48 protein-coding genes (1 of these 48 running past the window's edge) are annotated in these 57,671 nt (G+C 42.2%); 27 read left to right on the top strand and 21 right to left on the bottom strand.

Going from position 1 to position 57,671, the window contains the following annotated elements:
* Both MMU05_RS07470 and MMU05_RS07465 read right to left on the bottom strand, forming a co-directional pair.
* On the bottom strand, nucleotides 1–368 hold the 5' portion of the coding sequence (locus MMU05_RS07470) for a CHAT domain-containing protein (RefSeq protein ID WP_241141050.1). 2,872 nt of this gene lie to the left of the window's left edge; 368 of the gene's 3,240 nt are visible here — the first part of the coding sequence; its start codon is at nucleotides 366–368; its stop codon lies beyond the left edge, outside the window.
* A gap of 130 nt (nucleotides 369–498) precedes the next feature.
* Nucleotides 499–3,015: a hypothetical protein gene (locus MMU05_RS07465; protein WP_241141049.1), complete on the bottom strand. Its 2,517-nt coding sequence runs from the start codon at nucleotides 3,013–3,015 to the stop codon at nucleotides 499–501.
* A 96-nt stretch (nucleotides 3,016–3,111) separates the two neighbouring features.
* Here MMU05_RS07465 and MMU05_RS07460 point away from each other — a divergent pair, with 96 nt between their 5' ends.
* The 4 genes from MMU05_RS07460 to MMU05_RS07445 all read left to right on the top strand — a co-directional run bounded on the left by MMU05_RS07460 (nucleotide 3,112) and on the right by MMU05_RS07445 (nucleotide 8,513).
* Nucleotides 3,112–5,163: an alpha-L-fucosidase gene (locus MMU05_RS07460; RefSeq protein ID WP_241141201.1), complete on the top strand. Its 2,052-nt coding sequence runs from the start codon at nucleotides 3,112–3,114 to the stop codon at nucleotides 5,161–5,163.
* Nucleotides 5,164–5,714: 551 nt separating this feature from the next.
* Complete coding sequence (locus MMU05_RS07455; RefSeq protein WP_241141048.1) at nucleotides 5,715–6,086, top strand: GxxExxY protein; 372 nt, start codon at nucleotides 5,715–5,717, stop codon at nucleotides 6,084–6,086.
* 149 nt (nucleotides 6,087–6,235) lie between these two features.
* Complete coding sequence (locus MMU05_RS07450) at nucleotides 6,236–6,811, top strand: gluconate 2-dehydrogenase subunit 3 family protein (RefSeq protein WP_241141047.1); 576 nt, start codon at nucleotides 6,236–6,238, stop codon at nucleotides 6,809–6,811.
* Nucleotides 6,804–8,513 (top strand): GMC oxidoreductase, encoded by a 1,710-nt coding sequence (locus tag MMU05_RS07445; RefSeq protein ID WP_241141046.1) that lies wholly within the window; start codon nucleotides 6,804–6,806, stop codon nucleotides 8,511–8,513. Before MMU05_RS07450 ends, MMU05_RS07445 begins: the two co-directional genes overlap by 8 nt.
* Here MMU05_RS07445 and MMU05_RS07440 read toward each other — a convergent pair.
* From MMU05_RS07440 to MMU05_RS07425, 4 genes are all read right to left on the bottom strand, one after another.
* Complete coding sequence (locus MMU05_RS07440) at nucleotides 8,499–9,329, bottom strand: hypothetical protein (RefSeq protein WP_241141045.1); 831 nt, start codon at nucleotides 9,327–9,329, stop codon at nucleotides 8,499–8,501. The two genes, MMU05_RS07445 and MMU05_RS07440, sit on opposite strands and share 15 nt — an antisense overlap.
* A gap of 495 nt (nucleotides 9,330–9,824) precedes the next feature.
* Complete coding sequence (locus MMU05_RS07435) at nucleotides 9,825–10,943, bottom strand: fatty acid desaturase family protein (RefSeq protein ID WP_241141044.1); 1,119 nt, start codon at nucleotides 10,941–10,943, stop codon at nucleotides 9,825–9,827.
* A gap of 226 nt (nucleotides 10,944–11,169) precedes the next feature.
* Nucleotides 11,170–11,634: a nucleoside triphosphate pyrophosphohydrolase family protein gene (locus MMU05_RS07430; RefSeq protein WP_241141043.1), complete on the bottom strand. Its 465-nt coding sequence runs from the start codon at nucleotides 11,632–11,634 to the stop codon at nucleotides 11,170–11,172.
* Between the two features lie 88 nt (nucleotides 11,635–11,722).
* Nucleotides 11,723–12,505, bottom strand: a complete 783-nt coding sequence (locus tag MMU05_RS07425) for a superoxide dismutase (protein WP_113923386.1) — start codon at nucleotides 12,503–12,505, stop codon at nucleotides 11,723–11,725.
* Between the two features lie 192 nt (nucleotides 12,506–12,697).
* Between MMU05_RS07425 and dapF the strand changes: the two genes are divergently transcribed.
* The 7 genes from dapF to MMU05_RS07390 all read left to right on the top strand — a co-directional run bounded on the left by dapF (nucleotide 12,698) and on the right by MMU05_RS07390 (nucleotide 21,930).
* Nucleotides 12,698–13,471 carry a diaminopimelate epimerase gene (gene dapF, locus MMU05_RS07420; RefSeq protein ID WP_241141200.1) on the top strand — a complete coding sequence of 258 codons (774 nt, stop codon included), beginning with the start codon at nucleotides 12,698–12,700 and terminating at the stop codon, nucleotides 13,469–13,471.
* Nucleotides 13,472–13,620: 149 nt separating this feature from the next.
* Complete coding sequence (gene secA / locus MMU05_RS07415) at nucleotides 13,621–17,001, top strand: preprotein translocase subunit SecA (RefSeq protein WP_241141042.1); 3,381 nt, start codon at nucleotides 13,621–13,623, stop codon at nucleotides 16,999–17,001.
* 10 nt (nucleotides 17,002–17,011) lie between these two features.
* Nucleotides 17,012–17,560 carry a hypothetical protein gene (locus MMU05_RS07410; protein ID WP_241141041.1) on the top strand — a complete coding sequence of 183 codons (549 nt, stop codon included), beginning with the start codon at nucleotides 17,012–17,014 and terminating at the stop codon, nucleotides 17,558–17,560.
* Complete coding sequence (locus tag MMU05_RS07405; protein ID WP_241141040.1) at nucleotides 17,541–18,728, top strand: M20 metallopeptidase family protein; 1,188 nt, start codon at nucleotides 17,541–17,543, stop codon at nucleotides 18,726–18,728. Before MMU05_RS07410 ends, MMU05_RS07405 begins: the two co-directional genes overlap by 20 nt.
* Before the next feature lie 333 nt (nucleotides 18,729–19,061).
* Entirely contained in the window at nucleotides 19,062–19,841 is a 780-nt protein-coding gene (locus MMU05_RS07400; protein WP_241141039.1) for a S1/P1 nuclease, read from the top strand.
* A gap of 184 nt (nucleotides 19,842–20,025) precedes the next feature.
* A complete protein-coding gene (locus MMU05_RS07395; RefSeq protein ID WP_241141038.1) occupies nucleotides 20,026–21,312 on the top strand; it encodes a hemolysin family protein in 1,287 nt (428 codons plus the stop codon).
* A 183-nt stretch (nucleotides 21,313–21,495) separates the two neighbouring features.
* The gene (locus MMU05_RS07390; RefSeq protein WP_241141037.1) at nucleotides 21,496–21,930 is read left to right on the top strand and encodes a DUF4348 domain-containing protein; all 435 of its coding nucleotides are present in this window, start codon (nucleotides 21,496–21,498) and stop codon (nucleotides 21,928–21,930) included.
* A gap of 52 nt (nucleotides 21,931–21,982) precedes the next feature.
* Here MMU05_RS07390 and MMU05_RS07385 read toward each other — a convergent pair whose 3' ends face one another.
* The gene (locus MMU05_RS07385; protein WP_241141036.1) at nucleotides 21,983–23,791 is read right to left on the bottom strand and encodes a serine hydrolase; all 1,809 of its coding nucleotides are present in this window, start codon (nucleotides 23,789–23,791) and stop codon (nucleotides 21,983–21,985) included.
* 132 nt (nucleotides 23,792–23,923) lie between these two features.
* Here MMU05_RS07385 and MMU05_RS07380 point away from each other — a divergent pair, with 132 nt between their 5' ends.
* The gene (locus MMU05_RS07380; protein ID WP_241141035.1) at nucleotides 23,924–24,142 is read left to right on the top strand and encodes a hypothetical protein; all 219 of its coding nucleotides are present in this window, start codon (nucleotides 23,924–23,926) and stop codon (nucleotides 24,140–24,142) included.
* Nucleotides 24,143–24,203: 61 nt separating this feature from the next.
* The gene (gene recG, locus MMU05_RS07375) at nucleotides 24,204–26,297 is read left to right on the top strand and encodes an ATP-dependent DNA helicase RecG (RefSeq protein WP_241141034.1); all 2,094 of its coding nucleotides are present in this window, start codon (nucleotides 24,204–24,206) and stop codon (nucleotides 26,295–26,297) included.
* Between the two features lie 277 nt (nucleotides 26,298–26,574).
* Here the strand turns inward: recG and MMU05_RS07370 are convergent, their stop codons facing one another.
* Together MMU05_RS07370 and MMU05_RS07365 are read right to left on the bottom strand one after the other, a co-directional pair.
* Entirely contained in the window at nucleotides 26,575–26,964 is a 390-nt protein-coding gene (locus tag MMU05_RS07370) for a GxxExxY protein (protein WP_241141033.1), read from the bottom strand.
* Nucleotides 26,965–27,124: 160 nt separating this feature from the next.
* Complete coding sequence (locus MMU05_RS07365) at nucleotides 27,125–28,228, bottom strand: Gfo/Idh/MocA family protein (RefSeq protein WP_241141032.1); 1,104 nt, start codon at nucleotides 28,226–28,228, stop codon at nucleotides 27,125–27,127.
* A 137-nt stretch (nucleotides 28,229–28,365) separates the two neighbouring features.
* Here MMU05_RS07365 and MMU05_RS07360 point away from each other — a divergent pair, with 137 nt between their 5' ends.
* Nucleotides 28,366–28,815 carry a GlcG/HbpS family heme-binding protein gene (locus tag MMU05_RS07360; RefSeq protein ID WP_241141031.1) on the top strand — a complete coding sequence of 150 codons (450 nt, stop codon included), beginning with the start codon at nucleotides 28,366–28,368 and terminating at the stop codon, nucleotides 28,813–28,815.
* A gap of 142 nt (nucleotides 28,816–28,957) precedes the next feature.
* Here the strand turns inward: MMU05_RS07360 and MMU05_RS07355 are convergent, their stop codons facing one another.
* A complete protein-coding gene (locus MMU05_RS07355) occupies nucleotides 28,958–30,592 on the bottom strand; it encodes a carboxylesterase/lipase family protein (RefSeq protein WP_241141030.1) in 1,635 nt (544 codons plus the stop codon).
* A 95-nt stretch (nucleotides 30,593–30,687) separates the two neighbouring features.
* On the opposite strand from MMU05_RS07355, the gene MMU05_RS07350 reads away from it, so the two are divergent.
* The 6 genes from MMU05_RS07350 to MMU05_RS07325 all read left to right on the top strand — a co-directional run bounded on the left by MMU05_RS07350 (nucleotide 30,688) and on the right by MMU05_RS07325 (nucleotide 39,447).
* Nucleotides 30,688–31,392 carry an NUDIX hydrolase gene (locus MMU05_RS07350; RefSeq protein WP_241141029.1) on the top strand — a complete coding sequence of 235 codons (705 nt, stop codon included), beginning with the start codon at nucleotides 30,688–30,690 and terminating at the stop codon, nucleotides 31,390–31,392.
* Between the two features lie 90 nt (nucleotides 31,393–31,482).
* Complete coding sequence (locus MMU05_RS07345; protein ID WP_241141028.1) at nucleotides 31,483–34,629, top strand: VPS10 domain-containing protein; 3,147 nt, start codon at nucleotides 31,483–31,485, stop codon at nucleotides 34,627–34,629.
* Nucleotides 34,630–34,743: 114 nt separating this feature from the next.
* Nucleotides 34,744–35,328, top strand: a complete 585-nt coding sequence (locus tag MMU05_RS07340; RefSeq protein ID WP_241141027.1) for a YceI family protein — start codon at nucleotides 34,744–34,746, stop codon at nucleotides 35,326–35,328.
* 137 nt (nucleotides 35,329–35,465) lie between these two features.
* Nucleotides 35,466–37,190: a single-stranded-DNA-specific exonuclease RecJ gene (gene recJ / locus MMU05_RS07335; RefSeq protein WP_241141026.1), complete on the top strand. Its 1,725-nt coding sequence runs from the start codon at nucleotides 35,466–35,468 to the stop codon at nucleotides 37,188–37,190.
* Nucleotides 37,191–37,192: 2 nt separating this feature from the next.
* Nucleotides 37,193–37,930 carry an LPS export ABC transporter ATP-binding protein gene (gene lptB, locus MMU05_RS07330; RefSeq protein WP_241141199.1) on the top strand — a complete coding sequence of 246 codons (738 nt, stop codon included), beginning with the start codon at nucleotides 37,193–37,195 and terminating at the stop codon, nucleotides 37,928–37,930.
* Entirely contained in the window at nucleotides 37,930–39,447 is a 1,518-nt protein-coding gene (locus MMU05_RS07325) for a GH3 auxin-responsive promoter family protein (RefSeq protein WP_241141025.1), read from the top strand. Before lptB ends, MMU05_RS07325 begins: the two co-directional genes overlap by 1 nt.
* Nucleotides 39,448–39,479: 32 nt before the next feature.
* On the opposite strand, the gene MMU05_RS23215 is transcribed toward MMU05_RS07325, so the two are convergent.
* The 4 genes from MMU05_RS23215 to MMU05_RS07310 all read right to left on the bottom strand — a co-directional run bounded on the left by MMU05_RS23215 (nucleotide 39,480) and on the right by MMU05_RS07310 (nucleotide 41,972).
* Complete coding sequence (locus MMU05_RS23215; RefSeq protein ID WP_472843685.1) at nucleotides 39,480–39,713, bottom strand: hypothetical protein; 234 nt, start codon at nucleotides 39,711–39,713, stop codon at nucleotides 39,480–39,482.
* Between the two features lie 8 nt (nucleotides 39,714–39,721).
* Nucleotides 39,722–40,309 (bottom strand): KilA-N domain-containing protein, encoded by a 588-nt coding sequence (locus MMU05_RS07320; RefSeq protein WP_472843684.1) that lies wholly within the window; start codon nucleotides 40,307–40,309, stop codon nucleotides 39,722–39,724.
* Between the two features lie 143 nt (nucleotides 40,310–40,452).
* Complete coding sequence (gene mtgA / locus MMU05_RS07315; protein WP_241141024.1) at nucleotides 40,453–41,148, bottom strand: monofunctional biosynthetic peptidoglycan transglycosylase; 696 nt, start codon at nucleotides 41,146–41,148, stop codon at nucleotides 40,453–40,455.
* 5 nt (nucleotides 41,149–41,153) lie between these two features.
* Nucleotides 41,154–41,972 (bottom strand): class I SAM-dependent methyltransferase, encoded by an 819-nt coding sequence (locus tag MMU05_RS07310; RefSeq protein WP_241141023.1) that lies wholly within the window; start codon nucleotides 41,970–41,972, stop codon nucleotides 41,154–41,156.
* 282 nt (nucleotides 41,973–42,254) lie between these two features.
* Between MMU05_RS07310 and MMU05_RS07305 the strand changes: the two genes are divergently transcribed.
* Nucleotides 42,255–42,722: a MaoC family dehydratase gene (locus tag MMU05_RS07305; RefSeq protein ID WP_113923409.1), complete on the top strand. Its 468-nt coding sequence runs from the start codon at nucleotides 42,255–42,257 to the stop codon at nucleotides 42,720–42,722.
* Nucleotides 42,723–42,741: 19 nt separating this feature from the next.
* Here MMU05_RS07305 and MMU05_RS07300 read toward each other — a convergent pair whose 3' ends face one another.
* The 3 genes from MMU05_RS07300 to MMU05_RS07290 are packed head-to-tail and all read right to left on the bottom strand — an operon-like array spanning nucleotide 42,742 to nucleotide 45,267.
* Nucleotides 42,742–43,467, bottom strand: coding sequence for a tRNA threonylcarbamoyladenosine dehydratase (locus tag MMU05_RS07300; RefSeq protein WP_241141022.1), 726 nt, complete (start codon nucleotides 43,465–43,467; stop codon nucleotides 42,742–42,744).
* Nucleotides 43,464–44,138: a TatD family hydrolase gene (locus tag MMU05_RS07295; protein ID WP_241141021.1), complete on the bottom strand. Its 675-nt coding sequence runs from the start codon at nucleotides 44,136–44,138 to the stop codon at nucleotides 43,464–43,466. Before MMU05_RS07295 ends, MMU05_RS07300 begins: the two co-directional genes overlap by 4 nt.
* Entirely contained in the window at nucleotides 44,131–45,267 is a 1,137-nt protein-coding gene (locus MMU05_RS07290; RefSeq protein ID WP_241141020.1) for an amidohydrolase, read from the bottom strand. Before MMU05_RS07290 ends, MMU05_RS07295 begins: the two co-directional genes overlap by 8 nt.
* Before the next feature lie 171 nt (nucleotides 45,268–45,438).
* Between MMU05_RS07290 and MMU05_RS07285 the strand changes: the two genes are divergently transcribed.
* From MMU05_RS07285 to MMU05_RS07260, 6 genes are all read left to right on the top strand, one after another.
* A complete protein-coding gene (locus MMU05_RS07285) occupies nucleotides 45,439–45,615 on the top strand; it encodes a hypothetical protein (RefSeq protein WP_198669865.1) in 177 nt (58 codons plus the stop codon).
* 78 nt (nucleotides 45,616–45,693) lie between these two features.
* The gene (locus tag MMU05_RS07280; protein WP_241141019.1) at nucleotides 45,694–46,356 is read left to right on the top strand and encodes a pseudouridine synthase; all 663 of its coding nucleotides are present in this window, start codon (nucleotides 45,694–45,696) and stop codon (nucleotides 46,354–46,356) included.
* Nucleotides 46,357–46,623: 267 nt separating this feature from the next.
* The gene (locus MMU05_RS07275) at nucleotides 46,624–47,595 is read left to right on the top strand and encodes an AAA family ATPase (protein WP_241141018.1); all 972 of its coding nucleotides are present in this window, start codon (nucleotides 46,624–46,626) and stop codon (nucleotides 47,593–47,595) included.
* Nucleotides 47,596–47,785: 190 nt separating this feature from the next.
* The gene (locus MMU05_RS07270) at nucleotides 47,786–50,599 is read left to right on the top strand and encodes a TonB-dependent receptor (protein WP_241141017.1); all 2,814 of its coding nucleotides are present in this window, start codon (nucleotides 47,786–47,788) and stop codon (nucleotides 50,597–50,599) included.
* Between the two features lie 44 nt (nucleotides 50,600–50,643).
* Nucleotides 50,644–52,269 (top strand): InlB B-repeat-containing protein, encoded by a 1,626-nt coding sequence (locus tag MMU05_RS07265; RefSeq protein ID WP_241141016.1) that lies wholly within the window; start codon nucleotides 50,644–50,646, stop codon nucleotides 52,267–52,269.
* Between the two features lie 70 nt (nucleotides 52,270–52,339).
* On the top strand, nucleotides 52,340–52,924 hold the full coding sequence (locus MMU05_RS07260; RefSeq protein ID WP_241141015.1) for a hypothetical protein: 585 nt from the start codon (nucleotides 52,340–52,342) through the stop codon (nucleotides 52,922–52,924).
* Between the two features lie 160 nt (nucleotides 52,925–53,084).
* Here the strand turns inward: MMU05_RS07260 and MMU05_RS07255 are convergent, their stop codons facing one another.
* The 4 genes from MMU05_RS07255 to MMU05_RS07240 form a co-directional block, all read right to left on the bottom strand.
* Entirely contained in the window at nucleotides 53,085–55,328 is a 2,244-nt protein-coding gene (locus tag MMU05_RS07255; RefSeq protein ID WP_241141014.1) for a TonB-dependent receptor domain-containing protein, read from the bottom strand.
* A 150-nt stretch (nucleotides 55,329–55,478) separates the two neighbouring features.
* Nucleotides 55,479–55,709, bottom strand: a complete 231-nt coding sequence (locus MMU05_RS07250) for a hypothetical protein (protein ID WP_241141013.1) — start codon at nucleotides 55,707–55,709, stop codon at nucleotides 55,479–55,481.
* Nucleotides 55,664–56,104, bottom strand: a complete 441-nt coding sequence (locus MMU05_RS07245) for a DUF5675 family protein (protein ID WP_241141012.1) — start codon at nucleotides 56,102–56,104, stop codon at nucleotides 55,664–55,666. Before MMU05_RS07245 ends, MMU05_RS07250 begins: the two co-directional genes overlap by 46 nt.
* Before the next feature lie 4 nt (nucleotides 56,105–56,108).
* Nucleotides 56,109–56,855: a hypothetical protein gene (locus MMU05_RS07240; protein WP_241141011.1), complete on the bottom strand. Its 747-nt coding sequence runs from the start codon at nucleotides 56,853–56,855 to the stop codon at nucleotides 56,109–56,111.
* Nucleotides 56,856–57,671 lie beyond the last annotated feature (816 nt).

Raw genomic sequence — 57,671 nt, 5'->3', positions numbered from 1 at the left:
TCCAATTCCCCGATGTATTCATAAAAGCCCGCAGCTTCCCGGTGGATTTGTTTGTTGAGTTTTGGGGAATGGTTTTGGGAAAGAAAATCCGAAATAAACTTTTGGACTTTTGCGATCCCTTTTTTTTGACCGGATTTTTCCGTTTCCACCCTTCCGATGTAGGAAGTATACAGGGGAAGAGAATCAATTAGCCCATATTGGTAGATGGATTTTATTTGGGCTTTCAAAGCTGAGTCCGCCTGGAGGGAATGTTTTTCTTCCAAGGCCCGGTCAATCCACTCCAATCCTTTTTGCCCGACCTGTGCAAAACCTTCCGGTAAGCTAAAGGCAAAAATTAACAGAAAAAAAAGGTTCCGGCTGTGGTTCATTTTGAAAAACATGCAGTAAGAAAATAATTGGCCAAACCTTTAAAGAAACCCAAAAGAGAATAAGTCTTTGAAGATTTGGCCAAAATGAAATTAGTGAAATCTATGGAAAATATTGTAATTATGCCAGACCCTAGTCTTCTATTTCAATCACAATATTGGCCCTTCCCCCATATGCTGCATAGCTTTCTTCGATTCGGGGAATTGATGAGCCACATGAAGAATTCATTGGCCCAGACCCCCAAGATCTTCCGATGGTAAAATAATAGTTTCCTCCCACGATTTGAAGCGCATCAGCTCCCGGAAACCCATAAGTAACAGGCGGTGCTTGACCAGGAAGCCAACTTCTGGTTCTGTTTTCCCAGCTTGATGCTTTCTTGAATCCATAAAAAGTGACTGTGTATCTTTTGGCTTTAGGGTGAACCGGAACCAATGCGATCATATTGACACCGACATTACAGCTCTTATCTGTACTGATATCCCATGATCTTGTCTCCAATGCGACATCGAGGATAATTTTATTGGGATCGTTATCGATTTTGATGACCCCTTTTACCGTTTCTCTCAAAGTCCATTCGGTGTCAGCTTTGGCCTTGAAATAAACGCGGGCTGTGATAGATTCCTTGGCTTCTCTCACTTCCTTGTCAAGCACTTCATAATTCAGGGCATTGCCCATGGTTTTAGCACTTTTTAGCGTTCCATTAAATTTCCCATAAGCTCCTGGAGTTTCCCATTCTACCTTATAATCAAGTGCTCCATTTGGCACGATATCGTTTACTCCATCTGTCCGCTCAAGATATAACCTGACGCTTTGCCCACCTTGAAGTGTGATGTTATCCGGCTTCATGATGAGCTTGAGCTTCATGACGTTGATTTCGGCTTCCGCATCGCCGATTCTGGTCAGTGTAGTTCCTTTTTTGGTAAACACTTCTACTTTGATGATATCAGGATTGCTATCATCCGAAAGGTCTGCAGCTTTGGTATCACTTCTATACATCATCGTTGGAGTACTTGTTTCTACCGCTGTACTCTTTTTGTTTTGGTGCCATAGGTAAATGAAATCGCCCGGCGTAGACCATTTGTAGACAAAAGATTCTCCTTCCGCAAGTTTTGTCTGGGTTTCTACCTTGACACTATAATATTTGGAAGTCACGATCGACTCCTCGTTTGGAGTCATCACAAGATCGTCAGCTTTTACTTTGACTATAAACTGAGAATTGTAATCAGACAATTCAATGTGGTCTAAAAGAAACTTGTAGTCTACTGCTTTGAGGACAAAGTCAACCAATTTCATTGCTTTTAATACGGATTTGGCTTTTTTGGATATTTCCTCTGCAGTTTCAGTGACCGAACCGGGCTTGTTAGCTTTGATGATTTCCAGTCCTCCTAAAGTCACTGCTTCTACCATGTCATCAAATTGTTTGTTTGGGAATTCCGTGAACCCCATCCATATTGTTGCTTTAAGGGCATTCATATATTCACCTTTTTCAAGATGTTGCTGTATTGCAGGGGAGGCTTTAACAAAAACATCAAGAATCCAGACCAAGTCTTTGAATTTCTTAGATTGACTACCAAATAAAGTATCATCAAAACCTATCATGTCAAAAATGAAAGGTATAACAAAGTCTAGGGCAAAAGTCTCAAGAATTAACTGGTCAAGTTTTGCTTTTTCAGCATTTGTTAGGCTCAATCCATCAAGATTTCCTGTCCCGGGGCCAACAATCCTTATTTTGTAAGTAGCCTCGGATTCTGAATCCTTCAGGGGGAGATTCATAGGTCCATTTTCAGTCATTGCAAAATCAGCACCTTTTCCCAGAATGGACTCTTTTATTGTTCCTTGAAAGGAGTTGACGGCAACTCTAGGATTGACAGGTATATCTTTTTCGGAAACATCAGCTCCTTCAATAGTATATTTGAGTGTGGTTTCTACTCCCTCTTTGTCTTTGAATGCGGTTTTGTAAGCAAAAGCATGAGCCCTTCTCCTCCTTTCATTCCGAATTTTGACGTTTTGGTGATCCAATTCATAGACTTGAAGACCACTTTTAAATCCTTTGGTATCTACATCGATTTGTTTGGCCCGGATATCGATGGTATCAGCAGGGGCAAAAGTTTTTAGGTAATCAGTAAGGGAATTCATAAACCCTCCATTCCTGATCATTTCAGGGTTTTTTGAAAATTCCTCCGAAATGGATTGGGTGAATTCCGGCATTCCATCCATTGTAGGATACCCTTCCAGAAATTTCTTTTTGATTTCAATAGGTTGGAGAGAAACCCCCAAACCAAAGTAAACCAACACAGATGCAGTGGTTTCAATGGATATTTCCTTCTTGTTATCGGTGATGAAACCCATCATCAGGGAATTGCCAGTTTCGTCCACCAAAAAAGCCAATTTCGTTGAGCCCGTAGCGAACCTAACTTTGGATTTACCTGCGTTGTCGACCGGATATTCAGCAAATCCTGCCAGCAGTTTTGTTTTGGAAAGGTCGATGGAAGTTCCCGGGGGTAATATCACATTGACATCAGTTGTTGGAAAAACCGATTGTACAGGACCTGTACCGGTATTGAGATTGGGGTCGATTTCTTCCTCATTGCAGGAACTTACAAGAGATATGAAAATGAAAAGGGCTAGTAAAAATTTGAGGTTCTTCATATGAATTATTGTTTGTTAAGACCTCATCGTATCAATCCAAAAATGTCATCAACCTTTTGGAGATTTTTTGTTAATATTCCTTTTCAATTGGATATGATGAAAAAATACCTCCTCCCACTTTTGATTCTTTTGGCCTGTGAAGGCAAAGAAGTTAGCCCTCCGGTTCCCGTGGAGCCAATTCCCTCCCCGAGACAACTTGCTTGGCATGAGCTCGAATACTATGCTTTTGTGCATTTCAACATGAATACTTTTTCGGATATGGAATGGGGAATGGGAGATGAACTTCCTTCTGAATTCAACCCGACCGCTTTGGATACAAGGCAATGGGCAAAAGTCGCCAAAGAAGCCGGAATGAAAGGGATCATCATTACCGCCAAGCACCATGATGGCTTTTGTCTTTGGCCTTCCGGCTACACCGAGCATTCGGTAAAAAATTCTCCTTGGAAAGATGGCAAGGGTGACCTGATCCGTGAACTGTCGGAGGCCTGTAAGGAATACGGGCTGAAATTCGGGATTTATTATTCCCCTTGGGACCGCAACCATGCCGATTATGGAAACCCGGAATACATCACTTATATGCGAAATCAGTTGACCGAATTGCTAAGCAATTATGGGGATATTTTTGAAGTTTGGTTTGACGGGGCAAATGGCGGTGACGGCTATTATGGAGGGGCCAATGAAGTGCGGACAGTGGATAAGTTGACTTATTATGACTGGGAAAATACATACAATCTTGTCCGTGAATTACAGCCCGGAGCCGTGATGTTCAGCGATGGTGGACCCGACGTACGTTGGGTTGGCAATGAACATGGGTTTGCATACGAGACCACATGGGGAAATCTGATGCGGGATTCTGTTTACGCCGGGATGCCTGACTATCCGGAGAGATTTGCTTCTGGCCAAGAAAATGGGACGCATTGGGTTCCGGCGGAGTCAGATGTCTCGATCAGACCGGGTTGGTATTACCATGAATATGAAGACCACAAGGTTCGGACCTTGCCTCAGTTGTTGGAGATTTATTACAAAAGCATCGGTCAAAACAGTTCTTTGCTGATCAACTTTCCTGTCGACAGACGGGGTTTGATCCATGAAAAAGACGTGGAGCAGGTTATGAAACTTGCGAATAAAATCAGGGAAGACTTTGCTGTCGATCTGGCCAAAACCGCAAAAGTAACCGCGAGCAATGAACGGGGAAAAGGATTTGAGGCAGTAAATGTGATTCATGCTGACAGGGAAAAATATTGGGCTACGGAAGATGGGGTGATTGAGAGCAGTATTGTTTTGACGTTGACAGAACCGACTTTGATCAACAGGTTTGTGGCACAGGAATATATCCCACTTGGACAGAGGATCAAGTCTTTTACTTTGGAAGTGGAAACAGAAAAAGGTTGGGAGCAAATCCATCAGGGAACCACGGTGGGAATCAAAAGGATTTTGAGGTTTGATGATGTGATGGCAAAACAAGTCCGGTTTACCATCACCGATGCTAAAGCCAGTCCTACGATTTCCAATATCGGCATATTCTATGCGCCAAAGCTCGTCACCGAACCGGAGTTGATCAGGTCCAAATCAGGGGAGGTGACACTCCAAGTTCCTGAAAAAGGAGTGGGAATTTACTATACTATAGATGGTTCTGAACCCAATGAAAACCGTATCAAATATGAAAATCCGATAGCCGTTTCTGAATCAACCACCCTCAAAGCAATGGCCTTTGACAGTCAAAGTGGAAAGAAAAGTGAGGTTTTGGTCCGTAACCTGGATATACCCAAAGCCAAATGGAAATTGGTCAACAAAGACGAAAAAGCCGCGAAAGTAATTGACGAAGATTCACAGACCTTTTGGCAGAGTGAGCAAAACGAAGTGGTCATTGACTTGGGAGAATCAATTAATATCAATGGTTTTACCTATTGGCCACCACAGAATAGATTTATGAGCGGGGTCATTTCGAAATATGTTTTTGAGGGCAGTATGGATGGAAAATCCTGGAAGACTTTGACCTCAGGGGAGTTTTCAAACATCAAGAACAATCCCATGGAGCAGGTGGCCAGGTTTTCTCCTTCCCAAGTCCATTTTATAAAACTCAAATCCCTTTCCACAACAAATAACCAGCCCGCTTCTATTGCTGAGGTCGGTGTGCTGACAAAGTGAGGGTTTAATTTTTAAACCACAGATTTTCACAGATGAGCACAGATAAAAAATAACCTCAAAGTTTTTTCAATATCCCTTTTGAGCTTATGAATCGTGCAATAATTGAATAGATAAAGGATAAAGTATTCCAAATATCTGTGTCCATCTGTGGTAAAAACTTTTGCTTCACCACAGATATTCACAGATGAACACAGATAAAAAATAACCTCAAAGTTTTTTCAATATCCCTTTTGAGCTTATGAATCGTGCAATAATTGAATAGATAAAGGATAAAGTATTCCAAATATCTGTGTCCATCTGTGGTAAAAACTTTTGCTTCACCACAGATATTCACAGATGAACACAGATAAAAAATAACCTCAAAGTTTTTTCAATATCCCTTTTGAGCTTATGAATCGTGCAATAATTGAATAGATAAAGGATTCCAAATATCTGTGCAAATCTGTGTCCATCTGTGGTTAAATATTTTCCAATAAACGACATTAGTCGACTAATTTCATAATCAATTTGAATTTGTTTGATATTTTTAATCTCACAAAAATTTTGGTAAAATGGACGATATCAATTTAATCACGAAGGAGATAATCGGAAAATCCTTCAAAGTTTCAAACACCTTGGGAAATGGTTTCTTGGAAAAAGTTTATCAAAATGCCTTATCCTATGAATTGACAAAAAGTGGGTTGAATGTCAAGCAACAATATCCCTTGGAGGTCTTTTATGAGGATAAGGTAGTGGGAGAATATTTTGCAGATTTATTAGTTGAAAATAAAATTATTTTGGAATTAAAAGCTACCAAAGCATTGGAGGACATCCACCTGGCCCAAATACTAAATTACCTCAAAGCCTGCGACATGAATTTTGGCTTATTGATAAATTTTGGTACACCAAGAGTTGAAATCAAAAGGGTAGTCAATAATTATTAGAATTTTTTTAAAGGATACTTTACCAAGCATTTGGTCTGATCCTTTTCTACCACCTGTTTGATAATCACTTTATAATAATCGGCTATGAAATTTCCCTAAATCGTTTTACCTTATTCCCCGATTCATTTTACAACCCTAATGACCTTACCATGAAAAGAAGAGACGCCCTCCGGAGCCTTGCCTTGATTACCGGTGGTTTGGTGTTGGTGCCATCCTGTGATTTCTCCAAGGAAGACATCCTCGCCGCCTACCAAAATCTCCAAATTACCCCTTCCCTCCAACAGTTATTGAAAGATATTGCCGGAACTATCATCCCGGCAGGAAGCATCAAAAGTGCTGCAGACATAGAAGTGCAGGATTTTATCCTTGTCATGGTCAATGATTGCATTGATACAGAAGGTCAGAAATCCTTTATGCAGGGACTGCAGGGATTTGAAGATTTCAGCAAAAACAGCGGCGGAAGTGCCTTTTCAAAATTGAATCAAGCGGGCCGTGAAGCTGTGGTGAAAGCTGCTTTGGCAATAGAATTGCCCGAAAATACCAAACCTGAAGATCCTCAGAAAGCCACCAAAGAGTTTACCGGAATGGCAAAGCGCTTTACCATACAGGGATTTATGATGTCAGAATACATCCAAACCCAAGTAAAACCCTATTCCCTGATTCCTGGGGATTACCAGGGAGCAGTATTAATCTCAGACCTCAAACCCGAAAGAATCAATGGCTAATCTCAATATAGACGCAGTAAAAGAAAGAACTTTCCAGGCTATTGTCATTGGCTCTGGCTTATCAGGGAGTTGGGCAGCAAAGGAACTTACCGAGCACGGTGTCAAAACTCTGGTGATAGAAAGAGGCCGCGATGTCAAACACCTCAAAGATTATCCTACTACAAACATGCTTCCCTACGAGTTTGAACACCGGGGACAGCTCACCCAAGAAATTCAAAAAGAAAACCCGATCGTCAGCCGCTGTTATGCTTTCCGAGAAGATGCAGCGCATTTTTTTGTCAAAGACAATGAGCATCCGTATGTGCAGGAGAAGCCTTTTGACTGGATCCGTGGATATCAGGTCGGAGGCAAGTCTTTGCTTTGGGCAAGACAGGTCCAAAGATGGTCGGATTTTGATTTTGAAGGTCCTGCAAGAGACGGTTTTGCTGTAGACTGGCCGATCAGGTACAAGGACATCGCACCTTGGTACAGCCATGTTGAAAAATTTGCGGGTGTTTCGGGCAACAAAGACGGATTGGCAAGTTTACCCGATGGTGAATTTTTGCCGGGTTTTCCATTGAACGTTGTCGAGGAATATTTTCAAGGCAAACTTAAGGAGCATTATGGAGATGAGCGCCACATGATTTTGGCTCGCTGTGCCCACATCACAGGTAATTTTGATTATTACGCCCAACAAGGAAGGGCCAAATGTCAAAGCAGAAATCTCTGCCAAAGAGGCTGTCCTTTTGGAGGCTATTTCTCGGCCAATTCATCCACCATCCCTTGGGCTGAAAAGACCGGAAATATGACTTTGCGGACTGATGCGGTAGTACATTCCATCATATATGATGAAGAAAAAGGTAAGGCAACAGGTGTCAGGGTCATCGATGCCCATACCAAAGAAATGGAGGAATATTTTGCCGATGTCATTTTTGTCAATGCGGCGGCATTGAATACGAACCTGATCCTGCTGAATTCTACTTCGACCCGTTTTCCAAACGGACTTGGCAACGACAGCGGTCTGTTGGGTAAATATGTCGCTTTCCATAATTATCGCGCAGGAATCTCCGCCCAATATGAAGGTCACTTGGAATATACAACCCAAGGCGGAAGACCAACTTCAGGGTATTTTCCACGATTCAGAAATCTCAAAACACAGGAGACCGATTTCTTGCGTGGTTATGCAGCCGGATTCGGAGCCAATAGGGGATCTTATGCTGACCAAAACAGTATCGGCATGGAACTGAAAGAGAACCTGCTCAATCCAGATAAATACGGACCTTGGAATGTCGGGTCACATATGATGGGAGAAACCATTCCGAAGGAGAGCAACTACGTGGCCTTGGATCCAAATTCAAAAGACCCTTTTGGCATGCCTCAGTTGAAAATCAATGTTGATTACGATGACAACGATGAGAAAATGATCAAGGATTATTTGGAACAGATGACAGAGATGTTTGAAAAAGCAGGCTTCACCAATATTAAAACCCGTGACGACAAGCGTGCCCCGGGATTGGATATCCACGAGATGGGCGGCGTAAGGATGGGAAAAGATCCAAAGACTTCTTTGCTCAATGGCAACCATCAACTCCATGCCGTTCCCAATGTCTATGTGACCGACGGCGCCTCTATGACCTCCACGTCTACACAAAATCCATCATTGACATATATGGCTTTTGCAGCGCGGGCTGCCCATCATGCGATGAAATTACCAAGTATCTAAAATGCGAGATCTATTCCCTTTCTTATTTCCAAAAACATAAAATAACCCGGCATTGACTGTGATAAATTGCATTCGTGTCCGGTAGGAAGAGCCTGCATGATATTCATGAATAATGTCAGGCTGAGCAGCACTTGCGAAATCAAAAGACACATTTTCTCCCCTGACAGTCGTGTTGCTGATGGTAGGTTCATCCAAACTCATGTACCTTACTTCCCCACCATTCAAATGGTTAAGCCGGATGTCAAAGAGGAGTTTTCGTCTTTCTAATGATTTGAATGGATAGCTTAAATCAAACCTGAACCCACCACCTAGGAGAAGATAGGAAGTCCTATCACTGACTAATGTCGAGGATTCTAAGGGTTTTGGGCAATCTGAAGTAAATTCTTCTCTCGGATCAATAATTGACAAATCGGTGGAGATATAGCTAAACCCACCCCCAAAAAACAGGTAAGGCTGTACGAATACGTTGTTTAAAATGTCATACTTTAGGTAAGCACTGTTGTTGCTAAAAATATTATATATCTCTACGTTGACATTTCCTTCGTATCCATTATTGAAGCGGTATCTTTCTTCACGCTTTTCGTAGCCATAGCCTGAAGCAGCAAATTGAACCCCTATACTGAGGTTGGTTCTAGGAATGCGGTAAGCAACATCTGTCGACACACCATGCCCTGCACGATTGATATAATTACTCATCGGACCGCGAGGGGTAGAGTTAAGGTATCCAAATCCAACCTCAAACTGTGCCTGAGATATAGTAGGAGCCAAAACTAAAAGCATCAGAAAAGAAATGAGAAAAATAAGTCTGTTTTTCATAAATTTCAGGTTTAAATGAGAATTATTTTCATAGAATAAGTCCTGGAAATGAATACTCAATCGAACGGATTTAACATAAAAAAAGATTTCAATTAACTAAAATATTTATGTGAGAAATCTCTAAAAGCTGATATATTATTTCTGTTTGGTTAGATATGAGAGAATTATCTTCAATGCAAAATGGCATACTAAGAATTTATATTCGTTTCGACCAAAACACTCCATTAATTAAGAGCCTTCTTTTATTGCCCTCAGGCATTCTTTGGCTAATGGGATGAGGTAGGATTATTGGCTTTTTCAGATGTTTTCTTGAAGATCCATCAGCAAGCTTCAGTATATCGCAACTCCTCTTTTGACTTCAATGGCTTTTGAAGATCGGGCTGCCCATCATGCGATGAAGAACTTTGGTTGATCCAACTTTCCTTCGTAAAACAAAAATCCCGGTCAGGAGTACCTGACCGGGATTTTTTATGGGTTCAAATTAGAATTTCAATTCTAAGCCATTACCTCAATTTCTTCCGAAACGACTTCTTTTTCCGAAGGCCTTCCGGCTGCTTTTAAGAAATCATAGTGAGATTTGAGCGCAGAGCCAAAGGTGGCATTTTCATTATAAGGTAAATCAAAATCCTCAGCTGTTTGCTTCACAATTTCAGAAATCTCGACATAATGGATATGACAGATATTGGGGAATAGATGGTGTTCTACCTGTAGATTCAATCCACCGCAAAAGAAATTTACCACAGAATTGTTTCTCGCAAAATTAGCCGTAGTCCTCATTTGGTGGGCTGCCCAAGTTTCTTCAATGTTTTCAGCACCTTGGGGATTTGGCATCTCGGTATCTTCTACCAAGTGAGCCAATTGGAATACCAAGGCTAGAACAAGACCTTCTGCAAAATTCATTGCCAAAAAGCCTATCATAAATTGCCACCATGTGATGTCCATCACTACCAAAGGAATGATGATGAACAAAGAGTAATAGACTAACTTATAAAAGAACAGGTTGAAATATTCAATTTTAGGATGCTTATTGACGTGTGATCCTATTTTTTTCTGGAAAAATTTCACATAGTCTTTTCTGAAAAACCAAGACAAAGAAGCAAGGGAGTACAATGCAAAAGCATATATATGTTGGTATTTGTGGATGGCTTTCAGGGGTTCTTCAGGAGAAACCCTAACCAATCCAGGAGCTACATCGAGGTCACCATCATGACCAATAATATTGGTATAAGTATGGTGGACTTTGTTATGTGTAATTTTCCAGACGTACACATTAGCTCCGATAATATTAAAGAGGAACCCGAGAGATTTATTGACAAGAGGATTCTTGGAATACGAACCGTGGAGGGCATCATGACATACATTGAATCCAATGAAAGCCATGTTCATTCCTAAGGCAATTGCCAAAAACAACGATACTATCGTCGGGAAAACTTCGAACAAAATCAGGAAATAAAGCCCTACAAAGGAAGTTAGATAGAAAATGGTTTTGATAACCATCGCCGTATTGGCGTACTTTGTAATATTGTTTTCTTTGAAATAGTCGTCTACACGTTTTTTGACTGTGACAAAAAACTGGGAGTTTCCTGAATCAAGAAACTTAAGGGATGTATTCATAATTTAATTTTAATCTTTTGGTTAATTGTTATCATCAACTAGTAGAGCTTGTAAATGTTTTTGATAACTAGTAGAGCTGTATATGGGTGATAAATTAATTTCAACAGCTGAGTGCAGGAAAAATAAATTTAATCTGTTCCAAGTACGCCAAACTTGGCCGCATTTCCGAATATTTAACAGATTGTTTTAGGAAATTAAGGAGAATTAACTTTTGATGCCCAAAAACCTAGCCAATAATTCCTTTTAGATCTGCGGGCGAATAATTGATTGATTTCAGGGTTTTTCTGTCTTCCTTCCTGTAGACTAGGAAAAGTTCCCCCTCTTTTTCGTAGTGACAATCCACACCTTGACTTTGATAGTGGGTTACGGTTTGCTCAGCCTCAGTTACTGTTTTGCATGCCTTGCTCATATTGGACCGCTGGACTTCATCAAACAAATCCTTGAATTTATCAGCCAATCCAAATTCCAAAATAGCTCCTGACAACACATATTGGATGTCACAAAGTGCATCTGCTATTTCTACGATGTCCCGGTTTTTGATGCCTTCTTCAAGTTCTTTCAATTCCTCGGCAATAAGAGAAACCCGCAACTGACAGCGCTTGGCATCGGGAATTTGTGGCTCAGGCAAAATCGGGTGTTTGAATGTCTGATGGAAAGCTGCTACAGAAGTGAGGCTTTTGGGATCTTGCATAATGGTGTTTTTGATTTGATTTGAAAGGCGCAAAATAAAAAAACGGAGCCGTAAAACCCCGTTTCCTATATAAAATGTGGATATATTCTTAAGCTCCTTTCACGATTGTGTTGTAACGGTCGCCGACAGCTTTCCAGTCAATCACATTCCAAAATGCAGTCAGGTAGTCAGGCCTTCTGTTTTGATAATTGAGGTAATAAGCATGCTCCCATACATCCACTCCTACCAAAGGAATTCCCTGAAACTCTGATACGTCCATGAGTGGATTGTCCTGATTTGGAGTACTTCCTATCTGAAGCAGGTTGTTTTTGTCCAAAACCAACCATGCCCATCCTGAACCGAATCTGCTCTTACCTGCATCTTCAAATTTGGTTTTGAAATCTGCAAAACTTCCGAAAGCACCGTTGATGGCCTCAGACAAATCGCCACCCGGTTCTCCTCCACCTGTCGGAGACATGAGTTTCCAATAAAGCTCGTGGTTATAATGCCCGCCACCGTTGTTTCTCATTTTTGTTGAATATTTAGAAATATTCATCATTACTTCCTCAAGGGGTTTGCTAACATCCACACTTTCCTCTGAAGCGGCTTCACCAAGGTTTTTGGCATAAGCAGCGGCATGTTTGGTGTAGTGGATTTCCATGGTCATGGCATCGATATGTGGTTCAAGTGCAGCATAGTCATATCCTAATGGAGTTTGTTCAAAACCCGTGCTGAGCAGGACAGATGCCTCTTCTTTTTCTTCACCTTCTCCGCCGCATGCGGTCAAAAATGCAGAGCCAATCAATGTGCTCCCGATTCCCAGGGCGAAAGTGGCTTTGGAGCTATGGCTTATAAAAGTTCTTCTTGAAACATTGTAAGTCATCTTTTTCATAGAGATTTATTTCCTTTTAAATGGATTTTCAAATTTGAATCGACCAACAAGTTAACCAATTCAACCACATAATGAAACCTAAAAGCAGACAATAAGTCTGATTTTGTGACAAGATGGTTATGTTTGTAAAACCAAAATATCTTGGTTTGGTTTTTGAAAACAACCAAAAACTTCCAAGGAAGGGTAATGGCTATGGAAATTTCGTTTTATAAATATCAGGGAACAGGCAACGATTTTGTGATGATCGATGACCGGGCTGACATTTTTCCTGACAGGGATCTTTCTTTGATCCAAAGACTCTGCGACCGCAAATTCGGGATTGGGGCTGACGGATTGATCCTCATCAGGGATGTCGAAGATCATGATTTCGAAATGGTGTATTTCAATGCTGACGGCTCTCAAAGTATGTGCGGAAACGGTGCGAGGTGTGCCGTGGCATTTGCAAAGTTTTTGGGAATCATTGACCAAAAAACCAATTTTCTCGCCATCGATGGGGAACATCAGGCGTTAGTCGTGGGGGACTGGATTGAATTGGAAATGCGTCCTGTTCTGAGCCTAGCCAATGCCGGTCAGGATTATTTTGTCAACACAGGCTCACCCCACCATGTGAAATTTGTGGAAAATGTCTCCGATTATCCGGTTTTTGAAGAAGGAAAAGAAATACGCTACAGCAGTGTATATGCACCAAAGGGCACCAATGTGAATTTTGTCACTCCTATTGCTAAGGACGAAATCCATGTCAGGACTTATGAAAGAGGGGTGGAAAACGAGACCCTTTCATGCGGGACAGGCGTTACAGCTTGTGCATTGGTCTATGGTTACCAGCATCAGCTCCATGAAGTCAAGATCCAAACGCCGGGAGGAAATCTCAAGGTCAGGTTTACCGAAAGTGCAGACGGCAGTTTTCAGGATATTTGGCTGATAGGTCCGGCTGAAAAGGTGTTTGAAGGAAGGATTGAAATTTAGATCGTGGCAGTGACATCTTGATTTTGGGAAATATAAAAAATAAAGGTTGCTGCTTTTATATCCATTTCCCAAGTCTCATATATTGACACTGATTACTATAATTAAGAAAAACGAAGTAATTTTACCCCCTATTAGATACAAAATACCATATGTTAGATTTTATAGCCAAAGGACTGGCAAAAGTTTTCGGGACGAAGTCAGATAGAGATGTAAAGGAATTGAGTCCTAAAGTTCCCCTGATCAATGAGGCTTTTAAGAAGCTGCAAAGTCTCAGTGATGAGGCCCTAAGGGCAAAGACAGGTGAAATCAAAGCCATCATCAATGCGGACTTGAAGCCTTTTGATGATAAAATTGCCGCTTTTAGGGAGCAGATCAATGGTATGGCGCCAGATAAAGTGCATGAGAAAGACGCTCTTTTCACCGAAATAGAAAAAACCGAAAAATTCAGGGATGAAGCTTTGGAAGTGGTTTTGGAAAAGGTCTTGGTAGACGCTTTTGCAGTTGTCAAAGAAACAGCAAGAAGATTTAAAGAAAACGGAAAGTTGGTAGTGAAAGCCACTTTGAGAGACCAAGAGCTTGCTGCCAAAAAATCCAATATTGAAATCCAGGGAGAAGATGCCATCTGGCACAACAAATGGATGGCTGCCGGCACAGAAGTCGTTTGGGACATGGTCCATTATGACGTACAGCTGATCGGCGGGATGGTATTGCACAAAGGGAAAATAGCAGAAATGGCCACAGGTGAAGGAAAAACCTTGGTTTCTACTCTTCCTGCTTACCTCAATGCACTTTCCGGAAGGGGTGTGCACATTGTTACTGTCAATGATTACTTGGCCAAAAGGGACTCCGAATGGAATGCACCGCTTTTTGAATTCCACGGTCTTTCCGTGGATTGTATAGATAAATACCAGCCAAATTCAGAAGGTAGAAAAAGAGCGTATGCCTCCGACATTGTCTATGGGACAAACAACGAGTTCGGCTTTGATTACCTGAGAGACAACATGGCGCGGGAAGCCGGAGACCTTGTTCAGGGCAAGCACCATTATGCCATGATTGACGAAGTGGATTCGGTTTTGATCGATGATGCCAGGACACCTTTGATCATCTCAGGACCTGTTCCCCGTGGAGACGAGCATGAGTTTATGGAAATGAAACCAAGGGTCGCCACTCTGGTTGACGAGCAGCGAAAGCTTGTGCAGGGTTTTCTCAATCAAGCCAAAAAATTTATCCAGGAAGGAAATGAAAAGGAGGCGGGCTTACCGCTTTTCAGAGCGTATAGAGGTATGCCAAAATACAAGCCTTTGATCAAGTTCCTTTCAGAACCCGGGATAAGGGTGATCCTTCAAAAAACAGAAAATTACTATCTGCAGGATAACAAAAGGATGATGCCTGAGGCGGACCAACCTCTTTTGTTTACCATTGAAGAGAAGACCAATGGCATAGAGCTTACCGACAACGGCATCGAGGTCATTACCCAAAAGAATGAGAATCCTACCTTCTTTATCCTCCCCGATATCGGTATGGAAATCGCCGAAATGGAGAAAAATCCTGACATCGACGACAAAGAAAAGCTCATCAGAAAAGAAGAGCTGATCAAAGATTATGGTGTCAAAGCCCAAAGAATTCATACTGTAAACCAGCTGCTCAAGGCATATTGTATGTTTGAGAAGGATACCGAATATATCTTGGTGGATGGTAAGGTGAAGATTGTCGATGAGCAGACAGGCCGTGTGATGGAAGGAAGAAGATACTCCGACGGACTTCATCAGGCGATAGAAGCCAAGGAGAATGTGAAAGTTGAGGATGCCACACAGACATATGCGACGATCACACTTCAAAACTACTTCAGGATGTACCACAAACTTGCGGGTATGACCGGTACAGCGGAAACTGAAGCTGGTGAATTCTGGACAATCTACAAACTCGATGTGGTGGTGATCCCTACCAACAGAAACATTATCAGGGAAGACCGGGAAGATAAAGTTTACAAAACTGTTAGAGAGAAATTCAATGCAGTGGCTGACGAAATCGTGGAACTGACCAAAGCAGGAAGACCGGTATTGGTGGGTACGACCTCTGTGGAGATTTCTGAAGTATTGAGTAGAATGCTCACTATCCGAAAAATCCAGCACCAGGTATTGAACGCCAAGCAACATGCCAGAGAAGCGGACATTGTCGCCGAAGCCGGAAAGCCAGGAACAGTGACCATTGCTACCAACATGGCCGGTCGTGGTACAGATATCAAATTGACTCCGGAATCAAGGAAAGCCGGAGGTTTGGCTATCGTCGGTACAGAAAGGCATGAGTCAAGGCGTGTTGACCGTCAGCTCAGAGGACGTTCAGGACGTCAGGGGGATGTGGGTTCTTCCCAGTTCTTTGTTTCTTTGGAAGACAACCTGATGCGGATGTTTGGTTCGGACAGGATCGCAAAACTTATGGACCGCATGGGCTTGGAAGAGGGAGAAGTCATCCAACATTCGATGATTACCAAATCAATCGAAAGAGCCCAAAGGAAAGTGGAGGAAAATAACTTTGGTGTTAGAAAGAGACTATTGGAATATGACGATGTCATGAATTCCCAAAGGGAAGTGGTCTATAAAAGAAGGAGAAATGCCCTCAAAGGGGAACGTCTTGAATTGGACATCCTTAATGTCATGTATGATGTTTGCTTTGATATCATCCAGATGGGTAAATCTACAGAAGATGCGGATAACCTGAGGATGAATATATTCAGTTCATTGGGAATAGACCATCCATTCAGCGTAGAGGATCTGAAATCCAAAGAAACTGGCGTACTCACGCAACAGCTATTTAATGCCGCATACCAACATTATGTGGGCAAAAACGAAAGCATTACCAACAAAGCCCTTCCAGTTTTAAGAGATGTGTACACCAACAGAGGAGCCACTGTGAAAGAAATCATGGTTCCGATTTCGGATGGCTTCAAGCAGATCGGAGTGCTGGTTAACTTGGAATCTGTTGTGAAAAACGAAGGAAGGGATTTGATCAGAAACATCGAAAAGAACGTCACTTTGGCGATCATTGACCAAAACTGGAAAGAGCATCTCCGTGACATGGATGACCTGAAGCAATCTGTACAGAATGCGGTTTATGAACAAAAGGATCCTTTGTTGATTTATAAATTTGAGGCTTTTGAAATGTTCAAGCGCTTCGTCGGCAAACTCAATGAAGATACCATTTCATTCATAGCGAAAGCAGATCTCCCTGCCCAAGACCCAAATCAGGTTAGGGCAGCACAAGCTCCAAGAAGGGAAGAAAACCAAGTAAAAGCATCCAAAGAGGAAGTAGGCAGCAGCCTAAATCCGGGAGGCGGGAGACAGGCAGCAGCAGCTGTTGCCAATAGAACCGCCCCTCCACAGATCGTCGCTCCGAGAAAATCCGATAAAGTTTATGGAAGAAATGACAAGGTTTCTGTACAATATCCGGACGGGAAAGTAATGAAAGACGTCAAGTTCAAAAGTGTGGAGCAGGATGTTAACTCAGGCAAATGTGTGGTCATAGAACATTAACAAAAGCATCATGAAAAGGTCACTCCTGATTTTGATATTTCCGGTAATTTTGATGAGTTCTTGCTCATTGATTAAGAAAACATCGGCACCAACCAATGAATTTGAAAATTATCAGGAAGATTTGAGCGGGTCTAGGATAATTTTCCCTGACTTGGAGGAGCAGGCGGCAAAAGAAGAAACTGCCCCAAAGGGCGGTGAAAAAGTTTTGTCTGCTGATGACGACCTTGAAATCGCACTTAATAATCTCAAGGAAGCCAATAAAGCAGAAATGTATTGGAGTGGATATACGGTTTTGGTATACAGTGGGGTGGACAGGGATTTGGCTTTCAAGACAAGAAATGACCTTTTCACTTATTTTCCGGATTTCAAAACTGACATGCAATACCAACAGCCGCGGTACCTTGTCAAGGTGGGAAAGTTTGTCAACCGAATTGAAGCCCTTACTTATTACCACCAATTGAAAGAAAATTTTCCTTCATCAAGAATCATCCAAGACAGATTTTTGAGAGAAGGTTATGTCATTCCTGAACCGGTTACGGATGGTCAACAACAAAATTAAGGAGTTAGCCGCTGCTTATAAATCAGAGTTTATAGCCAACAGGAGGCATTTACATGCACATCCTGAGCTTTCTTTTCAAGAATACAATACAGCTGCATTTGTCAAGCAACAGCTTCTTGGTTTGGGTATAATCCGAGTTGAAGAAAAAGCAGGCACCGGCCTCCTTGCAATTATCGAGGGAAAAAACCCATCCAAAAAAGTCATTGCCCTGCGTGGGGATATGGACGCTTTGCCCATTTTGGAGCAAAACGATGTCTCCTACAAATCCACCAATCCCGGTGTGATGCATGCCTGTGGACATGATGTGCACACGGCTTCCCTTTTGGGCGCAGCCAAAATCCTGAATGAAATCAAGGACCAGTTTGAAGGAACCGTCAAACTAATTTTTCAGCCCGGTGAAGAACTTATTCCCGGAGGAGCTTCCCTGATGATCAAAGACAATGTACTCGAAAATCCAAGACCTTCGGGTATCATTGGACAGCACGTGATGCCACTGATTCCTGTGGGAAAAGTGGGTTTCCGAAAAGGAATGTACATGGCAAGTGCGGATGAACTTTACATCACTGTCAAAGGAAAAGGAGGACACGGCGCCATGCCGGAAACTTTGGTCGATCCGGTTTTGATTGCCTCACACATGATTGTCGCCTTGCAGCAAGTAGTCAGTAGAAATGCTTCCCCAAAAATCCCGTCTGTACTTTCATTTGGTAGAGTGGAGGCTTTGGGTGCTACCAATATTATTCCCAATGAAGTGAAAATACAGGGCACCTTCCGTACCCTCAATGAAGAATGGCGGTCGAAAGCCCATCACCATATGGTCAGTATCGCCAAAGGGATCGTGGAAGGAATGGGTGGAGAATTGGATTTTGAGGTACGCAGGGGTTATCCTTTTCTCAAAAATGCCGAGGCACTTACCGCCAGAGCACAGGAAGCCGCTGTCCAATACCTTGGAAAAGAAAATGTCATAGACCTTGATGTTTGGATGGCCGCAGAAGATTTCTCCTATTACACGCAAGAGATTGACGGCTGCTTTTACAGGTTGGGAACCAGAAACGAAGCCAAAGGAATTGTTTCCGGTGTCCATACTCCCACTTTTGACATAGATGAAGACGCCATGGAAATCGGCGCAGGCCTGATGGCTTGGATTGCCATCAATGAGTTGGGATCTTGATTATTTTATAGAAATAAAGTAGAAATACGCTTCGCGAAATAGTTAGAAATAAAATATCCACTAAGGATTTTAATTATTTTATAGAAATAAAATTGAAATATGCTGCGCGAAATACAAGAGATATATGCTTCGCGATATAGTAGTCCACAATCACGGCTACTTTGGAAATTAATATCCATCAATATCCAATATCCACAAATTTCCACTGTATATCTATAGTATTTCAACCTTATATCGATTGTATTTCCACTGTATATCTAAAGTATTTCAACCTTATTTCCATAGTATTTCCACTGTATATCTATTGTATTTCAACCTTATTTCAGAATAAAAATGAAAAGTACCAGATCAATAATCCTGACATTGCTGATTTCCCTGACCCTGACTTCCCAATCATTTGCTTGGGGACCCATCGGCCATTATGTTATCGGAAAGCTTGCGGAATGGCAGATGAAGCCAAAGACCATCAAAAAGGTGGAGGAGATCCTTCAGCAGCAGTCCATCTCAGGGGTCGGAGTCTGGATGGACAATATCCGTTCCGATAAAAAATACGATTATACCAACACCTGGCATTGGGTCACCACTGCTGATGGGGAATACGATCCGGCCTTACAGGAGAAAAATGGTGACGCTTATGAAGCATTTTTGAGGATCAAAGAAAACCTGAAAAAAGGTGGTCTTACTGCCGAAGAAGAGAGGGACCAATTGCGGATGTTGATCCATATTGTGGGCGATTTGCATCAACCTTTCCATGTAGGCAAGCCCGGCGACCGCGGAGGCAATGATGTCAAAGTCAGTTTTTTCAACAAAGAGACCAACATCCACGCGATTTGGGATTCCGACCTGATCGAAGGAAAAAAAATGAGCTATTCAGAAATGGCAACGGAATTACAAAAAAGAATCAACCCTGTTTTGATCCAAAAGTATACAGCTGCGACTCCTGCTGATTGGCTGAGAGAGGCTGCCGCAATGAGACCTGACATGTATGATATTCCTGAAAACGGTCGCATTGGCTATGAATATATCTACAAACATTACCACCATGTAGAGGAAAGATTGACAGCTGCGGGTATCCGGTTGGCACAGGCATTGGAAGAAATCTACGGAAAGTAAACTTAATTATAGAATCATGTTTGGACCGGCGCTCAAAAGTGCCGGTTTTTAAGTTTTAACAATAAGGTTAGAATCAATTAGCTTTTCAATATTTTGTTTTTGAGTTTTGTGATTTGGAAGCAAATAATGTTTGGATAATTATTCGCTCTGATTTTTCTGGTTAATCCAATCTGTAAATTAAAAAATGGAAATTATCATCATTATTGCGCTAGTCTTGTTGAATGGAGTTTTTGCCATGTCTGAACTTTCCCTCGTTTCATCGAGGAAATTCAAATTGGAAGCGGCCAAGAAAAAAGGAAGTTCGGGTGCCAAAGCCGCTTTGGACCTCTCCGAAAACCCGGGCAAATTCCTTTCCACAGTTCAGATCGGGATTACGCTCATCGGGATATTACTTGGGGTGTATAGCGGCGAAAACCTCACGACAGAAGTAACAGATTTTTTGTTACAATTTGATATCCTTAAACCGTACGCCAAAAACTTGGCTGTCGGTATCATTGTTGTTTTTATCACTTATTTGTCAATAGTATTGGGTGAACTTTTCCCAAAACGACTCGGAATGACTTTCCCTGAGCCGATCGCCATGTTTATGGCAAAGCCCATGAAAATCCTATCCATGATCACTTCGCCTTTTGTGTGGATATTGACAAGTTCCAATGACTTATTGCTTACCATTTTTGGGGTCAAAAAATCCACCGAAAGCAAAGTCTCTGAGGAAGAAATCAAAGCCATCATCAAGGAAAGTGCCGAAGGGGGAGAGATTCAGGATATCGAGCAGGACATCGTAGAGCGGGTATTTGAACTTGGGGACCGGAATGTCAATTCCCTCTATACCCACAGCAGTGATATCGTTTACCTAGATACAAATGACACTTGGGACGAAATCAAGGCAAAGATCAATCAAGAAAAACATTCGGCTTACCCTGTGGTCAAAAACAATGACCTTGACGATATCTTGGGGATTGTTTTATTGAAAGACTTATTCTACCCGACAACGGATGCGGCCTTTGATATTACAACCTACCTAAAAAAACCTGTTTATATCAACGAAGACACTTCTGCATTTAAAGTCTTGGAATTGTTCAAGGTTGAAAAAATACACTACGGGATAGTAATTGATGAGTATGGTACAACCATTGGGATCGTCACTATGGATGATGTCCTCGATGCTTTGATCGGCGATGCAACCGAAATCGACCAAGATGAATATCAAATCCTGCAGCGAAATGAAAACAGCTGGCTTGTCGATGGCCAATATCCAATAGTTCCTTTTTTGAGGTATTTTGAACTAAATGTAGACGAATTTTATCAGGGAAAATTTTCTACTGTTGCGGGACTGGTGATGAACCGTAGTATCAGAATTCCTGAAATTGGAGATAAAATCATCATTTCAGACCTTGTAGTAGAAGTGATCGATAAAGATGGACAGCGGATTGACAAAATTATGGTTTCAAGAATGGAAAAGAACGATTGATATTTTTTGACAGCTATCTTCTCCCAAATACCCTAGTTAAGAATTGAATCTTAGTGGAATGGCTTGACAATGTGAATTTTGTTTTTGAATTTGCATACAAAATAGAAAAGTGTCCATTCGAGTTCTGACCGGTCTTTTCTTTGTTATTGTTGTCACCCTCGATCTTTTTAAAGCATAATTCAAATGAAAAATCACTATAGGCAAGTCTTGGCTTTCTTGGTATTTTTCAATGTAGTTTTTGCCTTTTCGGACAGCTTCGCCCAAGGCAAACCCAAAGGCATGGTCAAAATCCAGGGAACTCCCCCCGAGGATTTCCCGATATTTTATGAGCGCTTTCACTCAGACTCGGCTTTCCAAATGTCGAGAATCATATTTCCGCTGCAGGGATTGAGGCAATTTGGAAAGGAGGAAATCCCATGGACTGCGGACAATTGGGAACTGATGCGGACAAGGATTTATCAGGTCGACACGACGCAGTTTAAGACCAAAATAAAGCATAAGAAAAAATACTTTGAACAGACGCTTTGGATCGAAGGCACCAACTTTTCATCCAAACGCAGGTTTGAACTCCTCGGCAACAGGTGGTTTTTGGTTTATGCGTTTGAGGGAAGTCTCTAAATATTAATAAAACAATAGCGGGATAAACACACCACCATCGATAATTTTTGCATCACTTCCTCTTCGCCTTAAATGTCCCATTGGGCTGGACAAACAATACCTCAGCAATATTGCCTGACTCTCCTTCTACAAATTCCAGTTTGAAGCCATCCAGGATTTTTAAGGCAAATTTGTGCTTTTCCAGTGGCAGGAGCTCGTATTCAGGTTGGCCGGGAACAAGCAAGTACAGGGTGTTTTCACCTTTGATATAGGTCTTGGCAACGATTCCCGGCAGTTCGTAATCACCCACATATTTTTCCAATTCAGCTTTGTCCATGATGACCCCTTTTGGAGTCCTTTTGAATTCGAGGTGGTCTACCGCAGGCTCTAACTTGGATACAAAAGAAGAAATCTCCCCGCTGTCATTGGTCCTGAAATTGAACTGAAGCCCAAATCCGCCGACAGTATCCACTTTGCCTTCCACCACCGGATAAGGAGAAAAAATGTCATAATGGTGGTGCTTCAACCACATATTATTTTTTCCCGCCTTTGCAAAAAGTGAATCGTTTTTGAAAATAATCTCCAAAGTACCATATCCTGGATTTGAGTAATCTCCGGTATATTCTACCAAAAGATGAGAAGGTTTGGTTCCTGTTTTTTGAGAAGAGGTTTTGGTCGCCAATGCTTCTTTTTCAGCTGCTTTGGCTTTGTCGGAGCGTTCCTTGTAGGTTTTGTTCCAATCGGTCCTCATTTCTTTCAGCACCCTGTCGCTGATGATATTGCGAGCCAGACTCGGGATGACCGAGCCGTTTTGATTGGCTAGAACTATGATGCCGATACTGTCTGTCGGGAAGAAACTGACATTGGCTGAAAACCCATCAATATTGCCCCCATGCTCGACCCGGTAGTGTCCTTTGTAGGAAGAAGTAAACCAGCCAAAGCCGTAATTGGAGATATGTTGGTCGGGAAATTCCTTATCAGGAATGCCTCCACTGATGACCATTTGGGAACTCATGGCTTCCTTGATATAAGATTCGGGAAGGATTTGTTTGCCTTTGAATTTGCCGCCGTTGATCCAGGTCATGACCCAATTTGACATTTCGGTGACGTTGCTGTTGATGCTTCCTGCCGGACCCATGGCCGCTATGTCGTAATAATCCATCTTTTTGATGACAGAATCATTTTTGACTTGGTAGCCAAAAGAGGCTTCTTTTCCGTTTTTGAGGCCATCGATTACTGTGCTCGAGGTTTTCATTTCCAAGGGTTGGAAGAAATGCTGGTCTATATTTTCCTCCCAGCTTTTTCCGGTAATGCGCTCGGCGATTACTCCTTGGGTAAGGAACATAAAATTGTTGTAGTACCATCTTTCACGCACTTTGGCAAAAGGCTCCTGGTAAACTATCCTTTGCATGAGACTGTCCCTTGAATTGCTCGAAAAGAGATACCAACTGATGTCATGTCTCGGAAGACCGGTCCGGTGAGTCATGATGTCACGGATGGTGATGAGTTCGTTCATTTCAGCATTTTTGAATCTCAATTCCGGGATATGCTTGATGGGGCTGTCTTCAAAAGTGAGTTTGCCTTCTTCCTTCAAAATGCCAAGAAGACCGGATGTAAATGCCTTACTGCTTGACCCTATGGCAAAATTAGTGTTGGGAGTGACGGGAGTTTTGTTTTCATAATCCCGATAGCCAAAGCCTTTAGAATAGACGATTTTATCTTTTTCAACTACCGCTACCGCAAAACCCGCTGCATGCCAAGTTTTCAGCAATTTATCGAGTTCGGCATCCAAGCCGGCGAATCTGTCTGTGGAGGATTTTTTTTGTCCGAAGGTGGTAGAAATCGAAAAAGTCAGGAGGAGAAAAAGGAAGATATGTTTCATAGAGGGCTGTGGTTTAAAGGGATTAATTTAGGGAATTTTACTGAATGGAGAATATAGTAAAGGAAAAGTAGGAATAGAATTTTTACTTCACTAAAATCAAATGTTAGAAAAGAGAATCGTTATATTTCTCATATGGAAACTATTCAAATATCTATACTTAACCCCAAGGCAAAAAAATTGCTACAGGACCTTGCTGATCTTGAATTGATTTCGATCCTAAAGCCTGAAGAAGACAATTTTGAAAATATCCTGAAAAGATTACGGGAAAAAGCGGCTTCTAATCCGCCCACTTTGGAAGAGATTACTGAGGAAGTTGAAATAGTCAGAACCCAAAGATATAATGAAAAATAATTTCCCATTAGCTTATCCCCTCCTTCCTCTTTAATTTGGGCCTATAACCATTAGCAAGCCTTTGTCCTCTTTTTTTGATACCAAAATAGATTACCTCCGTGGAGTAGGTCCCCAAAAAGCAGTCCTTTTCAATAAGGAACTGTCCATATTTACCTATGGGGAACTGATCCAACATTATCCCTTTCGCTATGAGGACAGGACGCAGTTTTTTAAGATAAAAGACATCAACGAGGACCTGGAGCATGTGCAGGTTGTAGCCAAAATCCGGTCAATTGAGACGATCGGGGAAGGGAACAGAAAAAGACTTGTAGCCTATATCTTTGACGAAACCGGGGAAATGGAACTCACTTGGTTCAAAGGAATCCAATGGGTCATCAAAAAACTTATCATTGGTGTTCCTTTTGTCTTCTTTGGCAAGCCCAATAAATACGGAAGGAAATTCAGCATCGCCCATCCCGAGATGGAACCGGTGACAGCCGTGCAGGAGGAAAAGAGTTTTTTCCAACCGGTCTATCCGACTACTGAAAAACTCAGGGCCAAATTTTTTGACTCCAAAGGGATTTCCAAAATTATGGAAGGGTTGGTTCAGGTGGCTTATCCCCAGATCCAAGAAACCATGCCAGAGGATATCCTGCAGCGGTTCAACCTTATTTCCAAAAAAGAAGCCGTCAAAAAGATTCACTTTCCTGATAATCCTGAAATCCTCAAAAAGGCAAGGTTCAGGCTGAAGTTTGAAGAGTTTTTCTTTGTGCAGCTTAGGTTACTGAAGTTGAAACTTACCAGAACCGAAAAGTCAAAGGGTCAGATTTTGAACCAGACTGACCTTTTGACCAAATTCTACAAAGAAAACCTGCCGTTCCAACTGACCGAGGCGCAGAAAAGGGTTGTCAGGGAAGCTTTTGCTGATATGAAATCCGGAAAGCAGATGAACCGTTTGATCCAGGGAGATGTAGGAAGTGGCAAAACCATGGTGGCATTTATCTGCATTCTGATTGCCATCAGCTCCGGGGCACAGGCTTGCTTGATGGCGCCAACAGAAATTTTGGCAAACCAACACCATGAAGGCTTGAAAGAATATGCAGGCCTGATGGGTTTGAACATCGCTTTGCTTACAGGATCTACCAAAAAATCTGCCCGTAAAGTCATCCATGAAACATTGCTTTCAGGGGAACTGCATATCATCATAGGAACACATGCGCTCTTGGAGGATGTAGTACAGTTCAAAAATCTAGGCTTGGCGATTGTGGACGAGCAACATCGGTTTGGAGTGGCTCAACGGGCCAAGCTTTGGGCCAAAAACGAGCAATTTATCCCTCATGTCTTGGTAATGACAGCTACCCCGATACCGAGGACTTTGGCCATGACTCTTTATGGGGATCTGGACATTTCAGTGATTGATGAAATGCCTGCGGGGAGGAAGCCGATACAGACTGTGCATCGCTATGACAAGGATCGATTGAAGGTTTTTGGATTTATGCGCAAGCAGATCCAATTGGGAAGACAGATTTATGTGGTGTATCCCTTGATTGAAGAATCCGAAACATTGGATCTCAAAAACCTGATGGACGGATTTGAAAGCATCAGCAGGGCATTTCCCGAATATCCTGTCAGCATAGTAAATGGTAACATGAAGCCTGCCGACAAAGACTTCGAAATGCAGCGATTTGTGAAGGGGGAAACCAAAATCATGGTGGCTACCACTGTCATCGAAGTCGGGGTCAATGTACCCAATGCATCCGTCATGGTGGTGGAGAATGCGGAGCGCTTCGGATTATCACAACTGCATCAGTTAAGAGGTCGCGTTGGCCGTGGCGCTGACCAATCCTATTGCATTCTGATGACCAAATACGAATTGTCAAAAGACAGCCGCGTCCGGTTGGAAACGATGGTCAGAACCAACAATGGATTTGAGATAGCAGATGTAGACCTGAAGCTCCGTGGACCGGGAGACTTGATGGGCACACAACAAAGCGGCTTGGCGGATTTGCTGATCGCTGATCTGAGCAAGGATGCTCCAATTCTGACGATGGCTAGAGATGCGGCCCAATTACTGTTGCAGGATGATCCCGACCTGAGTTTACCCAATCACGCCATGGTCCTCCGTCAGATCAAAAACCAAAAGAAGCACGCGATTAATTGGAGCAGGATATCTTGAAAAATTCTCCCACAGATAGCGCAGACTTTCGCAGAAAAAATGTTAGAGAATCAATAGTGAAGAAGTCTCACTGGAATTGTCTGCGTCGATCTGCGTGATCTGCGGGCTGTTTTTTTGTTCCCGCAGATTTCGCAGAAAAAATGGAGGAAACAAAATTCACGTAAAATTCCAAAACAACTATCTAATTCAATCCGCGTGAAACGTAGGGTTTTTTAATTTTCTCCCGCAGATTTCGCAGACCTTCGCAGAAAAATGAGTGAACTGTATGATTAAGAAATTAAAGATCCATGACTTTTCTAAAGATTCCATTTTCGATTTCAGCCTCATTAAAGTTCACCAAGATTCCCAATTTTTTTTGGCTTAGTTTCAAATAAGTAAGCAACTGCTTGTGATGGATTGCTGATAACTCAAAAACAGATTTTACTTCAATTATAACTTTATCTTCAACCAATAGGTCAAGTCGATATTGGCCAAGCAATTCTTCATCATAAAGTATTGGTAAAAAGACTTGCCGCTCCACTTTAAGACCTTTTTTTCTTAGCTCATATTCCAAGGCCAATTCATAGATAGATTCCAAAAGTCCCGGCCCAAGTTTTTTAAACACTTGAAAAATCGCCCCTCTTACTAAATAAGAAATTTCGTTTTCATGCATGACTAAAAATAACATTTTTCTGTAAATCCACCTGTGATTTCAAAGACAGAATTAATAGATCAAAATTATTTCAATATTTCCCACAGATTTCGCAGACCTTCGCAGAAAAAATGGTAGAGAATCAATAGTGAAGAAGTCTCACTGGAATTGTCTGCGTCGATCTGCGTGAAAACAATTAAATCATTACCTTTTTCACCGTTTTTGCAGATTCGAGGATGGCATTGACGATGCGGATATCTCTCAATCCTTCTTCACCCGGAACAGGCATTGGCTTGCCACCCATGATGGCCAAGGAATCCATGTCCATTTGGTTAGCTTGTTGCCAAGGCACCTGGTAAGGGAAGTTGATTTCACCCAACGGACTTTTTCCTTTATTGCCTGAATAGGCTGAAAACGGCGCCATTTCAATCAAGCCTTTTTCACATTTGATGTTGAGGAAGTTGGTGTTTTCAGCAAAGGAAGTTTTGATATTGCCGATCACGCCACCGGGAAATTCCAGTTGGGCCTCCACGATTTCACCCAATCCATCCTTGTAGATTTCAGGCCTTTCGGTCCATACTTTCGCAGCGTTGACGGCAATAGGTTCCATCCCGCTGCCCAATCTTGCTCCCTGAATGGCATATACTCCCATGTCATAGATCACACCTCCACCCATTTCACGTTTTTGCTTCCAATGGTCTGTCCGTCCTTCTCTATAACCTGCTGCACAATCCACCTGGAGAACTTTTCCGAGCTGACTTTCCTTGACTATTTTTTGGTAAGCAAGGGTGTTTGGTTCGTGCTGACAACGATAGCCGATCGACAGACTCACTTTGTTTTTCTTGCATGCATCAATCATGGTCTGACATTCCTGTACGGTCATGGCCATGGGTTTTTCACACCACACATGTTTGCCCGTGGCTGCAGCCTTGACCACATATTCCATGTGCATCGAAGGTGGAAGGACAATATAGATCACATCGATATCAGGATTATTGGCAATGCCCGACATGTTTTCATAGTTGTATATGTTTTTGTCAGGAATGTTGTATTTGGCTTTCCAGGTTTCTGCTTTAGCGGGAGTCCCAGTAACGATTCCGGCTAGGTGGCAGTGCTTGGTAATCTGGAGTCCGGGCGCAAGTAAGTCGGTGCTATAGTAACCCAATCCCACCAAGGCGACCCCAAGTTTATCTTTTCTCAAAGGATTGCATGATGCTATAAGATTAAGTGGAGAGAGTAGGCTGGCTCCTGTGACAAGTGTTAGAGTTTTGAGGGTATCCCTCCTGTTGAAGTTTTTCATATTTAATAGGTTTATGGTTAATCTTTGATGAGTAAGATCTTAACATCTTCAATTTAGCCATTTTTGGACTATCGTTCAAAAAAATCATTAAATTAGAAGGGAATCCGATTTTCCACCAAATCCAAAATACTATGAAAATGCTCTTACTAACCGTTTTATTCCTCCTTCCGGTTTTTGCTTTTGCCCAAGGAACACATAAACCAGTACTTACTTTAGAAGACGCCAAGCGGATGGCTGACGCAGCCGAAGCCAAAGCCAAACAGGAAAACTGGAATGTGGTGATTGCGATTTTGGATGATGGCGGACATCTGATTACGCTGAGAAGGATGGATGGGGTTCAGTTGGGGAGCATTGACCTGGCACAGACCAAAGCCAAAACCGCTGTTTTTTACAAAAGAGCATCTAAGGTTTTTGAAGATCAGGTCACACAGGGAAATAACCGTCCTTTATCCATGCCGAATGTTTTTGCTTCGGAGGGAGGAGTTCCCATCATAAAGGATGGAGTAGTAATCGGGGCAATCGGGGTTTCAGGAGTGACCTCTGTTCAAGATGGCATCGTGGCAGCTGCGGGGTTGGCTGTATTGTAAGGCTGTCTTGATCTAATTAAAATTTTTATCTAAAAATCATTCCTGGAAGGTTTTATATAATCATTCAAAAAATCATAGTGGGCGCAAAAAAAATCCCCTTCTGAAATTATCAGAAGGGGCTATGGTTTAATAGGGAGCGAAGTTATTTGTTGTTCTTGAAGAACCTGTCATGGAACCGGTACCTTGCATCATTGGCGGCCTTGATAGTTTTGGATTCTGTATTGATCACCATCACAGGAGGATTGTCATCCTTTGGCAATGCCTTGGGCCATTCGGGAAGGCCTTCTCCATTTGGATTACCGGTTTTCACAAAATTTGTGAAGAATTCCAACATGGTTTCAGAGGTTTTGTAATCATCTTCTGTCCAGGCAAATTCTTTGATGCGGTCAAGATTTCCCATCGCATACTCGATTTCGGCGGCATGTGGAGCGCCAAGGTCTTTTGGTCTTGGAGGAGTATTGCTTGCTCTTTTGGAAGTTCCTCCGGCCAATCCGGTTTCCAAAGTTTCATCCACCAAAGGCGGTCTCAACTTGGCATACAAATATCTGTAGACAGGTTGGTCGGAGTTGCTGCGGTGAAGGTCAAACCACTTCCAAGTACTATAAGAAATAAACCTGTCACCAGCCAAATCCATAGCAGAGTAAGCCACCTGCTCTTCTGTCTCATGCGGATACAGCTTCAACACTTCCTCAAAATCATTGGGATAAGCCTGCTTTACCTTCGTGATGAAATTTTCTTTGGTATATGGCAATCCCTGCATGAAAGCAGTAGCAGGATATTCCTGTGTATTCCAACCCAAAAGCAATGGAACCGGTGCTTGCTCACGTGCATTGAAGATTTCTACCAAACTTTTTGGAAGCACATGGCCATCGAGGACAACCGGGAATTTAAGTCCTGGTGAATCCTTATACATCTCATAGATGTCTCGGGCAGGGAGTTTTCTCATTTCGGCAATGCTTTTGACGCCGAATTTCTGTAGAAATTCCACTCCTATTTTTTCAGCTTCTGCCAAAGTGGTCGGGGCCAAAGCTGAAACACCTGACCCACTTTCTCCGATTGCTCCTGCTATCAGATTTCTAGACAATGGGGAAGCCATTTGGTAACTGACAGCAATCGAACCTGCTGATTCGCCGGCAATGGTAACTTTCTTGGGGTCTCCGCCAAAAGCAGCAATGTTTTCATTGACCCATTTCAGGGCCATTGCCTGATCCAACAAAGCATAATTTCCAGATGCTTTGTACGGTGCCTCAGCACTCAGTTCTGGATGGGCAAGGAAGCCAAAGATGTTGAGTCTATAATTGACAGTCACGACGACAACCCCTTTTTTGGCCATACTTTCACCGTCATATCTCGGTTCTGAACCGTCTCCCGTCACAAATCCACCTCCGAAGAAATAGACCAATACAGGTAAATCCTTACTTGATCTTGTTGTAGGAGTCCACAGATTCAGGTAAAGACAATCTTCACTGACTCCGTTGGACCTAGAATTCATGTCTCCCCAAACGAGCTTTTGCATGGGTCGTGGGCCGAACTCTTTTGTCACTTTTATACCAGACCAATTGTCCATCGGTTGTGGTGCTTTCCATCTCAAATCTCCAACAGGAGGTTTTGCAAAGGGAACTCCGAAGTAGGTTTGAATTCCGGTTTTGGTATTGTAATCCCCTTCAATGGTGCCGTTTTTGATCGTTGTTTGTACAGGAAATGCGTCTTTTCCTTGGGCCAACAATGCATATGAACCCATAAGGAAGAAAACAAGAGTGAGTAAGCTATTTTTCATATCGATTTAAATCTATTGTCTCATAATGAGACAATAATAATTGTTTGTTAACATTTTTCCTATTTACTTGAAGGATTATTCATCAGCCCCCAAGTATGACAGTTCTCGAAACGCAGGGTTTTTTACCCCATATCGCATTTGATTCGGTTGTTTTTGGTTTCTCAAAAGGAAAGCTGAAAATCCTGCTGATGGAATACCATGATACCGGTTGGCTTGCTTTGCCCGGAGGTTTTGTCGGGAAGAATGAAGACCTCGATGAAGCGGCCAAACGTGGATTGAAAGAAAGGACAGGTTTGGACAATATCTACCTGGAGCAGTTTTACACTTTTGGAAATATGGCAAGGTTCCGGCCTGAGGTGATGCAGACAATTTTGGCAGCCAATGGTTTTCATTTGGATTCGGACCATTGGATGTTGGACAGGTTTATTTCGGTCTCCTATTTTGCCTTGATTGACTTTGAAAAAGTAATCTTGACCCCGGATGAATTGTCGGATTCTATTGCATGGTATGAAATCGAAAACCTGCCAAACCTGATTTTGGACCACAATGCGATCGTAAAGAAAGCCCTGCAAACTTTAAAGGAAAATTTGGAACGGAAACTTATCGGAGGAAATCTGCTTCCGGAGAGATTTACGATGAATGAGCTGCAGCAGGTTTATGAAGCTATTTTTGGCCAAAAACTCCGAAGAACCACCTTTCAGAGAAAAATGCTAGGGCTAGATATCCTTGAAAGACATGAAAAATTATACACCGGCAAAAGCCACAAAGCACCGTATCTGTATAGTTTTAGGAAGGTCTAGCATCTCAAATATTCTTGGATTCAATCTCTTCATTATATTTTCTAAATTTTTTTCACCAAATTCAAAAACACCAATCAACCAGACCATAGAATGAAAAAACTAATATTATTTGGCATGATGCTGCTCATGTCTTTTCCTTCTTTTTCCCAAAGAGGAAAATCCACTCCTCCGCCTGCCCCGGCATTTGATGCGGAATTGTATCAAGGACTCAAATGGAGGAACATTGGGCCTTTTAGAGGAGGCAGGTCTAATGCCGTTTCAGGCGTTCCTAACAATGATCAGGTATTTTTTGTAGGCTACACAGGTGGCGGACTTTGGAAAACCGATAATGCAGGAATTTCCTGGCACAACATTTCAGATGGTTTTTTCAAGACCGGTACTGTGGGAGATATCGCTGTCAGTGAATCCGATCCAAATGTGATCTATGTTGGCATGGGCGAGCACGCTATCCGTGGAGTGATGACCTCTTTTGGAGATGGCATATACAAGTCTACAGATGGCGGTAAAACATGGAAAAACATGGGTTTGGAAAAGACCCGGCATATTTCAGATGTCATCATCCATCCCCATAATCCTGATATTGTTTTTGTAGCTTCTCAGGGTGCGGCACATGGACCGAGTGAGGAAAGAGGGATCTATAAAAGTACAGATGGGGGAAATACCTGGACCAAGGTATTGTATGTGGATCAAAATACGGGAGCTTCATCCTTGAGTATGGATTTCAATAATCCGAGGATTTTATATGCCGCTACATGGGAATACCGCAGATTGCCGTGGCAGGTACAAAGTGGCGGTGCAGGATGTAGCATCTGGAAATCTGTAGATGGTGGAGATACTTGGGCAAAAATCAATACTGGCCTTCCGACGGAAATGGGTAAAATCGGTGTCAGTGTCTCAAGGGCCAATTCAGATAGGGTTTTTGCCATAGTGGAAGCTGAGAAATCAGTAGCCGGAGTCTATCGCTCGGATAATGGAGGAGAGACTTGGACACACATGACCAACAACCAATTGTTGACTTCAAGGTCTTGGTATTATATGGAAGTGGCGGCTGACCCGGTAAATGCCGATGTGGTTTATGTACTCAACTCCCCTTTGACCAAATCCATAGATGGTGGAAAAAATTTCTCCGTAGTGCCTGTGAGGCATATTGACACGCATGACCTTTGGATCAATCCCAAAAATCCAGCGAACATGATTTTGGGAGATGATGGTGGTGCTGAGATTACTTATGATGGTGCCAAAAGTTGGTCCACTCAGGACAATCAGCCTTCCGCCCAATTTTACAGGGTGAATGTTGATGCGGGTTTTCCTTATAAGGTTTATGCCGGACAGCAGGACAATACTTCCCTGGTTATTGCGAGCAGGAACAATTACATCGGATTGACAGATAAGGATTGGTTTATCGGTCCGGGTTGCGAATCGGCTTTTATTGCTTTTGACCCCAAGAATCCTGTCATGCTTTATGGGGGATGTTATCAGGGTTTGATAGATGTCCTCAATACCCAAAACGGCCACAGCAAAGATATCCGTCAATATCCCGCCAATATTTTGGCCTATGATGCCAAGGATATGAGGTATCGTTTCAATTGGAATGCGCCTGTAATAGCTTCTCCGCATGATTACAACACCATCTATCATGGTGGAAATATTCTTTTCAAAACTACTGACGGAGGCCTATCATGGGAAGAAATCAGCCCTGACCTTACCAGAAATGAGGAATCTAAACAGGGACCGGGTGGCGCACCGATCACCAATGAAGGCGCGGGTGGCGAAAACTACAACACCCTAAGCTATGTCATAGAATCCATCCATGAAAAAGGGGTGATCTATACTGGAAGTGATTGTGGTCTGGTTTATATCACCAAGGACGGTGGAAAAACCTGGGAAAACATTACCCCTGCGGGACTACCCGAAAGTCTAATCCAATCTATAGAAGTATCTCCTCATGAAAAAGGAACGGCATTTGTGGCCGCCACGCGCTACAAGTTCAACGATTTTTCCAATATGTCTTTCAAAACCATTGACTATGGAAAAACCTGGTCCAAAATAGATGCAGGAGTTGACAAGGATGATTTTATCAAAGTGATCAGAGAAGACCGAAAAGTGAAGGACCTTTTATATGGAGGGGCGGAGAGGGGTTTTTATGTTTCTTTCAATGGCGGGTCAAATTGGCAAAAACTTCAATTGAATCTTCCTGTAGTTCCGGTTACAGACATCGCTTTTGCTGAGAATGACATGGTTGTTTCCACAGCAGGAAGGGCTTTTTGGATTTTGGATGACTTGAGTGCCCTGCAGCAGTCAAAAGGTAATTTCTCAAGCTTGAAAATTTATTCCCCAAAGCCAACCTACAAATATGAAGGATACATTCCTTCTTGGATGGATCTTCCTCCGGGAATCGGTGAAAATCCTGTTTCGGGCGTGATCTTGGATTACTATTTGCCCGAAAAAGTGGATTCAATGGAAGTGACACTTGAAATCATGGACGGGTCGGGCAAGGTCATCCGGTCTTATTCTTCGATAAAGGATGAGAGTTTCAAACCTTTCTCCGGCGGGCCTTCACCCGAACAAGTGATCCCTTCCAAAAAAGGATTGAACAGATTTGCATGGAATTTTAGAGGTGAAACTTTATTGGACATACCCAATGCCTTTGTCTATGGTGATTATAGCGGCCACCGCGTAGCTCCGGGAAAATACAAAGCAAGGCTAAGTTATAACGGGGCCATATCCGAAACCGAAATAGAGGTAGTTCAGGATCCAAATCTCAAAAACATCAGCTCTCAACATTGGAAAGATCAACAGGAATTGCTTGAAAATGCAGCTTTATCCGTAACCGATATCCACCAATCCGTGAATGACATGAGGAAAGTCAAAAGTCAGCTAGAGCATCATAATTCTTTGTTAAAAGAAAAAGAAGATGCCAAAGAACTCTATCAGGCCGGAGAGGATTTGATCCAAAAATTGGTTGATTGGGAAGCAAAACTCGTAGAAACCCGTCAGGGAAATTTCCAGGATGTTATCAATTTCCCAAGTCAATTAAATGCCCAATACTTTGACTTAAGGAGTACCGTCGATGTGCATGACCCAAGATTGACGGCTGGTTCTAAGCAACGCTTGGCTGATTTGGATGAAGAATGGGCAGGATATAAATCGGATTTGAAACTCCTAATTAAAAATGATATTTGGCAATACAATGAAAAATTCAAGGCGCAGAATCTTCCCGCTGTGATTATCGAATGAACTTAGAAATAAAAAATTATCAATAATTAAACTTTTTGCTTTCAAATGAGTCTAAAAGAGAGGTTCAAAAAACCTCTCTTTTATATTTACTCCAAACCAAAACAATTACACATTATGAAAATCCTTGCCTCATTAATTATTTTGTTGACTTCAGTGCTCACTTTTGTGGATAGCCCTGTGCCGACTACAGTAAACATTTCGGAAAGTACCCTTACTTGGAAAGCGAAGAAAGTAACCGGAGAGCATTATGGCAAAGTGCCATTTTCTGATGCCAAACTTGATTATGCCAATGGAAAAATCACCGGCGGTTCCTTCGAAATGAACATGACTGCACTGACTGTTGAAGACATCACCGATGCAGGCTCCAACAAAAAGTTGACTGACCATTTGAAGTCTGATGACTTTTTCTCAGTGGAGAAATTCAATAAATCAAAATTTGTTATCAAGCAGGCTAAATCTTCCAACGGCAAAGATTACGAAATCACGGGAGACCTGACTATCAAAGGCATCACCGCTCCTGTCACTTTTCCCGCTAAAGTAGAGGTCGCAGGCAATAAAATCACCGCGACAGGCACCATCACTTTTGACAGAACCAAATACGATATCAAATACCGTTCAGGTAGTTATTTTGAAGACTTGGCTGACAAGCTGATCTATGACGATGTCACCTTGGATGTCAAATTGGTAGCAATGAATTGATTAAAATATTTATTTTTGAAGCCCAATTCCTCCTCAGGAATTGGGCTTTTTGATTTTTCAGGCTTCTAGATATTTATTTCCTAAATATTTGGATAAAGCAAAGGTAATAAAGGCAAACACTTTAGTAATTTAGCCAAATGGAGTATAAATGGATAATCAGGGAAAAAGCAGATCCTAAAGCCGTCGAATCTCTGGGAAAAGAAATCAACCTCAACCAGACTTTGGCAAATATGCTTGTCAACAGGGGGGTGGATACTTTTCAGAAAGCGAAAGATTTTTTTAGACCGGATCCGGATAAGTTACATGATCCTTATCTGATGAAGGACATGGACAAGGCTGTGGAGAGATTGGCATTGGCTATCCAAAAAGAGGAAAAAATACTGGTTTACGGAGATTATGATGTCGATGGGACCACCTCCGTGGCCATGTTTTATGGGTTTTTGAAGCAATTTTATTCCCATGTCAGTTTTTATATTCCTGACAGGTACAAAGAGGGATATGGCATTTCCGAGAAAGGTGTACGGTTTGCAGCTGAGAACAATTTCAGTTTGGTCGTTTCCTTGGATTGCGGGATCAAAGCCATAGAAAAGGTAGCTTTGGCCAAAGAGCTTGGAGTCGATTTTATCATTTGTGACCACCATACACCTGGAGATATTCTGCCACCTGCGGTGGCTATTTTGGATCCGAAGAGAAATGACTGCGAATACCCTTACAAGGAATTGAGTGGATGTGGGGTAGGATTTAAATTGATACAGGCATTTTCTGCTTACAGAAAAGACGATCCGGCAAAGGTGATGGCATATCTTGACCTTCTAGCCGTAAGCATCGCCGCCGATATAGTGCCAATTACGGGAGAGAACCGAATTCTGACCTTTTATGGTATCGAGAGGATCAACAACAATCCAAGACCAGGACTGAAAGCCCTGATCCTGAGGAGCAAAATAGAAAAGGAAATAGAAATTTCAGATATTGTATTCAAAATCGGACCGAGAATCAATGCCTCCGGGAGGTTGGAACATGCCAAAGCATCTGTCGAACTTTTGATCTCTGATGATCTGGAGGACTCCCTTGCGAGAGCCGAAATCGTGGACACCGTAAATGCTGCCCGCAAAAACTTTGATGAAAACATCACCAAGGAGGCACTTAGCATGATTCAGGGGATGGAGGAAATCAGTCACAGGAAGACCACGGTGCTATTCAAAGAAGATTGGCACAAAGGTGTAATCGGAATTGTTGCATCAAGGTGTATAGAGAAATATTACCGTCCTACTATCATCCTCACCGAGTCCAACAACAAAGCCACCGGAAGTGCGCGATCGGTTTTTGACTTTGATATCTACGAAGCCATCAGCGAATGCAGCGACCTCTTGGAGCAGTTTGGAGGGCACAAGTATGCTGCTGGACTGACCCTTTCGGTGGGCAATGTTCCTGCTTTTCAGGATAAATTTGAAGCTGTAGTCAGTGCAAGGATCAATGAAATCCATATGAAACCTGTCCTTGAGGTGGATGATGAGATCCTGTTGGATCAGATCAATTACAGGTTTTTCAATATTTTGAAACAGATGGCACCTTTCGGCCCGGGCAATCCTGAACCGATATTTTGTATAAACCAAGTATATGCCGAAGATGTGCGTGTATTGAAGGACAAACACCTGAGGTTCAATGTGGTGCAGGATGGTCAGGAGACCAAACCAGTTTGTATTGCTTTTGGAATGGCTGACAAAACCATTTATCCGGATGAGATCATTTACAAGATGCTGAACCGAAAAATGCGTTTTGATTTGGCTTTTGAAATCCGGGAGAATACTTTTAGGAACAACAGTAGCTTGCAACTGTACGTGAAAGACATAAAATTTGATTGATGATGAAGCTGAGGGCAGACAACCTTGTTAAAATCTACAAAGGCCGGAGGGTGGTCAATAATATTTCCGTGGAGGTACATCAGGGAGAAATCGTGGGTTTGCTTGGACCAAATGGAGCGGGCAAGACCACCTCTTTTTATATGATTGTTGGCTTGATCCAACCAAATGAAGGAGAGATCTTTTTGGAAGACCAAAACATCACCAAACTTCCCATGTACAAGAGGGCAAAATTGGGAATCGGCTACTTGGCACAGGAGGCATCGGTTTTCCGGAAATTGTCAGTGGAGGAAAACATCATGGCGGTACTCGAAATGACCAACAAAACCAAAGCGGAAAGAAAAGAGAAAACAGAAACGCTTTTGGAGGAATTCAGCCTGACCCATGTGCGAAAAAATCTGGGCATGGTACTTTCGGGAGGCGAAAGAAGGCGGACAGAGATTGCCCGTGCTCTTGCTGTGGATCCAAAATTTGTGTTGTTGGATGAGCCATTTGCAGGCGTGGATCCGATAGCCGTGGAGGAAATCCAAGGCATCGTCGCCAAGCTGAAGACCAAAAATATCGGAATTTTGATCACAGACCACAATGTCAACGAGACCCTTTCCATCACAGACAGGGCTTACCTGATGTTTGAAGGAAAACTGCTGAAGGCCGGAACTGCTGAAGAATTGGCAGCAGATGAGCAGGTCAGAAGGGTATATTTAGGACAACAATTTGTACTCAAACGCAAAGTTTTTCACTGATGGAAGTCGTCAATACTTTTATGACCTGGATTTTTAAGAACAGGATAGGTCAGATCGAAAATTTTAAATCCAATCCCATCGAAGTTCAGGATAAACTTTTGGTTGAACTTATCGAAAAAGCAGAAGACACAGAATTTGGTAAAAAGTATAAATTTTCAAAAATCAATTCCTACAGGGATTTTGCAAAACAAGTTCCGATCCATAGCTACGAAGAGATAACGCCCTATATTGAGAAGACGATGAAAGGAACCCAAAACGTCCTTTGGCCTTCGGATATCGTCTGGTTTTCAAAATCTTCAGGCACTACCTCGAGCAGGAGCAAGTATATTCCTGTTTCAGAAGAGTCCTTGGAAGATTGCCATTTCAAAGGGGGAAAAGACATGCTCTCTCTATACGTAAGCAACTACCCGGACAGCAAGCTATTTACAGGCAAAAGCCTGAGTATCGGGGGAAGTCTTTCCAAAAATCCATTCAATGGAGAAAGTGAAAGCCAGGTTGGGGACATTTCTGCGGTCATCATGCACAATCTTCCCCTTTGGGTTCAGTTTGCAAGAACCCCGAGTCTGGATGTGGCACTGATGGGTGAATGGGAATCCAAAATCGAGCGGATGGCAAATGAGGTGATGGATGAAAACGTAGTCAGCATCGCCGGGGTACCGACTTGGACCATCGTCCTGATCCAGAAAATCCTGGAACTCAAAAACGCCAAAAACATCCTTGATGTCTGGCCCAATCTTGAAGTGTTTTTTCACGGTGCAGTTGCATTTGGTCCTTACCGCAAACTATTCCGGGAATTGATCCCGTCTTCCAAAATGCGGTATTTGGAAATTTACAATGCCTCAGAAGGTTTTTTTGGAATTCAGGACCAAAAAGAGTCTGAAGAACTTTTGTTGATGTTGGATTATGGGATTTTTTATGAATTTATTCCAATGGAAGAAATGTCCAAAGCATCGCCAAAGGTATTGCCGCTTTCAGCGGTAGAAGTAGGTAAAAACTATGCGATGGTAATCACTACCAATGGTGGTCTCTGGAGATATGCCATCGGTGATACGGTTAAGTTTACCAATACCTCGCCATACCGCATCAAAATCTCCGGCAGGACCAAGCACTTTATCAATGCATTTGGTGAAGAAGTAATCGTAGAAAATGCCGATAAGGCCATTCAAGCAGCAGCAGAAGCGACCAATGCTACCATTACCAATTACACGGCAGCGCCTATATACTTTGGGGATTCCGGAAGCAAAGGTGCCCATGAGTGGATCATAGAGTTCAAGTCAATGCCGGGCAATCAGGATAAATTTACCGAGATCCTTGATTCAACCTTAAGAGAAGTCAATTCAGATTACGATGCAAAGAGGTACAAAGACCTAGCCCTGACAGCACCAAAGATCCATTTTGTCCATGAGGGTGTTTTCGAAAAATGGCTGAAATCTAAAGGCAAATTGGGCGGACAAAACAAAGTCCCGAGGCTTTCAAATAGCAGGGAATATATTGAGGAAGTGTTGAAGTTGATGTGATACCATCTTCCTGAAGTCAGGAAAGTGATTACCTATTCTAATTTTTTCAAACTTTTGTTTCCTACCAATGAATTCATTTGTGTGATAGCGATTTTGTTTAATTGTACCAATCTATCTGATTGTGGTAATCCCTGATGGATCAATACTGCATTGATACTTTCAAGATTGCTCAGGACTACAAGTTGCTCCAAAGATGCAAGGTCTCTGATATTTCCAACTGTATTTGGATTGGCATCGCGCCATTGCCTAGCTGTTATACCGAACATTGCCACATTCAACAAATCAGCCTCATTGGCTTGGCATATATATGGCTGATTTGGGTTTTACTCAACTCTTTGGGGATTAAATTTTCTTTGATCGCATCTGTATGAATGTGATAGTTGACCTTTGCCAAGGTTCGCTGCAGATTCCATTCTAATTTTAACCTATTGTTTTCATCGGCTTTCAACCTTTGAAATTCTGTAATCAAATACAGCTTAAACTCTGCACTAATCCAAGATGCAAATTCAAAAGCTATATCCCGGTGAGCAAATGTCCCCCCATACCTACCTGATTTAGAAATAATTCCAACAGCATTAGTGGATTCGATCCATTTCTGAGGTGTTAGAGAAAAACCGTTTGCCCCGGATTCATTTTTAAACGCATCGAATTCGATGCGTTTAAAATTAGGATTGTTTAACTGTTCCCACAATCCGCAAAACTCAATTGCACTTCTTGTTCGCAACCAGTTTTGAATAATGTAATTTGTTCTCTCAGCATCTCTATATCTAGCCATGTCAGTTAAAGAGATATAATCTGAATCATTTTGGGAAACCAAAACGATATCTAGCTTTTCAACCTTGAGTATTCTGTTTTTTGCCATATCAAATAAGATTTATTTCGGGTGATCAAATCAAGCTATTTTGAAATTCTACAATTAGACTCAGCTTAAATAAAAATAACAACCTAGTCCTTTATTTCCTAAAGGAACTCAGTTTTCAAAAATTCAAAACAAAAATCGATTTCTCAACTCCCAAACCCTATCGGCGCAAGGTTATTCATCTGTCGCAAAATCCAGGATTGTCGGCCGCGGATATAGCCTGTTGGTTTTGCCGGTGACCAACGGATTGGATTGGGCAATACAGCCGCAATCATGGCCGCCTGCTGACGGGTGAGTTTGGATGCCGGCCTGTTATAAAAAGTCTGTGAGGCCGCTTCGATGCCATAAATCCCCGGACCCATTTCGATGACATTGAGATAAACTTCCATGATCCGTTCTTTGGTCCAGATAGTTTCTATCAAAAATGTAAAATAAGCTTCCAGTCCTTTTCTGACTAGGTTTCTAGATGGCCAAAGGAAGACGTTTTTGGCGGTTTGCTGACTGATGGTGCTGGCACCTTTGATGCGCTTTCCTTTTTTGTTTTTCTCCCAGGCTTCTTCCATTGCCTTCCAGTCAAAACCGTTGTGCTCCAAGAATTTTTGGTCTTCAGCAGCATAGACCGCTTGGGGCATGTGTTTGGAAATATTGTCAATAGATACCCAATCTTTGTATAACCTGACATCTTTCTTTTCGTCCCAAGCCTGTTCCCAAAGTCGGATCACCATCAATGGTGTCACCGGAACAGGGATAAATCTATAAATAAGGGTTAGGCCAATGGATATAATGAAGAACCAAAGGGCGATTTTAAAAATGAATCGGAAGATTTTCTTGATGAATTTCATGTGGTTTATACAAAAGCGGTGGCTTGGATAAATCTATAATAAAAAACTGAATTTGGCATATTCTGAAGTTCTTCCATGGCGGAAAGCATTTCCTCTATTTGCTTCTCAGTGACCAATCCCTCTAATAACAAGGCGGGAGCGCCACTGTTCATCAGATTTTTCCAATAAGAAAATACCGTACTTCTTTCTTCGGGATGACGGCTGTCAAGATGAAATCCCCCACTCCTGAGGCTGATGTCACGGTATCCTGATTCGGACAACAAATCACCAAGTTTTGCCCCTACCTGTGGATCGCCTCCAATGTGGACTTGGTACTCATTGTATATTTTCCAATAATCCATAATGGCGGGCATTATCGGATAGGTGTAGAAAGTTGCGTTGAAAACCTCCGTGATTGAAACCATTGCTCCGGGCTTCAGAAACGGTTTCATCCTGACAAGCACTTCAATAGGATTAGGAATGTGTTCCAAAACCCAACAGATAAAAGCCCCATCGTATTTTCTGTTGAGTTTTAGGTTTTTGGCATCCTGATGGATGAACCTCACTTGATCTTCCCCAAAACCTGCCTTGGCCATGTTTTCCTTGGCTTTGGCTATCTGACGGGATTCGTATTCCACACTGGTGATAGAAAGATGGGGAAATCTCTTCAGGAGGATTTCGGTCTGTGCACCCACGCCGCTGCCGATTTCAAGCAGTTCCTTAACCTCCGAAAAATCAATAAAATCATAAATGGGTCTCTCGATCACCAAAGCCTGTTCCCTAAGCCTTTCCTGCTCTTCTTCCTGATAGCCGTGGATGTATTTGGGAGTGGAAGTACCGCTCATTTTTTGTGGATTGTTTCGCAAAGAAAGAAGAATTATTGCGCATTTTAAAACACCTGACGGGCCTTAAGGATTCGCTGTTTTTTTGAGGACCACAGGCTCTTTGAGTTTGGTGGTAAGGATCTCCATAAAGTATTTGAGATCAGGATAAAGGGAAGAGCAGAGGAGATTAAATAATAATACTCATGTAAAGCATCACAAACTTCCTTTTTCCTGTTTTCTGCAACCGGCTTCCACCACCTGAGAAATTTTTTTACCTTTAAATTTTAAAAAACATCAGCTTATATGAGCAAAATCACGATTGGGAGCTTTGAAGATTTCGAAAAGTATATAGGTCAGGATCTTGGAGTCTCTGACTATCATCAAATTACCCAAGAACAGATCAATCAGTTTGCTGTCGCCACCATTGACCATCAGTGGATCCATACTGATCCCGAACGTGCAAAAAAAGAAGGAGCTTTTGGAGATACAATTGCCCATGGCTACCTGACGCTGTCTTTGGTGCCCTACCTTTGGGATCAGGTCATCCATGTCAATAACCTCAAGATGATGGTCAATTACGGGATCGAAAGCTTGAGATTTGCCCAAGCAGTATTGGTCAATAATGAAGTCAGACTCAATGCCAATCTGAAAAATGTAGTCAACCTCCGCGGAACTGTCAAAGCAGAAGTCAATGTGAAGTTGGAAATCAAAGACCAAAAAAAACCTGCTTTCACAGGAGTATTGGTGTTTTTATACCATTTCCAATCCTGAGTCAGACAAAATTACTAGCCTAGCTTTTCAATAGATCATTGATCACCACGGATGCCGTGACGCAACCAAATGTCGCCGGTAAAAATGACATCGTCCCGTAGGCGGATTTTTTGAAATTGCTGCCATCTGTCATCATCAGGCTTTCTTTGATATAGAGTTCAGTGGAAAATACTGCTTTAAAACCTTTGTGGATTTGCTTGGCTTTTAATCTTTTCCTTACCATTTGGGCGAGTTTGCAGCTGTGGGTCTCTGAGATGTCTGCGATTTTTACCTGCGTTGGGTCGACTTTTCCTCCTGCACCCATCGAACTTACCAAGGGAAATCCCTTTTTCATCGCACCTTCTATCAGGTGAAGTTTTGGCAGCAGGCTGTCAATACAATCCACCACAAAGTCAAATTTGTTTTCTTCCAAAAGTTGGGTCATTGCGGCAGGTCTCAGAAACTCCCTGACGACATGTATTTTCAGGTTGGGGTTGATGCTGAGGAGTCTTTCTTCCATCCATTCTGCTTTGGATTGTCCAAGATTTTTTTGGGTAGCAGGAAGCTGCCTATTGCAGTTGCTGATGTCCACCACGTCCCCATCGATAATGGTCATCTCGCCGATTCCGCCACGGCAAATCAGTTCTGCAGCAAAGGAACCGACTCCTCCAAGACCTACGATCAAAACGTGTTTCTTCGAAAGTTTTTCCAGGCCTTCTCTTCCCGTTATCAGTTCCGTCCTCGACAGCCAAGCAAATTCACTCATGTCATTTTCCTATTTGAAATCCTGTTCCAATTCTCCTTGACCTGTCCGGAAAGCTGCACGGTGGAGAGGCCCAAAAGTAAAGAAGCTTGTTGATAAATCTCAGAAATAGGAATGTCCGAATTGTCCGTTTCAAAAAAAATCTTTTCCAGGGGACACTTCTGCAACCATAGTTGAGCATTGGAATTCTGTTTCAATAAGGCTTTGCCAAAAGAAAAGCAGATCGGAAAAAACAATAATTTTTCGGCGATTTGAGGATTTTGGTTGAATCCGTGCCAAATGATTGTTGGTGGTTCGGGATGGTTTTTTAAGTATTCCTGAAGCAAATGTGTTCCTTTGACACAATGAAGGATGACTGGAATTCCAATCTTTTTTGCCAATTGTGCCTGCGCCTCAAAGGCCTTCATCTGTACTTTTGGTTCGGGTCCTTTGATCAGGTCAAAGCCGCATTCACCGATTGCGATCAACCGAAGATTTGAGGATGAAGCGGCTATTTTTTCCAATTCCTTTTCCCAATTCTCATTCAGATACCAGGGATGGATTCCCCATGAAAAACACTGATCCGGAATGCCATCGTCAGGAAGGACATTGAAAATGCTGAAGAAATTACCTTTTTGATGGGTATGGAAATCGGGAAAGTGAACCAAATCTGATTGGAATTTTTGGTTAATCATGGAGCGTTTTGGCAATTTCTGCAAACATGCTGACACCTGTCTTTATCAACTCATCGGGAAAATCAAAATTGGGTTCATGGAGTTGTGGATGATCCAATCCTGACCCTAGACCAAACAACAATGTTTTGGTATGGGAAGAAAAAAGGCCAAAATCTTCTGACCACCTGAACGGTTTTTCGACGTGGCGGATATCCAAATTCAATTTTTTGGCAGCATCCAAACCAATTTGCCATGCCTCGGGATTATTGTGTGTCGCCGCGAAACTTTCTACATAATCAAAAGAAACTCCCAATCCATATTCGTCGGCAATTTGAGTAGCCAATTGTTCGGCATAAGAAACCAAGAGGTCCCGGGTTTCATTTTCAAATGCCCGTAAGGTCGCCCTGACCACGGCGGTACCGGGAGTGGTCCCAAAGGCAATACTTCCCAACTCCGCATGGATGACGGTGACAAGGGAAAACTTTTCGATTCCTTGGGGAAGTTTTTCCATTGCCACAATGGTTTTGGCCATGGCCTCGGCCGGGCTATTTCCCGCTTCGGGATGGGCAGAATGCGAGTTTCTACCTTTGAGATGAATACTCATCCCCACAGATGCCGCGGCAAAAGGGCCTTGCTTGATCAAAATCTGATGAAGTGGATAACCGGGAAGATTATGAAGGGCAAAAGCAAAATCCGGTTGGATTTCAGCGAATTTGGAGTCTTTGACAACTGCTTCTGCCCCTTCGCCTGTTTCTTCGGCAGGCTGGAAAAGTAAGACTATCCGTCCCTTTTGGGGTTTATTGGCAGAAAAGTAAGTACCCAAGCCACTGACGATAGCCATGTGTCCGTCATGCCCACAGACATGGGAGGTGTTTGGGATTGTACTGAGATGGGAAATGCTGTTTTCTTCTTTGATCGGTAAACCATCCAATTCACAGCGGAATAAGGTTGTCGGTCCCTGTTCTTTTCCTTCAAAAATAAAAGCCAAACCTGTTCCTCCTAGCCCGGATATGGTTTTGTCTGGCTGCAAACTGCTGAAAAATTCAAGTACCTTTTTTGCTGTTTCGGTTTCCTGACCGGAAAGTTCGGGAAATTGGTGAAGGGTTTTTCTGTATTCAGTGAGTTTTTGGATCGTGGGATTGTCGAGCATTTTGTGGGATATTTTCAGAAATTTAAAGTTTTGAAAACCCAATGGCAACAAATTTTACTTGGGATTCAATTTTGTTCAGGAAGAAAAATTTTTGCTAAGGCTTCCATGCACTTACAAAAAATAAAGAACTTTTTTATATTGGATGCTGTAACCACTTAAATCCATTTGAAAATGACAACTGAACAAAAATCTGCCATTGAACAGGAAATCGACAACCTGAAAGGCACCTTGACCGGCAACATGTTCCAAGACATGGAAGCCCGTGACCAAATCCACAACCTCGAAATGCAACTCAAAGGTGTAAAGCCTATGGATAGCCATTTTGACTGCATCGGTTGCGGAAGCTGATATTATTCCAAGCTTAGATTGACAGGGTTTTTCTCTTTCAGGTTAAAGAAAGCAGAAAGACCCTTTTTCTTTAAAAAAATGCCAAACAACAGATACTTTGTCTTATACAAGCCTTTTGGAATCCTCAGCCAATTCAGCGGGGATGAGGATACCTTGAAAAAAGTAGCCAACTTTCCGCCGGATGTTTATCCTGTCGGGCGCTTGGACAAAGACAGTGAAGGACTGCTCTTAATTACAGACGACAAGCCGCTAAACCATTATTTGCTTGATCCAAAATTCGGTCACCTGAGGTCATATCTTGCCCAAGTGGAGGGAATTCCGACTGAGGATGCGATCCGCCAACTCCAATCAGGGACAGAAATCAATGTTGACGGAAAGTTGTACCAAACTAAAAAAGCATTTGCCAAAATCCTTACCGACACTCCTAATCTTCCAGAAAGAAATCCTCCTATCAGGTATAGAAAATCTATACCCGATTCTTGGATCCAATTGACATTGACCGAAGGCAAAAACAGGCAGGTACGGAAAATGACTGCAGCGGTTGGTTATCCTACGCTGCGCTTGGTCAGGTGGTCCATGGAGAATTTGACCATTGCCGGTTTTACCTCCGGTGAAGTCAGAGAGTTTGGCAAAGAAGAAATCTACAAACTGTTAAAAATCAAAGCAGACAGATTTGAAAAGGGCGAAAATAGCCAATCGGACAAAACTTTTTCCCGACCTTCCGTAAAAAGAAAGAAGTAACCAAAAACTCCTTTTGGCATTTATCAATAAGTAAAAAGCATAAATTGGGATAAAGGGTATTTTGTTATAATTTAGCCGGAAAAATAGACGTAAGACTTGAGACACAAGACACAAGACTGATTCTCCTTAGTTTAGGATTTGTCTAAAAATTAAGGTTAGAGGAGATGAATATTTCAATTTATTTCTACTTTATTTCAATCATATTTCAAAATGGTCTCTAATAACCAATAACTATCAACCAAATACCATTAACATAATTACCAAAACATGCATCAGCAGAAGATTCAGCAAGTTATAGATGAAGTAAGAAAAGTAGTGGTGGGACAGGACCGGATGGTCAACAGACTTTTGATCGGGCTTTTTACCAACGGCCATATTTTGTTGGAAGGTGTACCGGGATTGGCAAAGACATTGACGGTAAATACCCTCGCCAAAGTCTTACATCTTGATTTCAAAAGGATTCAATTTACTCCGGATTTATTGCCTTCTGATTTGATTGGAACAATGATTTATAATCAACAGGAGGCTAGCTTCCAAGTAAAAAAAGGACCAATTTTCTCCAATATCATATTGGCTGATGAGATCAACCGCTCGCCTGCAAAGGTACAATCGGCCTTGTTGGAAGCTATGCAAGAAAAGCAGGTAACTATCGGGGAGACTACATATCAGTTGGACAGACCTTTTTTGGTGCTTGCCACCCAAAACCCTGTAGACCAAGAAGGAACTTATCCTCTTCCTGAAGCGCAGGTGGATAGATTTATGATGAAAGTGCACATTGACTATCCCTCCAAGGCAGATGAAATGGAAGTCATGCGCCGTATGGCCAACATGCATTTCGTTTCTGAAGTAAATGCAGTGCTTTCCAAAGAAGATATTTTTGCCATCCGTTCACAGATCAATGATGTGAAAATCGCCGAGCCTTTGGAAAACTACATCATTGAATTGGTCTTTGCGACCAGATTCCCTGTAAAATATGGCTTGAAGGATGAAGCCAAATATATACAGTTCGGTGTTTCCCCAAGGGCGAGTATCAACCTCAACCTCGCTTCAAGGGCGATGGCGTTTATGGAAGGGCGGGATTATGTACTTCCCGAAGACATCAAAGCCATAGCAGAAGATGTGCTCAATCACAGGATTATCCTCAATTATGAGGCGGAAGCCGACAATGTCAGTACCAGAGACCTCATTAAAATTTTCTTGGAAAAAATTCCTATTAACAAATCCGTAACATTGAAATAACAGGATTTCAACTTTTAATTCGGATTTATTGGTTTTCTATCGAGTGTAGCCATTGCAATATTAAAAAATTGTGATGGCTGTTTCTTTTTCACCAATCCTTGTTAATGATTTGATAATTTTTGAGAAGCTACCAATTAACATTGGTAAGTGAAATTTGTGCCGTTTAAAATGCTGTACAAATAACACCTAAATGAAAAATCAAATTTACTTAACGCTACTTTTTCTCTTTTTGACTGGCTTTTCGTTTGGCCAATCAGGATCAATAAGAGGAGTTGTAATTGACGCAAAAACTGGCGAGACCATTATTGGTGCCAATGTAAGAATAGAAAACACCAGCCAAGGTGTTGCTACCGGAATGGATGGAGATTTCGAAATCTCCAAAGTGGAACCCGGAACTTACACTATTGTTGTTTCTTTTATTTCCTTCAAGACTGTAAGATTTGAGGATGTTCTGGTTGTGTCAGAAAAAGCCACTGTAATGAATGTTCAATTAGAAGAAGATCTCGGAGATTTGAATGAGGTCGTTGTCATGGCAACAAGGGAAACAGGCTCAAATATCGCAATCGTGTCAGAGATCAGAAAATCACTTCAGGTTGTAAGTGGTATTTCAGCAGACCAGATTAAACTTTCCCAAGATGGTAATGCTGCTCAGGTAATGAAACGTGTTGCAGGTGTAAGCATTGTCGATAACAAATTCGTACGTGTCCGTGGAGTCGATGACAGGTATAATGTTGTCATGATCAACAATTCAGTCGCGCCCACTACACAAGTCGATAAAAGAACATTTTCTTTTGATCTTATACCCAGTGAAAACCTGGATAGGATGATGATCTACAAATCTGCCTCACCGGAAGTCCCCGGGGATTTTGCAGGGGGGATGATCAAAGTATTTACCAAAAATACACCTGACGATGACTTTGTTAATTTGCATATGGGAGTAGGTTTTAGGCAAAACACAACCTTTAACCAATATTCCCAAACCAGAGGATCTAGCACCGATTGGTTGGGTTTTGATAACAGCAGGAGTCTTCCAGGAGGTTTTCCATCTACAAATGATCTCCTAAATTCTAACGCAGGAAGCCCCATTAGAGCCCAAGCTGGACAATTGTTAGACAATAATTATCGGATGGACACCACAAATGCCCTACCTGATACCCAGCTAGGGCTTTCCTTTGGGAAAAACTGGGATGTTGGAAGAAAAAGACTCTCTACGTTTACCAGTATCAATTGGGGGCAGGCCTACCAATTCTTCCTTGCAGAAAGAAGCAGATATTTCTTTCCGGAACCGGGAAGACCTACAGAAAAGAGAGACGAGTATTTCGATAATACCTACATGAAAATGAATGAGGTAGGTGTCATGAGTAACTGGTTGCTCAGACTCAATGCCAATAACAAAATCGAATTCCGAAATCTCTTCAACCAATCAGGTATGAATGAGACAATTTTCAGAGAAGGAAAAGACTTTGTCCAGAGAACCGATGGGGCTCGCGATTATTCATTCAGATATGAATCTAAGTCTCTTTATTCTGGTCAAATAGAAGGAACTCATTTGTTCAATGATGAAAAGACAAAGTGGAATTGGGTATTGGGTGGAAACTACCTGTACCATGCCGAACCTGATTTTAGGAGGTTGAGAACATTCCTTAGCAAGGATGTCACTGAAGGTGAATGGATTATTATTGACCCTCCAAGTGCTTCCCCTCAGGATTTGGGTAGGTACTATGGGTACATGAATGAGTTTGGGGTGATCAATGGACTGAATTTTGAGAAAAAATTTGAGGGAGTTGAAAAAGACCGCCCAAGAATCCTGAGAGCAGGATACCTTATAGATTACAAGCAACGTGATTTCGAAGCGAGGTATATAACCACCTTCTTTCCAGGATTCCATGACCAGTTTTCAAGACAAGAGCTTGTCAGAAAACCGATCTATGAATCTTTTGCACCTGAAAATTACCGCCAGGGTGATGGTTGGTTAGTACAGGAAGGCTCCAGACCCAATGACATTTACGATGCTTCCACTTTGGTAGGTGCAGCTTATATCGGCGGGGTTTATCCAATCTCAAAGTTTAATTTGAGTGGAGGAGTAAGGACTGAGTATAGTGAACAGAATTTGAACAGTGGTGATTTCTCGGGGCCAATCACTGTAAATAACGTTGAGTTGGCAGTGTTGCCTTCATTGAATGTTGATTATAATTTCTCTCCAAAATCTTTGGTGAGGTTGGGGTACGGAAAGACGCTAAACAGACCCGAGTTCAGGGAATTTGCACCTTTCTTGTATTACAGCTTTGAATTTATTGCAGGCTTCTCAGGTAATCCAAACCTTCAAATGGCTAGGGTAGACAATCTGGACTTGAGATGGGAAATTTATCCTAACGAAGGTGAGATGTTCAGCTTGGGAGGATTTTACAAATTTTTCAATGATCCCATAGAGAAAGTACAGCAGAACGTAACAGAGACTTTGCAATTCAACTATGCCAATGCTGACAATGCACAAGTGGCAGGTGTTGAAATCGAAGCTAGAAAAGCCTTAAGCACCGTTACTTCGGCTCCCTTCTTAAAAAATCTTTCCTTTAATGTAAATGCTTCTTTGGTCTGGTCTGAGGTATTCCTTGGAGAGGATGTGGCGTTTGAAGCAAACAGGCGTGCCTTACAGGGACAATCTCCTTATATGGTCAATGCTGCCATCTATTACATAGACCCTGCAAGCAATTTCCAAACTAGCTTGGCATACAATGTTCAAGGTCCAAGAATCTTTGTAGCGGGCAATGTCAATTTCCCTTCTATTTATGAATTGGAAAGGCATGCGGTAGATTTAACAGTAAGCAAAACTTTCAAAGATAGAACTACATTCAAATTTGGTATTCAAGACATCCTCAACTTCCAGTATAGATTTTACCAAGATTCCAACTTTGACAAGAGAATAACCCTAGATGTGGATGACCCTATGTATATCTGGAGAAAAGGAACAATGTTCAGCTTTAGTCTAAATTATAAATTAAAATAACAAATTAACTTCTAAATAACAATTATTAACTAATCAATTAAATCATGAAAAAAGCATTAAAATTATTTTCCATGCTTGCGTTGGCTGTATTTATTTACGGCTGTGGTGAAGATCCCGTACCTACGGTAACTTACACACTTTCAACAATAGCTCTTCCTGCCGCTGGAGGTACTATTTCACCTGCCACAGGACAACAAGCTCAAAATGCTGCTGTTAATATTACAGCTACTGCCAATGCAGGGTTCACTTTCGTTAGATGGGAAGGTGATGTAACAGGTACTTCAAATCCTGCTTCTGTTACTATGAATGCGGATAAAAGTGTGGTTGCGATATTCGAGCCTGTATCTAATATTGTACCAATTTCCGGTATTTTGACTACCAGAACACTTACCAATGACAAGCAATACCTACTTCAAGGCCAGGTTTTTGTTCCAACAGGTGTTACATTAACCATTCAAGAGGGAACAATAATCTATGGTGAAAAGAGAACTAGAGGTACCTTGATTGTGCAAAGAGGAGGAAAAATCATAGCAAAAGGAACCAAAGAAAAACCAATCGTAATGACTTCTGCCCAAGCTGTGGGAGAAAGAGATCGTGGTGATTGGGGAGGTTTGGTGATTTTGGGCAGAGCTAGAACAAACCAAGTAGATCCTGCAATTGAAGGAATCGATCCTGTTCAGATCTTTGGTGGCACAGACGACGAAGATTCTTCTGGTGAATATACTTTTTTGAGAGTTGAGTATGCGGGTATAGAATTGACTCCAAACAACGAAACAAACTCCATTACTATGGGTGGTGTCGGAAGAGCTACAAAAATGGATAATACTATGGTCTCCTTTGGTGGCGATGATGGTTTTGAGTGGTTTGGTGGAACAATTAACCACAAATATTTGGTTTCGCTTTCTTCTTGGGACGATTCCTTCGATGTGGATTATGGTTACTCAGGAAACGTTCAGTTTGGCTTGGATGTAAGGAATCCATTCTATGCAGATCAGTCACAATCAAACGCTTTTGAATGTGACAATGGTCCAAATGACAATGATGTTCAGCCTTATACCACAGGAACTTTCTCTAATATTACCGTTTATGGTCCTAGAGACAGAGCAGGTAGGGCTATTTCAGGTAATAACTTCCACTCTATCGATTTGAGAAGAAGAACTGCAGTTTCAATAACCAACTCTGTATTTACTGGATTTCCTTTTGGAGTTAGGTTCAATACCCAATCGGTTACCCAACAATATCAGGCTGGAACTGGTGTGTTGATAAACAATACTTTGATCAATCCAACTGCAGGTGTAAGCTTTGCAGCAGGTGGTGGGGCGCTTGTAGCGGATGTTCAGGCGATTTGGAATGCATCCAATACTGTTGCAACAGTACCTGCAGCTGATCAGCCTTGGGAAGATTTCTACAGAGGTTATGGTTTGAATCCTTTAAACTTCTTTGCAAGGTATTCAGTTCAGACATATCCTTCTAACCCTTCCTTCGTTCTTTTGGCCAATGGTTCATTACTTACAGGAGCAAAATTTGATAATCCGAAGTTTGCAGAACCAATCAGAACCACTTTCTTTGACAAAACTGTTCCTTTCATCGGCGGCTTTGACGGAACCACTGATTGGACTGACGGATGGGCAGAGTTCAACCCATTAAGCAAAGTTTACGCTATAGACTAATTTGAATTTTCTATTTTAGCTTGCCAAGGCTCAAAGCTTTGGCAAGCTTTTTTATTTTAGATAAAGACATATGCAAGTGTTTAAGAAAGGAATAATAGTGCTGTTACTTGGTTCATTGGCGAATTTTTCCTCATGCAATCAAAAAGATCCGTATCATCCTGACCGGAATCTTTCAGAATCGGAACAACAACAAATCCTCTTGACTACAGTCCGTTATCTGGGTCACTTACCTAGAGGAGGAACCCATGCCAATAAATTTGATTCAGCATTTGATGAGTATTATAGCAAGTTGGCCTTAGATTTCAATCTGGAAGGTTATACTGAAAAAGATGGTTATGAATATTTCTTAGCCTCCAGAATAGCTCCTTCTCTTTCAGTTAAAAAAGTCGCTACGGGTGTAAAAATGCAACGAGATTCGGATGGAAGCTTAACCTATTACGAGGAAGTATTCAGAACTTGGAAATTTGAAATTCCTGAAATGCAGGAAAAAGGTTTGATGCTGTTTGATAAAATGGTCAAAGGAGAAGATTTGGGTCCATATTATCCCCAAAACTCCGGAAAGGAAGAGTATATCGAATTTCCTGACTCAAGAGTAACTTATGATGTTAAAGACAGGATCTGGAAAGTCAATGCAACTTCAGATTCAGAAATTTGAGATTTGTTTCAAATTGATTAAAAAATACCCTGTTCACGGTATTTTTTGTTATTCTCGCTATATCTAAATTTGATTCATAGAGAATAGCATTTTTCCACGGTTTTTTTGATACGGTTTAAGGGGATAATAAAATTTCATTTTTTATCCCCTTATTTTTTTCTCAATATCTCAATCCGACTTTCATTCCTCCATAAAAATTGATTCCGGGAGCGGGTTGGAAATACCTATTTGCAAATGCGTTTAGGTCATTTCCAAGACTGTATTGTTCATCCAATAAATTGTCTACCCCACCGTAGGCTTCGACATCCCAACGGCTGCCAAGCGTGGTCCTCCAACCTACTCTTCCACCGAGGAGGTTATACGATTCCTGAAAAACCGTATTGGCATCATTCAGCGGAATGGCGTCCACGTATTGGTGGGTGAAATTAAGATAGAACCCCGGCTTGGTGCGGACATCAAGGATATTGACCAGGGTATTTGGTGCGACTCCTGTAAGTTGATTTCCTGAAAAATCATTGCCTCCGCTTTCATATTCCCCAAAACTGAAATAGTGTCCGGTGAAGGCATGGTTCAACTTGATTTCCTGAAAGAAAGCATTTTGGTTTCGGACCAAAACATAATCTAGGCTTGCCTCAATTCCTTTCTGGTCGGTTTGGCCGGCGTTTCTGAAAAGCACAACACCCTGTTCATTGGTGTAAGAGGTGATGGTCTGATCAAGCTGGAAATAGAATGCCGTCACATCTACATTGAATATTCCGAATTTTCCCCTGTAGCCGGCTTCGTAATTGATCCCTCTTTCTGCTTCCAAGTCTAAATTGATACTTCCCTCGTTGGTGCGTACTTCGGCAATGGTAGGGGGAGAAAAGCCCGAACTGATACTACCGTGGATTCCGGACCATTGATTGACTTTGTAGACCAAGGCGATTCTCGGGATGACTATAGGGTCAAAATTTTTGGTATTGTTGGTTGGATCATTTGGTCCTGCGTCGATGGACCTGTTGATGTCATACCTTCCAAAGTTTTCGCTCAAACCCAAAGTCATGAGTACTTTGGAAGTCCATTCAATTTCAAATTGCTGGAAAATAAAAGCCTGCGTGCTGATCAGGTCATCAGAAAATCTGATCGTATCAGCCTTTCCCTGTCTGTTTCCAAAGTTCTGGGCCAAGGTTTTCCCATATTGGTATTCAGCACCTGCAATGATTTTTACCGGGAAGGATCCCCATTTGTCATCAAAGGTGAATTTCGTCCGACCTCCGTAACTGAAGGCCGTTTCTCTCTTGTAATCAAGAATAAAAGGGTTTTCAAACTCCGTATTGTTCATATACAACGCAGTGGAATTGTCCCATTTTTGACCCAATTCGATCTGATGGGAAAGTGTACCGTATAATGTCTTTTGGGCAATTGAACTGTTTTGCTCCACCGAACCGGGTCGTGCCTGCGTCCGGTCAGCCTCCACCTGTGCCGGATTCAAGGCTCCGGGAATCTGGTAATTCAGGTCTGAATAAAGGATCTGTGCAGAAAGTGTCTGCGTATCAGAAGGCTTGGTATGCATGGCCAATTGGAAAACCTGTCTGTCAGTTGCACTGTGTTGACGGTAGCCGTCGGATTTTTGGGAAACATAGGAAGCGCTGATACCACCATTTCCTATTTTCTGATCGATACCGATCCTATAACGGAGCAAACCAAAATCCCCAATGCCAAAGTCTGCGGAAAGGTAATTCTCAGTTACAGTTTTACGGCTTGACATGCTGATCACACCGCCGTTTCCCGCACCATAGATGCTTCCTGCGGGACCTTTGATGATTTCGGCATTTTGGATATTGGACAGGTCGAGGAGGTTCAGTGCGGTCGTTCCATCCGGAGAGGTAAAGGGAATGTCATTCCAATATACCTTGACATTGCGGACGCCGAATGGTGAACGCAGAGAACTTCCTCTGATGGAAATCCTATAACTTGCCGGCGCCCTTTGCTCCACCCTAATGCCGGGTTTGGTATTGAAGGCACTCAAGATCGAGTTCTCATTGAAACGGTAAAGCTCATTTTCCAAAACCTTGCTGATCGCTCCTGCCTGATGGACGAGTGGTCTTTCCGATTCAAATCCCGTCACAATCACCTCCGAAAGTGACGTGGTAACCGGAATCAATTCTAGTGTTAGGGATTCATTTGGTGCAACTGAAACAGACAGCGGTTCATAGCTGATATGCAAAAAAGTCAGGATTCCGGGATTATTCAGGTTAATTTCCACCTGTCCGTTTTCATCGGTCACCTGATTGACTTGTCCCTGGATTTTCACCAAAACCCCTGAAATAGGCCTTTTGCTGTTTTTATCCAAGGTGGTGATTTTGGTTTGGGCAGAGAGAAAAAGCGGGGAAAGGCAAAGGAGAACAGAAATCCAGAGTTTCATTTGATCGGAAAGTTATTGCCGAATTTAATCACAAATGATATGGAATTGTTCAAAAGATTTGATAAGTGGGGAATTTGGAACCTGAAAAAAATCATCCCCATCTCAACGAGACAGGGATGATTGGTCAAAGGGTTACTTAATAATCCTTTCCTAGACTGGAGGAGCTTTCTTCTGTAGCTGCAGCCTGAGGGCACTCAGTTCTTTGGACATGGACTGCATGGCCACTTCCATCAACTGGTACCTAGTCTGCACCTCATGGAGGTTTTGCTGCAGTGCCCTGAAGTCCTGCAGGAGGAACTTCAACAGGTAGGCGATGATCGAAAGCATCAATGAAATTACGCCTCCTGCCCCTGCAAGGTATTCTGCGGATTCAATTTCCATGGGTTCTGTTTTGAAGGTTTGAACTCACTGTAGATTTCCAGCCATACCTCTTCCCCTTGTTCCATGTAATCCATCAACTTGTCGGTCAACTTCCTACATGCAAGGCGGGAGAACATAGGTATGCCTTTTTTGAAACAGGTGACAGGGACTATGCAGTCCTTGGCAGCTGTTACCGAATTGTTCCTGATTTCAATGCGTCTTGCATCCGCTTCAAAATATAGGTACCAACCTCTGTCATCGTCGTAATCGTAAGCCAACCTGTACAGAGCTTCTGCACAAGGATTGGGTTTTGATTTTACCGATGGTTCAAGGGTTTTGCAAAGCAGCTTTCCTTCTAAGGACAGTGATCCTTTGGTAAGGTGCTTGCTATACTCCCTTTTCAAAAGCAGCTTCATGGCCTTAGACTTTTTCCACTGTGATGAAAGCAGCAGCATTGTGTGCCCCGTTGTTCATGGCGTATTGCTGCCCATTGACAATCTGTAGGAATTCAATCCCGAAGATGAAGAGCTTGTTTGCCTCCGGCAATCCTGCTTTGGGGATTGTGAATGTGATTGGGGCGGTTACTTGTTCGATCGGATTGTCCGAACCGGTTTCTAAGAGAAAGTTCTTAGTCCCTGTAGTCAAGTCAAAGGATGCCCCTGCAGCCATCAGCCGGAAATGGGTCGCACCCTGGGGGATGACTAGATAGTCAGCGGGTAGAAATGACGGAACAGAACAGGTCCAATCGGTAGGTGTATCTGTTACCGTGAATTCTGTCCTCAATGTGCCGGACAAAATTGCATTGCCATTGAGTTCAAAACCTTTGAGCAGGTTCCAATCCCCTTCTGCGACAATCCTTAAACCTCTTCCATTGACCGGGTCGGTTCTGAGCACCTTCATCATCTGCCTGACCAACCTTTGGTAAAGTTGTGGATCTGCAATCCTGATGATGGCCGGTCTGATGGTATCCTGGACCAATTTGACAGTCCTGATATTCTCGGTGAATTCTTTCAGGTTTTCCCGAGTCCTGGCGTATTTGGGATCGTTCATGATCCTGTCTTTGGATACGCCTCCTTTTTCCCTGGCCATGTGGCCGTCCTTGGTTTTGTAGAAGGACAATCCGCCTACGTTACCGTTGAGTGTGATGATACTTGTTTGCTTTGCCATTTTTCATGTGGTTTAAGTGAAACATGACCAAATGTGGAGAGCTAGGCTGTGGAAAAAAATTGAATCTGCGGATCCTGCGGATATTGCGGATTTTGCGGAAAAGTACCGTTTCTGCGGATTCTGCGGTTTTTGTATAAATATGTCCACAGTCCATGGTCAACAGTCCACTGATGGAATCTCTTAAGCTTTGGAGTGGCAAGTAGCAGTGATAGGTGACAGATTCCACTTTTAGTGATCAGAGATCAGTAGGCAGTCACAATGGCGAGTGTTAAAGCAATTAAGATTGGAGATTTTTTACGATCAGGAGCCAATATTTTGTTCTTGGAAAAGTACAAGTCCAAAAAATATCGGAATAATTATATGGTTTCTTGGAAATTGGTCAAAAGTTAACGAATGGTGGGGGAGGGTATAACGGGTCCCCAGGAGAGGGTTAGGGGAAGTATAGGGGGAAGTGGGGGTAAATAGTGGGTTTTTGAAAAATAAATATGATTATTTATAAAAAAATAGATTTATTCTAAGGTTCTGGGTATTGAATTTTTTATAGAATTTGGATTGGAAGGAGGTCGGAAAGGTGGGGAATAGGGTGGAAAAATTTGTGGTGGTTTTCGGGTTGGGAAAGGTTCCGCCACGGCGGACAGGTGTAATTGTTGTAGTGGTTCTATTTGTTGAAATGGTTGTCGTGTTGGGAAGGTTTTAATTGTTGTAGTGGTTGTAATGGTTATCTGCTTCGCGTTGTCAGGTTTCTATGTTAAATTCCTAGCAAATCGGTTAATATTTCTTCTTTTCTATTTAAATTGGTTAGTATCAGACAAAGCG

The organism is Cognataquiflexum rubidum (assembly GCF_022538115.1).
Taxonomy (GTDB): Bacteria; Bacteroidota; Bacteroidia; order Cytophagales; family Cyclobacteriaceae; genus Cognataquiflexum; species Cognataquiflexum rubidum.
This window is presented reverse-complemented; position numbering and strand designations above follow the sequence as displayed.

Excerpts from the sequence above, each read along its gene's own strand:
- MMU05_RS07465 (WP_241141049.1), bottom strand. The coding sequence starts at position 3,015 with ATGAAGAACCTCAAATTTTTACTAGCCCTTTTCATTTTCATATCTCTT.
- MMU05_RS07460 (WP_241141201.1), top strand. The coding sequence starts at position 3,112 with ATGAAAAAATACCTCCTCCCACTTTTGATTCTTTTGGCCTGTGAAGGC.
- MMU05_RS07455 (WP_241141048.1), top strand. The coding sequence starts at position 5,715 with ATGGACGATATCAATTTAATCACGAAGGAGATAATCGGAAAATCCTTC.
- MMU05_RS07450 (WP_241141047.1), top strand. The coding sequence starts at position 6,236 with ATGAAAAGAAGAGACGCCCTCCGGAGCCTTGCCTTGATTACCGGTGGT.
- MMU05_RS07445 (WP_241141046.1), top strand. The coding sequence starts at position 6,804 with ATGGCTAATCTCAATATAGACGCAGTAAAAGAAAGAACTTTCCAGGCT.
- MMU05_RS07440 (WP_241141045.1), bottom strand. The coding sequence starts at position 9,329 with ATGAAAAACAGACTTATTTTTCTCATTTCTTTTCTGATGCTTTTAGTT.
- MMU05_RS07435 (WP_241141044.1), bottom strand. The coding sequence starts at position 10,943 with ATGAATACATCCCTTAAGTTTCTTGATTCAGGAAACTCCCAGTTTTTT.
- MMU05_RS07430 (WP_241141043.1), bottom strand. The coding sequence starts at position 11,634 with ATGCAAGATCCCAAAAGCCTCACTTCTGTAGCAGCTTTCCATCAGACA.
- MMU05_RS07425 (WP_113923386.1), bottom strand. The coding sequence starts at position 12,505 with ATGAAAAAGATGACTTACAATGTTTCAAGAAGAACTTTTATAAGCCAT.
- dapF (WP_241141200.1), top strand. The coding sequence starts at position 12,698 with ATGGAAATTTCGTTTTATAAATATCAGGGAACAGGCAACGATTTTGTG.
- secA (WP_241141042.1), top strand. The coding sequence starts at position 13,621 with ATGTTAGATTTTATAGCCAAAGGACTGGCAAAAGTTTTCGGGACGAAG.
- MMU05_RS07410 (WP_241141041.1), top strand. The coding sequence starts at position 17,012 with ATGAAAAGGTCACTCCTGATTTTGATATTTCCGGTAATTTTGATGAGT.
- MMU05_RS07405 (WP_241141040.1), top strand. The coding sequence starts at position 17,541 with ATGGTCAACAACAAAATTAAGGAGTTAGCCGCTGCTTATAAATCAGAG.
- MMU05_RS07400 (WP_241141039.1), top strand. The coding sequence starts at position 19,062 with ATGAAAAGTACCAGATCAATAATCCTGACATTGCTGATTTCCCTGACC.
- MMU05_RS07395 (WP_241141038.1), top strand. The coding sequence starts at position 20,026 with ATGGAAATTATCATCATTATTGCGCTAGTCTTGTTGAATGGAGTTTTT.
- MMU05_RS07390 (WP_241141037.1), top strand. The coding sequence starts at position 21,496 with ATGAAAAATCACTATAGGCAAGTCTTGGCTTTCTTGGTATTTTTCAAT.
- MMU05_RS07385 (WP_241141036.1), bottom strand. The coding sequence starts at position 23,791 with ATGAAACATATCTTCCTTTTTCTCCTCCTGACTTTTTCGATTTCTACC.
- MMU05_RS07380 (WP_241141035.1), top strand. The coding sequence starts at position 23,924 with ATGGAAACTATTCAAATATCTATACTTAACCCCAAGGCAAAAAAATTG.
- MMU05_RS07370 (WP_241141033.1), bottom strand. The coding sequence starts at position 26,964 with ATGTTATTTTTAGTCATGCATGAAAACGAAATTTCTTATTTAGTAAGA.
- MMU05_RS07365 (WP_241141032.1), bottom strand. The coding sequence starts at position 28,228 with ATGAAAAACTTCAACAGGAGGGATACCCTCAAAACTCTAACACTTGTC.
- MMU05_RS07360 (WP_241141031.1), top strand. The coding sequence starts at position 28,366 with ATGCTCTTACTAACCGTTTTATTCCTCCTTCCGGTTTTTGCTTTTGCC.
- MMU05_RS07355 (WP_241141030.1), bottom strand. The coding sequence starts at position 30,592 with ATGAAAAATAGCTTACTCACTCTTGTTTTCTTCCTTATGGGTTCATAT.
- MMU05_RS07350 (WP_241141029.1), top strand. The coding sequence starts at position 30,688 with ATGACAGTTCTCGAAACGCAGGGTTTTTTACCCCATATCGCATTTGAT.
- MMU05_RS07345 (WP_241141028.1), top strand. The coding sequence starts at position 31,483 with ATGAAAAAACTAATATTATTTGGCATGATGCTGCTCATGTCTTTTCCT.
- MMU05_RS07340 (WP_241141027.1), top strand. The coding sequence starts at position 34,744 with ATGAAAATCCTTGCCTCATTAATTATTTTGTTGACTTCAGTGCTCACT.
- recJ (WP_241141026.1), top strand. The coding sequence starts at position 35,466 with ATGGAGTATAAATGGATAATCAGGGAAAAAGCAGATCCTAAAGCCGTC.
- lptB (WP_241141199.1), top strand. The coding sequence starts at position 37,193 with ATGAAGCTGAGGGCAGACAACCTTGTTAAAATCTACAAAGGCCGGAGG.
- MMU05_RS07325 (WP_241141025.1), top strand. The coding sequence starts at position 37,930 with ATGGAAGTCGTCAATACTTTTATGACCTGGATTTTTAAGAACAGGATA.
- MMU05_RS23215 (WP_472843685.1), bottom strand. The coding sequence starts at position 39,713 with ATGTTCGGTATAACAGCTAGGCAATGGCGCGATGCCAATCCAAATACA.
- MMU05_RS07320 (WP_472843684.1), bottom strand. The coding sequence starts at position 40,309 with ATGGCAAAAAACAGAATACTCAAGGTTGAAAAGCTAGATATCGTTTTG.
- mtgA (WP_241141024.1), bottom strand. The coding sequence starts at position 41,148 with ATGAAATTCATCAAGAAAATCTTCCGATTCATTTTTAAAATCGCCCTT.
- MMU05_RS07310 (WP_241141023.1), bottom strand. The coding sequence starts at position 41,972 with ATGAGCGGTACTTCCACTCCCAAATACATCCACGGCTATCAGGAAGAA.
- MMU05_RS07305 (WP_113923409.1), top strand. The coding sequence starts at position 42,255 with ATGAGCAAAATCACGATTGGGAGCTTTGAAGATTTCGAAAAGTATATA.
- MMU05_RS07300 (WP_241141022.1), bottom strand. The coding sequence starts at position 43,467 with ATGAGTGAATTTGCTTGGCTGTCGAGGACGGAACTGATAACGGGAAGA.
- MMU05_RS07295 (WP_241141021.1), bottom strand. The coding sequence starts at position 44,138 with ATGATTAACCAAAAATTCCAATCAGATTTGGTTCACTTTCCCGATTTC.
- MMU05_RS07290 (WP_241141020.1), bottom strand. The coding sequence starts at position 45,267 with ATGCTCGACAATCCCACGATCCAAAAACTCACTGAATACAGAAAAACC.
- MMU05_RS07285 (WP_198669865.1), top strand. The coding sequence starts at position 45,439 with ATGACAACTGAACAAAAATCTGCCATTGAACAGGAAATCGACAACCTG.
- MMU05_RS07280 (WP_241141019.1), top strand. The coding sequence starts at position 45,694 with ATGCCAAACAACAGATACTTTGTCTTATACAAGCCTTTTGGAATCCTC.
- MMU05_RS07275 (WP_241141018.1), top strand. The coding sequence starts at position 46,624 with ATGCATCAGCAGAAGATTCAGCAAGTTATAGATGAAGTAAGAAAAGTA.
- MMU05_RS07270 (WP_241141017.1), top strand. The coding sequence starts at position 47,786 with ATGAAAAATCAAATTTACTTAACGCTACTTTTTCTCTTTTTGACTGGC.
- MMU05_RS07265 (WP_241141016.1), top strand. The coding sequence starts at position 50,644 with ATGAAAAAAGCATTAAAATTATTTTCCATGCTTGCGTTGGCTGTATTT.
- MMU05_RS07260 (WP_241141015.1), top strand. The coding sequence starts at position 52,340 with ATGCAAGTGTTTAAGAAAGGAATAATAGTGCTGTTACTTGGTTCATTG.
- MMU05_RS07255 (WP_241141014.1), bottom strand. The coding sequence starts at position 55,328 with ATGAAACTCTGGATTTCTGTTCTCCTTTGCCTTTCCCCGCTTTTTCTC.
- MMU05_RS07250 (WP_241141013.1), bottom strand. The coding sequence starts at position 55,709 with ATGGAAATTGAATCCGCAGAATACCTTGCAGGGGCAGGAGGCGTAATT.
- MMU05_RS07245 (WP_241141012.1), bottom strand. The coding sequence starts at position 56,104 with ATGAAGCTGCTTTTGAAAAGGGAGTATAGCAAGCACCTTACCAAAGGA.
- MMU05_RS07240 (WP_241141011.1), bottom strand. The coding sequence starts at position 56,855 with ATGGCAAAGCAAACAAGTATCATCACACTCAACGGTAACGTAGGCGGA.